Source organism: Rhodococcus sp. IEGM 1351, assembly GCF_030056875.1.
Classification (GTDB): Bacteria; Actinomycetota; Actinomycetes; order Mycobacteriales; family Mycobacteriaceae; genus Rhodococcus_F; species Rhodococcus_F opacus.
The window spans coordinates 505382-563052 of the sequence record NZ_JASHKU010000002.1 but is presented as its reverse complement, the minus strand read 5'-3'; the positions used below and the strand labels follow the sequence as shown (position 1 = coordinate 563052).

Annotated in this window: 49 protein-coding genes, 5 tRNA genes and 1 pseudogene (2 of these 55 running past the window's edge); 29 read left to right on the top strand and 26 right to left on the bottom strand. The window is 67.7% G+C overall.

Annotated features, from left to right (window positions below; all coding sequences use genetic code 11):
* A protein-coding gene (locus QM806_RS05795; RefSeq protein WP_246860048.1) for an HNH endonuclease crosses the window boundary here: on the bottom strand, positions 1-330 show its 5' portion. The gene continues 153 nt to the left of window position 1, outside the view; the window shows 330 of its 483 coding nt (coding positions 1-330); it begins with the start codon at positions 328-330; its stop codon lies off the left edge, out of view.
* Entirely contained in the window at positions 327-986 is a 660-nt protein-coding gene (locus QM806_RS05790; RefSeq protein WP_054248370.1) for a DUF8548 family protein, read from the bottom strand. The genes QM806_RS05795 and QM806_RS05790 overlap by 4 nt, the downstream gene beginning before the upstream one ends.
* Before the next feature lie 454 nt (positions 987-1440).
* Between QM806_RS05790 and QM806_RS05785 the strand changes: the two genes are divergently transcribed.
* Entirely contained in the window at positions 1441-10764 is a 9324-nt protein-coding gene (locus QM806_RS05785; RefSeq protein ID WP_064080151.1) for a type I polyketide synthase, read from the top strand.
* Between the two features lie 9 nt (positions 10765-10773).
* Positions 10774-11166 carry a holo-ACP synthase AcpS gene (gene acpS / locus QM806_RS05780; protein ID WP_283290692.1) on the top strand — a complete coding sequence of 131 codons (393 nt, stop codon included), beginning with the start codon at positions 10774-10776 and terminating at the stop codon, positions 11164-11166.
* A 68-nt stretch (positions 11167-11234) separates the two neighbouring features.
* Here the strand turns inward: acpS and QM806_RS05775 are convergent, their stop codons facing one another.
* Positions 11235-11924, bottom strand: coding sequence for a TetR family transcriptional regulator (locus QM806_RS05775; protein WP_005248286.1), 690 nt, complete (start codon positions 11922-11924; stop codon positions 11235-11237).
* A gap of 260 nt (positions 11925-12184) precedes the next feature.
* Positions 12185-12658, bottom strand: a complete 474-nt coding sequence (gene bcp, locus QM806_RS05770) for a thioredoxin-dependent thiol peroxidase (protein WP_005261992.1) — start codon at positions 12656-12658, stop codon at positions 12185-12187.
* Positions 12659-12819: 161 nt separating this feature from the next.
* Between bcp and QM806_RS05765 the strand changes: the two genes are divergently transcribed.
* Positions 12820-13041, top strand: a complete 222-nt coding sequence (locus tag QM806_RS05765; protein ID WP_005261991.1) for a DUF3618 domain-containing protein — start codon at positions 12820-12822, stop codon at positions 13039-13041.
* Positions 13042-13196: 155 nt separating this feature from the next.
* Here QM806_RS05765 and QM806_RS05760 read toward each other — a convergent pair.
* Positions 13197-13269: transfer RNA gene (locus QM806_RS05760), tRNA-Lys, on the bottom strand.
* A 289-nt stretch (positions 13270-13558) separates the two neighbouring features.
* On the opposite strand from QM806_RS05760, the gene QM806_RS05755 reads away from it, so the two are divergent.
* Positions 13559-14797, top strand: coding sequence for a L,D-transpeptidase (locus tag QM806_RS05755; protein ID WP_043791692.1), 1239 nt, complete (start codon positions 13559-13561; stop codon positions 14795-14797).
* Positions 14798-14859: 62 nt separating this feature from the next.
* On the opposite strand, the gene QM806_RS05750 is transcribed toward QM806_RS05755, so the two are convergent.
* Together QM806_RS05750 and orn are read right to left on the bottom strand one after the other, a co-directional pair.
* A tRNA-His gene (locus QM806_RS05750) sits at positions 14860-14935 on the bottom strand.
* Positions 14936-15020: 85 nt separating this feature from the next.
* Entirely contained in the window at positions 15021-15620 is a 600-nt protein-coding gene (gene orn / locus QM806_RS05745) for an oligoribonuclease (protein WP_005570251.1), read from the bottom strand.
* A gap of 85 nt (positions 15621-15705) precedes the next feature.
* Here orn and QM806_RS05740 point away from each other — a divergent pair, with 85 nt between their 5' ends.
* Positions 15706-17442, top strand: coding sequence for a helicase HerA-like domain-containing protein (locus QM806_RS05740; protein ID WP_283290689.1), 1737 nt, complete (start codon positions 15706-15708; stop codon positions 17440-17442).
* A 63-nt stretch (positions 17443-17505) separates the two neighbouring features.
* Here the strand turns inward: QM806_RS05740 and cmrA are convergent, their stop codons facing one another.
* From cmrA to QM806_RS05725, 3 genes are read right to left on the bottom strand one after another with little or no spacing between them, the layout of a single operon-like run.
* Positions 17506-18309, bottom strand: a complete 804-nt coding sequence (gene cmrA / locus QM806_RS05735; RefSeq protein ID WP_005570268.1) for a mycolate reductase — start codon at positions 18307-18309, stop codon at positions 17506-17508.
* Between the two features lie 18 nt (positions 18310-18327).
* Positions 18328-20352 carry an NADPH-dependent 2,4-dienoyl-CoA reductase gene (locus tag QM806_RS05730; RefSeq protein WP_005570269.1) on the bottom strand — a complete coding sequence of 675 codons (2025 nt, stop codon included), beginning with the start codon at positions 20350-20352 and terminating at the stop codon, positions 18328-18330.
* Between the two features lie 13 nt (positions 20353-20365).
* On the bottom strand, positions 20366-20899 hold the full coding sequence (locus QM806_RS05725; protein ID WP_037206011.1) for a PadR family transcriptional regulator: 534 nt from the start codon (positions 20897-20899) through the stop codon (positions 20366-20368).
* A gap of 126 nt (positions 20900-21025) precedes the next feature.
* On the opposite strand from QM806_RS05725, the gene QM806_RS05720 reads away from it, so the two are divergent.
* A complete protein-coding gene (locus QM806_RS05720) occupies positions 21026-22351 on the top strand; it encodes an MFS transporter (RefSeq protein ID WP_054246328.1) in 1326 nt (441 codons plus the stop codon).
* Here the strand turns inward: QM806_RS05720 and QM806_RS05715 are convergent.
* From QM806_RS05715 to QM806_RS05705, 3 genes are all read right to left on the bottom strand, one after another.
* On the bottom strand, positions 22348-22926 hold the full coding sequence (locus QM806_RS05715; protein WP_005261984.1) for a hypothetical protein: 579 nt from the start codon (positions 22924-22926) through the stop codon (positions 22348-22350). The two genes, QM806_RS05720 and QM806_RS05715, sit on opposite strands and share 4 nt — an antisense overlap.
* Positions 22927-23003: 77 nt before the next feature.
* Positions 23004-23855: an alpha/beta fold hydrolase gene (locus QM806_RS05710; RefSeq protein ID WP_005570272.1), complete on the bottom strand. Its 852-nt coding sequence runs from the start codon at positions 23853-23855 to the stop codon at positions 23004-23006.
* 26 nt (positions 23856-23881) lie between these two features.
* A complete protein-coding gene (locus QM806_RS05705) occupies positions 23882-24589 on the bottom strand; it encodes a TetR family transcriptional regulator (protein WP_005570274.1) in 708 nt (235 codons plus the stop codon).
* Between the two features lie 118 nt (positions 24590-24707).
* On the opposite strand from QM806_RS05705, the gene QM806_RS05700 reads away from it, so the two are divergent.
* From QM806_RS05700 to QM806_RS05690, 3 genes are read left to right on the top strand one after another with little or no spacing between them, the layout of a single operon-like run.
* Complete coding sequence (locus QM806_RS05700) at positions 24708-25817, top strand: ferredoxin reductase (RefSeq protein WP_283290684.1); 1110 nt, start codon at positions 24708-24710, stop codon at positions 25815-25817.
* A gap of 33 nt (positions 25818-25850) precedes the next feature.
* The gene (locus tag QM806_RS05695; protein WP_043791709.1) at positions 25851-27023 is read left to right on the top strand and encodes a fatty acid desaturase family protein; all 1173 of its coding nucleotides are present in this window, start codon (positions 25851-25853) and stop codon (positions 27021-27023) included.
* A gap of 12 nt (positions 27024-27035) precedes the next feature.
* The gene (locus tag QM806_RS05690) at positions 27036-27245 is read left to right on the top strand and encodes a hypothetical protein (protein WP_005248259.1); all 210 of its coding nucleotides are present in this window, start codon (positions 27036-27038) and stop codon (positions 27243-27245) included.
* Between the two features lie 55 nt (positions 27246-27300).
* Here QM806_RS05690 and gdhA read toward each other — a convergent pair whose 3' ends face one another.
* Positions 27301-28644: an NADP-specific glutamate dehydrogenase gene (gene gdhA / locus QM806_RS05685; RefSeq protein WP_005570280.1), complete on the bottom strand. Its 1344-nt coding sequence runs from the start codon at positions 28642-28644 to the stop codon at positions 27301-27303.
* A 100-nt stretch (positions 28645-28744) separates the two neighbouring features.
* On the bottom strand, positions 28745-29248 hold the full coding sequence (locus QM806_RS05680; protein WP_005570282.1) for a winged helix-turn-helix transcriptional regulator: 504 nt from the start codon (positions 29246-29248) through the stop codon (positions 28745-28747).
* 86 nt (positions 29249-29334) lie between these two features.
* Here QM806_RS05680 and QM806_RS05675 point away from each other — a divergent pair, with 86 nt between their 5' ends.
* The 3 genes from QM806_RS05675 (at position 29335) to QM806_RS05665 (ending at position 31831) form a co-directional block, all read left to right on the top strand.
* On the top strand, positions 29335-30051 hold the full coding sequence (locus tag QM806_RS05675) for an SDR family oxidoreductase (protein ID WP_005570284.1): 717 nt from the start codon (positions 29335-29337) through the stop codon (positions 30049-30051).
* Positions 30051-30611 (top strand): PaaI family thioesterase, encoded by a 561-nt coding sequence (locus QM806_RS05670; protein WP_005570286.1) that lies wholly within the window; start codon positions 30051-30053, stop codon positions 30609-30611. Before QM806_RS05675 ends, QM806_RS05670 begins: the two co-directional genes overlap by 1 nt.
* Before the next feature lie 395 nt (positions 30612-31006).
* Entirely contained in the window at positions 31007-31831 is an 825-nt protein-coding gene (locus QM806_RS05665) for an alpha/beta fold hydrolase (protein ID WP_005261975.1), read from the top strand.
* A gap of 70 nt (positions 31832-31901) precedes the next feature.
* On the opposite strand, the gene QM806_RS05660 is transcribed toward QM806_RS05665, so the two are convergent.
* Both QM806_RS05660 and QM806_RS05655 read right to left on the bottom strand, forming a co-directional pair.
* Positions 31902-31974 (bottom strand) — tRNA-Arg (locus tag QM806_RS05660).
* Positions 31975-32031: 57 nt separating this feature from the next.
* Positions 32032-32409 carry a DUF4345 domain-containing protein gene (locus tag QM806_RS05655; protein WP_005264310.1) on the bottom strand — a complete coding sequence of 126 codons (378 nt, stop codon included), beginning with the start codon at positions 32407-32409 and terminating at the stop codon, positions 32032-32034.
* A 104-nt stretch (positions 32410-32513) separates the two neighbouring features.
* On the opposite strand from QM806_RS05655, the gene QM806_RS05650 reads away from it, so the two are divergent.
* From QM806_RS05650 to QM806_RS05620, 7 genes are all read left to right on the top strand, one after another.
* On the top strand, positions 32514-34544 hold the full coding sequence (locus tag QM806_RS05650) for a bifunctional copper resistance protein CopD/cytochrome c oxidase assembly protein (RefSeq protein WP_005570288.1): 2031 nt from the start codon (positions 32514-32516) through the stop codon (positions 34542-34544).
* 168 nt (positions 34545-34712) lie between these two features.
* Positions 34713-35141, top strand: a complete 429-nt coding sequence (locus tag QM806_RS05645; protein ID WP_005570290.1) for a single-stranded DNA-binding protein — start codon at positions 34713-34715, stop codon at positions 35139-35141.
* A 133-nt stretch (positions 35142-35274) separates the two neighbouring features.
* Positions 35275-36954: an energy-dependent translational throttle protein EttA gene (gene ettA, locus QM806_RS05640; protein WP_005264313.1), complete on the top strand. Its 1680-nt coding sequence runs from the start codon at positions 35275-35277 to the stop codon at positions 36952-36954.
* 1 nt (position 36955) lies between these two features.
* The gene (locus QM806_RS05635) at positions 36956-37381 is read left to right on the top strand and encodes an acyl-CoA thioesterase (protein WP_283290729.1); all 426 of its coding nucleotides are present in this window, start codon (positions 36956-36958) and stop codon (positions 37379-37381) included.
* 107 nt (positions 37382-37488) lie between these two features.
* Entirely contained in the window at positions 37489-42390 is a 4902-nt protein-coding gene (locus QM806_RS05630) for an NAD-glutamate dehydrogenase (RefSeq protein ID WP_283290679.1), read from the top strand.
* Complete coding sequence (locus tag QM806_RS05625; RefSeq protein WP_005264316.1) at positions 42387-42812, top strand: acyl-CoA thioesterase; 426 nt, start codon at positions 42387-42389, stop codon at positions 42810-42812. Before QM806_RS05630 ends, QM806_RS05625 begins: the two co-directional genes overlap by 4 nt.
* The gene (locus QM806_RS05620; protein WP_283290677.1) at positions 42805-43491 is read left to right on the top strand and encodes a DUF8010 domain-containing protein; all 687 of its coding nucleotides are present in this window, start codon (positions 42805-42807) and stop codon (positions 43489-43491) included. Before QM806_RS05625 ends, QM806_RS05620 begins: the two co-directional genes overlap by 8 nt.
* A 7-nt stretch (positions 43492-43498) precedes the next feature.
* Here QM806_RS05620 and QM806_RS05615 read toward each other — a convergent pair whose 3' ends face one another.
* The 3 genes and pseudogenes from QM806_RS05615 to QM806_RS05610 all read right to left on the bottom strand — a co-directional run bounded on the left by QM806_RS05615 (position 43499) and on the right by QM806_RS05610 (position 44517).
* The gene (locus QM806_RS05615) at positions 43499-43942 is read right to left on the bottom strand and encodes an EamA family transporter (protein WP_283290727.1); all 444 of its coding nucleotides are present in this window, start codon (positions 43940-43942) and stop codon (positions 43499-43501) included.
* Positions 43908-44054 (bottom strand): annotated as a pseudogene (locus QM806_RS41615) (alpha-amylase family glycosyl hydrolase); the annotation flags it as partial. The gene QM806_RS05615 and the pseudogene QM806_RS41615, both read right to left, overlap by 35 nt.
* A 67-nt stretch (positions 44055-44121) precedes the next feature.
* Positions 44122-44517 carry a globin gene (locus tag QM806_RS05610; RefSeq protein ID WP_005264320.1) on the bottom strand — a complete coding sequence of 132 codons (396 nt, stop codon included), beginning with the start codon at positions 44515-44517 and terminating at the stop codon, positions 44122-44124.
* 140 nt (positions 44518-44657) lie between these two features.
* Between QM806_RS05610 and QM806_RS05605 the strand changes: the two genes are divergently transcribed.
* From QM806_RS05605 to QM806_RS05595, 3 genes are all read left to right on the top strand, one after another.
* Positions 44658-45329 carry an HNH endonuclease gene (locus QM806_RS05605; protein WP_164709521.1) on the top strand — a complete coding sequence of 224 codons (672 nt, stop codon included), beginning with the start codon at positions 44658-44660 and terminating at the stop codon, positions 45327-45329.
* Between the two features lie 75 nt (positions 45330-45404).
* The gene (gene ctaJ / locus QM806_RS05600; RefSeq protein ID WP_005248217.1) at positions 45405-45665 is read left to right on the top strand and encodes an aa3-type cytochrome oxidase subunit CtaJ; all 261 of its coding nucleotides are present in this window, start codon (positions 45405-45407) and stop codon (positions 45663-45665) included.
* A complete protein-coding gene (locus QM806_RS05595) occupies positions 45652-46131 on the top strand; it encodes a DUF5130 family protein (protein ID WP_005264322.1) in 480 nt (159 codons plus the stop codon). The genes ctaJ and QM806_RS05595 overlap by 14 nt, the downstream gene beginning before the upstream one ends.
* 73 nt (positions 46132-46204) lie before the next feature.
* Here the strand turns inward: QM806_RS05595 and QM806_RS05590 are convergent, their stop codons facing one another.
* A complete protein-coding gene (locus QM806_RS05590; RefSeq protein WP_005264323.1) occupies positions 46205-46621 on the bottom strand; it encodes an SRPBCC family protein in 417 nt (138 codons plus the stop codon).
* A gap of 105 nt (positions 46622-46726) precedes the next feature.
* Here QM806_RS05590 and QM806_RS05585 point away from each other — a divergent pair, with 105 nt between their 5' ends.
* Together QM806_RS05585 and dinB are read left to right on the top strand one after the other, a co-directional pair.
* Positions 46727-47527: a helix-turn-helix domain-containing protein gene (locus QM806_RS05585; RefSeq protein WP_283290674.1), complete on the top strand. Its 801-nt coding sequence runs from the start codon at positions 46727-46729 to the stop codon at positions 47525-47527.
* Between the two features lie 37 nt (positions 47528-47564).
* Positions 47565-48791 (top strand): DNA polymerase IV, encoded by a 1227-nt coding sequence (gene dinB / locus QM806_RS05580; RefSeq protein WP_133984504.1) that lies wholly within the window; start codon positions 47565-47567, stop codon positions 48789-48791.
* A 21-nt stretch (positions 48792-48812) separates the two neighbouring features.
* Here dinB and pepN read toward each other — a convergent pair whose 3' ends face one another.
* Together pepN and QM806_RS05570 are read right to left on the bottom strand one after the other, a co-directional pair.
* Complete coding sequence (gene pepN / locus QM806_RS05575) at positions 48813-51392, bottom strand: aminopeptidase N (RefSeq protein ID WP_064080459.1); 2580 nt, start codon at positions 51390-51392, stop codon at positions 48813-48815.
* A gap of 93 nt (positions 51393-51485) precedes the next feature.
* Entirely contained in the window at positions 51486-52721 is a 1236-nt protein-coding gene (locus QM806_RS05570) for an NAD(P)/FAD-dependent oxidoreductase (protein ID WP_005570668.1), read from the bottom strand.
* Between the two features lie 127 nt (positions 52722-52848).
* On the opposite strand from QM806_RS05570, the gene QM806_RS05565 reads away from it, so the two are divergent.
* Entirely contained in the window at positions 52849-53478 is a 630-nt protein-coding gene (locus QM806_RS05565; protein WP_037207372.1) for a DsbA family protein, read from the top strand.
* 18 nt (positions 53479-53496) lie between these two features.
* On the opposite strand, the gene QM806_RS05560 is transcribed toward QM806_RS05565, so the two are convergent.
* On the bottom strand, positions 53497-54471 hold the full coding sequence (locus QM806_RS05560; RefSeq protein WP_043792007.1) for a M48 family metallopeptidase: 975 nt from the start codon (positions 54469-54471) through the stop codon (positions 53497-53499).
* Positions 54472-54538: 67 nt separating this feature from the next.
* Here QM806_RS05560 and QM806_RS05555 point away from each other — a divergent pair, with 67 nt between their 5' ends.
* Both QM806_RS05555 and QM806_RS05550 read left to right on the top strand, forming a co-directional pair.
* Positions 54539-55012, top strand: coding sequence for a ribose-5-phosphate isomerase (locus QM806_RS05555; RefSeq protein ID WP_005248193.1), 474 nt, complete (start codon positions 54539-54541; stop codon positions 55010-55012).
* Between the two features lie 6 nt (positions 55013-55018).
* Complete coding sequence (locus tag QM806_RS05550; protein ID WP_005570671.1) at positions 55019-55816, top strand: Fpg/Nei family DNA glycosylase; 798 nt, start codon at positions 55019-55021, stop codon at positions 55814-55816.
* Between the two features lie 7 nt (positions 55817-55823).
* Here the strand turns inward: QM806_RS05550 and QM806_RS05545 are convergent, their stop codons facing one another.
* On the bottom strand, positions 55824-56642 hold the full coding sequence (locus QM806_RS05545; RefSeq protein WP_007296615.1) for a hypothetical protein: 819 nt from the start codon (positions 56640-56642) through the stop codon (positions 55824-55826).
* Positions 56643-56896: 254 nt separating this feature from the next.
* Positions 56897-56970 (bottom strand) — tRNA-Gly (locus tag QM806_RS05540).
* 139 nt (positions 56971-57109) lie between these two features.
* Here QM806_RS05540 and QM806_RS05535 point away from each other — a divergent pair.
* A tRNA-Pro gene (locus QM806_RS05535) sits at positions 57110-57186 on the top strand.
* 59 nt (positions 57187-57245) lie between these two features.
* Positions 57246-57671: the start of a trigger factor gene (gene tig / locus QM806_RS05530; RefSeq protein ID WP_005264332.1), read on the top strand. It continues 969 nt past the right edge of the window; 426 of the gene's 1395 nt are visible here — the first part of the coding sequence; it begins with the start codon at positions 57246-57248; its stop codon lies beyond the right edge, outside the window.

Genomic DNA, 57671 nt, shown 5'->3' with positions numbered 1-57671 from the left:
GCACCAGTCGTCACCGAGGCCGCAGAGAACGCATTTGTATTCGACTCCGGCCTCGATCAGGGCACGGCGCAACAGATGTGGTTTCACGCGTGCGCTACCTGGTGGTCGTTTCACCACAATCTCCTCCCACGACATGCGATTGCGAGCCCGCTTGCCCTTGGTGTGTGCACTCCCCGTGAAGTGCGTCGTATCGATCCCGAACTTCTTGATCTGCCGACTCAGGTGCGCGTGTGTCCCACCCGCGGGCTTCAGTCCGAGGTAGCGCATGACGCCGGCGTAGCTCGTCGATTCTGCGACCGCCTGCTCGAGTACTTCCCGCGTGTACTTCATCTCGCACCCGCCACCCGTCGCTGCGCGCGCTGGTACCGCCAGACGGCGTGGGTGAAGGTGGTAGGTGTGATCTCGAGCCGTGCTGCTGCTGCGGCGACGAGGTGTTCGGCGTCTGCAGTCGATGGGGGTGCTTCGAGATCGAGTGCCTCGCCGAGGAAATCGCACACCAATTGGTGAGATTCGGTGGTGCGGACGCCGAGTTGCATGGCGAAGCACTCCCAGGTGGCGATACCGAACCCGGGCACCCCGACGATCGCGTTCCGCTGTGCCTCGTCGTCGCGGAGATCCGCCGAGGTGGTGCAGCCCAGCTCGGCGAGCGAGCGTGCCGCCGAGGCGACGGCCTCGGCCTTGGTGGTGTAGTTCCCCGGTACTCGCTGCCTGTTGTTCAGGACGGCCAGGAGGTCTTCGGGTTCATCGGCGTGCGCAGCGAGTGCCGTGAGGTCGTCGAGGGGTCCGGCCCGGTGATCGCGCCAGCGGGTGATGACGGCGCGGACCCCCGTGGTAGGCGTTCCGTAGGTGGCGCGGGCGGAGAACGCGGCATCGAGGAGCCCGGCTTCGATCTCGCGCGGCCAGCCCTCCGTCCAGTGCGGCCACGGCTCTCGTGGCAGTTCGGCGGCGACGTGATCGAGTAGGGCGCGGACGTGGGCTGTGCTCATTTCTTCCCCCCGGAGAATGGCTGTCGGCAGTTCCTGGATTCGAACATTAGTGCGAGGGTCCGACAGGTTCGCTTTCGCTGGTCGCGGACCCGGATTCGAGGACGCAGACCTGCATGAACCTGGGACTTCGTCAAGGTGGTAACAGATTGATAACGATTAATATGAGGCTTTCCTCAGGTTCTTGGACGTCCTTGCACCGCCCTCGTCCAGCACGGACGCGTTCTACTCGCCGGTCACTTCGCGGGAGATCTGTGAGGGACATCACGGGATATTTCTCCGATGCACGGCTGTGACACCACGACGGCTCGTGAACGTGAGGAAATCCTCATGATTCTGTGTCAACCTTGAACAGCCCGGAAGAGCTGATCAGAGCCGATACAGCTGGCACACGATGCCGAGGGCGGCAGACACTATCCCCACCTCCCCCCAGAGGGGACCAGGAGAGGACATACGCGTGACGATTGACGACACGACACCCGCAGGAAACGGAAAAAACTCGAAGGGTTCGCGGCGCATCGGCGTAGACCGGGACGACACTCGGTCGTCGAGCAAGGGCACCCTCGTGGATCGTCTGCTCGGAGGTGAGCCGTACGCGCTCGCCTTCGGTGGTCAGGGCGCGCCCTGGCTGAGCTCGCTGGAGGAACTGAGCCGCGACAACGGACTCGAGCCGGCACTCACCACGATCGTCAACGACGCGGCCGACTACCTGGCCCCCGTGGCGCAGGAACTCCTCGTCGTGCGCCCGGTCGGATTCGACCCCATCGCCTGGATCCTCGAGCAGGAACTCGCCGACGAAGAGGACGGCGCCCAGGCGGCCGGTCCCTCCGCGGCAGCCCTCACCTCGGCGGCGGTGTCTCTCCCCGGCGTCTTCCTCACCCAGATCGCAGCGCTGCGTGCGCTGGCTGCTCAGGGCCTCGATCCCGCGGTTACGGCTCCCGTGTCGGTGATCGGCCACTCCCAGGGGCTCCTCGCCGCGGAGGCCGTTGCCTCCTCGGGTCAGAAGGACGGCGAACTCCTCGCCCTCGCTCAGCTCATCGGTGCGGCTGCCGGCCTCGTCGGCCGTCGTCGCGGAGTGATCGCCGCCGCCGACTCCACCCCGATGCTCGCTGTATCGAACGTCGACCCGGAACGACTGCGTCAGATCGTCGAGGAGCTCGCCGAGGGCCTCGAGCCCGAGCGTGCAGCCGTCCTCGGCATCCGTAACGCCCGTCGCCGTGTCGTGCTGTCCGGCCCGCCCGCCCAGCTGGCACGCGTTCAGCAGCGGTGCGAGCAGATCGAGGCCGACGAGGCCCGTGAGCGCGACGCCAAGAAGCGTGGCGGCTCCATCTTCGCGCCTGTCTTCGAGCCCCTCGCGGTCGAGATCGGCTTCCACCACCCCGCACTCGCGGAGACGATCGACATCGTCGGCCAGTGGGCTGTGCGCTGCGGTCTCGACGAGGAGAAGGCCCGCGCTCTCACGAGCGCCTGCCTGGTCGATCCCGTCGACTGGGTTGCTGCCGTCGACAGCACCCTCGAAGCCGGTGCCGCGTGGATCCTCGACCTCGGACCCGGTGACCTCCTCACCCGCATGACGTCGGCCAGTGTCCGCGGCCAGGGCGTCGGCATCGTTGCCGCCGCGACCCGTGGCGGTCACCGCAACCTGCTCACGCCGGGCGCAACCCCCGAGGTTCCCGCCGCGTGGACCGAGTTCCTCCCGAAGCCGGTGTCGCTGCCGGGCGGTCGCATCGGCGTCGAGACCGCGTTCACGAAGCTGACCGGTCGTTCGCCGATCCTGCTCGCCGGTATGACCCCGACCACGGTCGACCCGAAGATCGTCGCCGCAGCAGCCAACGCAGGCCACTGGGCCGAGCTCGCCGGCGGTGGCCAGGTCACCGAGCAGATCTTCGCCGACAACGTCGAGAAGCTCACCGGGCTGCTCGAGCCGGGCCGCGCTGTGCAGTTCAACTCGATGTTCCTCGACCCCTACCTGTGGAAGCTCCACGTCGGTGGCAAGCGCCTCGTGCCGAAGGCCCGCGCCGCGGGCGCCCCGTTCGACGGTGTCGTCGTCACCGCCGGTATCCCCGAGCTCGAGGACGCCGTCTCGATCATCGGCGACCTCACCGATGCCGGCTTCAGCTACGTCGCGTTCAAGCCGGGCACGGTCGCGCAGATCCGCTCGGTCATCCGCATCGCCAACGAGGTTCCCTCGTTCCCCGTCATCGCCCACATCGAGGGCGGCCGCGCCGGCGGCCACCACTCGTGGGAAGACCTGGACGACCTGCTCCTCGACACCTACGCCGAGCTGCGTACCCGGCCGAACCTGGTCCTGTGCGTCGGTGGCGGCATCGGCACGCCCGAGCGGGCTGCCGACTACCTGACCGGCCGCTGGTCCGTTGCACACGGCTTCCCGGCCATGCCGCTGGACGGCATCCTGGTCGGTACCGCCGCCATGGCCACCCTCGAGGCGACCACCTCTGCCGAGGTGAAGCAGCTCCTCGTCGACACCCCCGGTACTCCGGACTGGGTCGGAGCAGGCACCGCCGAGGGCGGCATGGCCTCCGGCCGCAGCCAGCTCGGCGCCGACATCCACGAGATCGACAACGCAGCGTCCCGCACCGGCCGTCTGCTCGACGAGGTCGCCGGAGACGCCGACGCCGTCGCCGAGCGTCGCGACGAGATCATCGAGGCACTGAACATCACGGCGAAGCCGTACTTCGGCGACGTCGCGACCATGACGTACGAGCAGTGGCTGCGCCGCTACCTCGAGCTGGCCGTCGGCATCGACGCGGCGAAGGCATTCGACTGCGGCACCGACCTCCAGGACGCCATCACCGAGGCCACCTCGAGCCCGTGGCTCGACATCACCTGGCGTGCGCGCTTCGGCGAGATGCTGCAGCGCACCGAGTCGCGTCTGCACCCGGTCGATCGTGGCCCCATCCCCACCCTGTTCGCCGACGACGCGATTCTCGAGCGTCCCGAGGCGGCCGTCTGCGCCCTGCAGGCGCAGTACCCCGACTACGCCACCACGGTTCTGCACCCCGCGGACGTCTCCTTCTTCGTCTCGCTGTGCAAGACCCCCGGCAAGCCGGTCAACTTCGTGCCCGTCGTCGACGGTGACGTCCGCCGCTGGTGGCGTTCCGACTCGCTGTGGCAGGCACACGATCCTCGCTACACGGCCGACCAGGTCTGCGTCATCCCCGGCACCGTCGCCGTCGCCGGCATCACGCGCGTCGACGAGCCTGTCGGCGAGCTGCTGGACCGCTTCGAGAAGGCCACGTACGACGAGCTGGTCACGGCCGGTGTCGCGCCGCTGTCGCTGCCCGCACGCCGTCACGCGGACATCGCCCGCGGCCTCCTCGACACCGTGCTGTCGGCTCCCGACATCCAGTGGGCCTCGCGCCTGACGCTGAACCCGGTTCGCCGGCTCGGTGACCTCGACAAGTGGTCGATCGAGTCCGACACCCTCGCGGTGCACGAGACCACCGGTGCCGAGCTGTCCGTCATCGACGACCAGCAGGTGCTCCTCACCGTCCCGCTGGTGGCAGCCAAGTCCGTCCAGATCACCATCACCGTTCCCGCGTCCGTCGCGGACGGTGGCGCTCCCGTGGTCACCGAGGCCGACGCCGAGAAGTCGATGACCGCACTCCTCGCGGTCGCGGCCGGTCAGGAACTGCCCGCCGTCAAGAACGGTGTCGCACGCCTCAACCTCGCCTGGACGCCCGACCTGGTCGCCGACCATGCCGGTGTCACCGGCTCGGGTCTGCCCACGACGCTGAGCGTCAGCGGCAAGGCCGTCCCGGACGTGGTCGTCGGTGCTTGCTGGCCGGCCGTGTTCGCCGTGCTCGGTGCTGCCAAGACCGAGGACTCGCTGTCCGTCATCGAGGGCATGCTCGACCTGGTCCACCTGGACCACAGCGTCGATTTCGTCGGCGAACTGCCTTCGGAGACCAGCATTCTCGTCGTCAAGGCCGAGGTCGCCTCGGTTCTCGACACCGACCTGGGCCGCGTCGTCGAGGTCAAGGTCGAGGTCGGCGCCATGCTCGGCGAGGGCCTGGACGCGCCTGCCGTCGTCACCCTGTCGGAGCGCTTCGCGATCCGCGGCCGCACCGGCAAGGGCGAACTGACCGACCCGGCCCGCGCCGGTGGCTCGCTGAGTGACGAGGCCGTCGACACCCCGCGTCGTCGTCGCCGCGACACCACGATCGTCGCTCCCCGCAACATGGGCTCCTTCGCCCAGGTGTCGGGCGACCACAACCCGATCCACACCTCCGACAACGCGGCACTGCTCGCCGGCCTCGGCAGCCCGATCGTGCACGGCATGTGGCTCTCCGCCGCCGCCCAGCAGGTCGTCACCGCCGTGGATCCGGCCGAGACCAAGACGCCGCCGCGTCGCCTCACCGCCTGGACCGCACGCTTCCTGGGCATGGTTCGCCCGGGCGCCGAGATCGACGTCCGCGTCGACCGCATCGCGGTGGACCGTGGCGCCGAGATCGTCGAGGTCGGTTGCCGCATCGACGGTGAACTGGTGATGGTCGCAACGGGTCGCACCGCCGCCCCGAAGACCGTCTACGCGTTCCCCGGACAGGGCATCCAGCGTCCCGGCATGGGCCTCGACGCCCGCGCCCGCTCCAAGGCCGCCCGTGAGATCTGGGACCGCGCCGACAAGCACACCCGCAAGGCCCTCGGCTTCTCGATCCTCGCCGTGGTCCGCGACAACCCGACGGTCGTCAAGGCCCGCGGTGTCGAGCACAAGCACCCGGACGGTGTTCTGCACCTGACCCAGTTCACCCAGGTCGCGATGGCGACGCTCGGTGTGGCTCAGGTTGCCGAGCTCCGCGAATCCGGTGCCTTCGTCGAGGGTGCCCTGCTCGCAGGCCACTCGGTCGGTGAGTACAACGCCCTCGCCGCCGTCGCCGGTGTGCTGCCTCTCGAAGCCGTTCTCGAGGTGGTCTTCCAGCGTGGCTCCGCGATGCACGCACTCGTACCCCGCGACGAGGCCGGCCGCTCCGACTACCGGATGGCTGCCATCCGCCCGTCGCAGATCGGTCTGGCCGACGACGACGTCGAGGCGTTCGTCGCCGGTGTCGCCGAGGCGACCGGTGAGTTCCTGCAGATCGTGAACCTGAACTTGCGTGGCTCGCAGTACGCCATCGCCGGTACGGTCGCCGGACTCAACGCGCTGGAGGTCGAAATCGACATCCGCCGTGAGGCTTTCGGTGGCAAGCGCGCGTACATCATGGTCCCGGGCATCGACGTCCCGTTCCACTCGACGGTGCTCCGCGGCGGTGTCGACGACTTCCGCGGACGTCTCGAGGAACTGCTTCCGCAGGACATCGACCCGGCCATCCTGATCGGGCGTTACATCCCGAACCTGGTCCCCAAGCCGTTCTCCCTGAAGAAGGAGTTCGTGCAGGAGATCGCCGACCTGGTGCCGTCGAAGCCCCTCGACAAGGTGCTGAAGGACTTCGACTCCTGGGCGAAGAAGCCGGTCCAGCTCACCCGCGTGGTCCTCACCGAGCTCCTGGCCTGGCAGTTCGCCAGCCCGGTGCGCTGGATCGAGACGCAGGACCTGCTGTTCGCCGACGAGTCCGAGGGTGGACTGGGTGTCGAGCGGTTCGTGGAGATCGGTCTGGGCTCCGTCCCGACCGTCGCGAACCTCGCGTCGCAGACCCTGAAGCTGCCGGGCCGCTTCGGCTACCCGGTCGAGGTCCTCAACATCGAGCGTGAAGCGTCCATCGTGTACTCCACCGACGTCGATCCGGCGCCGGTCGAGGACGACGAGCCCGCAGCACCCGCAGCCGAGGCGCCCGCCGCATCGGCCGCACCCGCCGCCGCCCCGGCCCCGGCCGCGGCACCGTCCGGTGGACCGCGTCCCGACGACATCGCGTTCAAGGCCGCCGACGCCACCAAGGTTCTGATCAGCCTGTGGACCAAGCTCCGTCCCGATCAGGTCGGCCCCGTCGACACGATCGAGGCGCTGTGCGACGGCGTGTCCTCGCGGCGTAACCAGCTGCTCGTCGACCTCGGCTCCGAGCTCTCGCTCGGCGCGATCGACGGTGCCGCTGACGCCGACATGGGCTCGCTCGCCGGCACGGTCGACTCCCTGGCCCGCACGTACAAGCCGTTCGGCCCGGTGCTGTCCGACTCGATCAACGATCACCTCCGCAAGGTCTTCGGCCCCTCGGGTCGTCGCCCGGCGGCCATCGCGGACCGTGTGAAGAAGGTCTGGGAACTCGGCGACGGCTGGGCCTACCACGTCACCGCCGAGGTGGCGCTCGGAACCCGCGACGGTTCCAGCATCCGTGGTGGTGACCTCGGCGGCCTGGCCGGCGGCGGTCTCGCCGACGGCGCCGCAGTCGACGCCGTCATCGACAGCGCAGTGGCCGCAGTGGCCTCGCGCCGCGGGATCAGCGTCTCCCTCCCGTCCTCGGGTGGCGGAGCCGGTGGCACCGTCGACGCCGCGGCACTGGGCGAGTTCACCGAGCACATCACGGGCCGCGACGGCGTGCTGGCCTCGGCCGCCCGCCTCGTGCTCGAGCAGCTCGGCTTCGCAGGCGACACTGCGACGGCAGCGCAACCGACCGACACCGAACTCGTCGACCTCGTGTCGGCGGAACTCGGCTCCGACTGGCCGCGCCTGGTCGCTCCGGCGTTCGACGCCAAGCGGGCGGTCCTGCTCGACGACCGTTGGGCCAGCGCACGTGAGGACCTCGCTCGTCTGTGGATCGACGCGGCAGGCGTGGAGTCTCTCGAGATCGAAGGCTTCGCCGGTGCAGGCAAGTCCGTTGCGGCGCAGGCCGCATGGTGGCAGGCCCGCGCAACCGACGAGGGTCGCACGGCCCTGGCCGAGAAGTACGGACGCATCGCGGAGGCGGCAGCCGTCGTCACCGACGAGACCCCGGAATGGGCAGACCAGGTCGCCGTCGTCACCGGTGCCAGCAAGGGCTCCATCGCGGCCTCGGTCGCAGGCAAGCTCCTCGCCGGCGGCGCGACGGTCTTCGTGACCACCTCGCGTCTCGACGACAAGCGTCTCGGCTTCTACCGCGACCTCTACCGCCGCACTGCTCGCGCCGGTGCCGCCCTGTGGGTGGTCCCCGCGAACATGGCGTCCTACACGGACATCGACGCGCTCATCGAGTGGATCGGTGAAGCCCAGTACGAGACGGCCGGTGGATCGAAGAAGCTCGTCAAGGAAGCGGTCACCCCGACGCTGCTGTTCCCGTTCGCCGCGCCCCGCGTGGCAGGCGACCTCGCCGACGCCGGCGCCCGCGCCGAAATGGAGATGCGCGTTCTCCTCTGGTCGGTGGAGCGCCTGATCGGCGGACTGTCGAAGATCGGTTACGACCGTGACGTAGACACCCACCTGCACGTGGTCCTGCCCGGTTCCCCGAACCGCGGCCTGTTCGGTGGCGACGGTGCGTACGGCGAGGCCAAGGCCGCGCTGGACGCAGTGGTCGGCCGCTGGAAGGCCGAGCGCAACTGGGCCGAGCGCGTCACCCTGGTGCACGCTCTCATCGGCTGGGTCCGCGGAACCGGCCTCATGGGCGGCAACGACCCGCTGGTCGAGGCCGTCGAAGGTGCCGGAGTCCGTACCTGGTCCACCCAGGAAATGGCCACCGAGCTGCTGCAGTGGTGCGAGCCCGAGGCACGTCGCCTCGCCTCCACCGAGCCGCTCGCGGCCGATCTGACCGGTGGGCTCGCCCAGGCGAACCTGGACCTGCCCGCGCTGGCGAAGCAGGCTCAGGAAGCTGCGACCGCAGCCGCCGAGGCCGACGCAGATGCGGACGAGCTCGACACCATCGCGGCTCTCCCCGCCCCGCCGCGGGTCTCCGCGTCGGTGGCACCGGCCTGGTCCGGCGTCACCGCGGCTCCGGAGGACCTCGTCGTCATCGTCGGCGCCGGTGAGCTCGGACCGTTCGGTTCCTCGCGTACCCGCTTCGAGATGGAGGTCGACGAAGAGCTTTCGGCGGCAGGCGTTCTCGAACTCGCCTGGAACACCGGACTCGTCGTGTGGGAGACCACGCCGTCCGCAGGCTGGTACGACGCCGAGACCGGGGAACTGGTTCCGGAGGCCGAGATCGCGGACAAGTACCACGACGCAGTCGTCGAGCGCTGCGGCATCCGCCGCTACGCGGACGACGGCGCCATGGTCGAGAACACCGCACCGCTCCTCACGTCGGTCTTCCTCGACAAGGACCTGAGCTTCGTGGTCAGCACCGAGGCGGAGGCACTGGCCTTCGTCGAGGCCGACCCGGAGAACACGGTCGCGACGCCGGTCCCGGACAGCGGTGACTGGCAGGTCACCCGCCGTGCGGGCACCGAGATCCGCGTCCCCCGCAAGATGAAGCTCACGCGCAGCGTGGGTGGTCAGATCCCGACCGGATTCGACGTCACCAAGTGGGGCATCCCCGCCGACATGGCCGACTCCGTCGACCGCGTGGGCCTGTGGAACATCGTCGCCACGGTGGACGCGTTCCTCACCGGTGGGTTCACGCCCAGCGAACTGCTGCGGTGGGTGCACCCCTCGCTGGTCGCCAACACCCAGGGCACCGGCATGGGCGGCATGACCTCCATGAGGTCGCTGTACATCGACACGCTGCTCGGCGAGAACCGGCCGAACGACATCCTGCAGGAAGCCTTGCCGAATGTGATTGCGGCGCACGTGGTCCAGTCCTACGTCGGCGGTTACGGCGCCATGGTCCACCCGGTTGCGGCGTGCGCCACGGCCGCGGTGTCCGTCGAAGAGGGCGTCGACAAGATCAAGCTCGGCAAGGCCCAGCTCGTGGTCGCCGGCGGGTTCGACGACCTCAGCGCGGAGGGCATCATCGGATTCGGTGACATGTCCGCCACGGCCAAGACCGACGACATGCGGGCCAAGGGCATCGACGACCGTCGATTCTCCCGGGCCAACGACCGTCGTCGCGGCGGGTTCGTCGAGTCGCAGGGTGGTGGCACGATCCTGCTGGCCCGCGGTGACCTGGCACTCGAGATGGGCCTGCCCGTCCTCGGTGTGGTCGCCTACGCCGGCTCGTTCGCGGACGGTGTCCACACGTCGATCCCGGCTCCCGGAATCGGTGCGCTCGGCGCGGGTCGTGGGGGAGCGGATTCGCAGCTCGCCCAGTCCCTCGGCAAGCTCGGTGTCAGTGCCGACGACATCTCGGTGATCTCCAAGCACGACACGTCCACCGCGGCCAACGATCCCAACGAGGCGGAGCTGCACGAGCGCCTCGCCGGGGCACTCGGCCGCAGCGAAGGTGCACCGCTGTTCGTGGTCTCGCAGAAGAGCCTCACCGGACACGCCAAGGGTGGTGCCGCCGCGTTCCAGCTGATCGGTCTCTGCCAGGTGCTCGACCAGGGCATCGTTCCGCCGAACCGCAGCCTCGACTGCGTCGACGAGAAGATGGCCGAGTTCGAACACCTCGTGTGGGCTCGAGAGCCGCTCCGCTTCGGCGAGCAGTTCGCGCTGAAGGCCGGTCTGCTGACCAGCCTCGGCTTCGGGCACGTGTCCGGCATGGTCGCGGTCGTGCACTCGCAGGCGTTCGTCGAGGCCATCCCGGCCGACAAGCGTGAGGCGTACCTCGAGCAGGCACGCAAGCGCACCGTCGAGGGTCAGCGTCGACTGGCGAAGGCCATGGTCGGCGGCGGCAGCCTGTACGAGCGTCCGGCGGATCGTCGCTTCGGCGGCGACAGCGTCCCGGCCGCAGCGTCCCGTCAGCTCGAGGCGGACGTCCTGCTCACCGAGGCCGCGCGCCTCGGAGCGGACGACGTGTACAGCTCGGGTCTGCCCGGCTGCAAGTAGGAACGACGGATGGGAGTTCTGGGGATCGGCTTCGATCTCGTGACGGTGTCGGAGTTCGCCGAGCAGCTGGACCGGCCAGGGACGGCCATGCTCGACAACTTCACACCGGGCGAGCGTCGGGACGCCGTGACCCGGAGCTCCGATCCGGCTAGACATTTCGCCGCCCGGTGGGCTGCGAAGGAGGCAGTGATCAAGGCCTGGTCCACGTCTCTCTTCGCCAGCCCGCCGGTGCTGCCCGAGATGATCCACCACCTGATCGAGGTGGTGACGGATGCGTGGGGGCGACCGAGTATCCGCTTACGCGGAGACGTCGGCAAGCATCTGACCGACGTGAAGATTCACATCTCCCTCACACACGACGGAGACATGGCGGGCGCGTTCGCCGTCATCGAGTCGCTGTAGGCGCCTTCGGCGCCCGTGCGCCTTTCTGGTAGCTCCGGCAACCGGAAGGGCGCACAGGCGCGTAGCGCCTAGGTGGAGCGCGATTCCTTCTCCGCGACCAACAGGTATGCCACCATCAGCCGTTTGAGTTCGGCGACGGCGTCCGCGTGGCTCTGATTGTCCTGCACGGAGAAGTTGAGCATCGAGTACACGACGTGGACGAGCACCTCGGCCATCATCGTGCGCCGCTCCCGCGATGTCTGCGGGGTGAGCGGCGCGAGCATCCGTGACACCTGCTCCGCGAACGCCTTCTCGTGGATGGCACCGGTGGCGCGCGTCGACGGCGTCGACTGCATCGCCAGCCACACCTCGCGCCTCGACGGGTCGGACGTCCACAGGCCCGCCATGTGGTCGACGAAGGAATTGAGGAACCGCAGCCAGTCGAGGGACGGGACCTCACCGTTGAACTGGGCGATCTCGTGCTGGACTCCGACGAGGTCCTGCCGGTTGAGTTCGCAGACGATCACGTACTTGTTCGCGAAGAACTGGTAGAGGGTGCCGATCGGGACGTCCGCGCGTGCGGCGACCTCCTCGCACGTGAACGATTCGAATCCCACGTCCACCAGCAACTCCCGCGATGCCGTGAGCAGCGCGTCGAACTTCCGGCGACTACGTTCCTGGGTCGGCCGTCTGCGGGGCAGGAGTTCCTGCGGGTCCGACTGCAGCTCCAACGCCGGGTCCACTCGGCGCGGCGCTTGCTTGCTGACTGAAGACTCCACCGCCCAAGGCTATCCGTCTTTCGTCCGGATTCCGAAGATCCCTCCCGGTGACGCGTCGGGTTTCACCTGGGCGAGGAGACTCGTCGCGCCGTTTCGGGCGTGACCGATGTGATCGGCCACAAGTGGCCGCTCGCTGAGATTCCGACCCACCACAACGCCGCGGGCAGTGCCGTGGCGTCGGCGTGTGTGCCCGACAGCAGGCCACGGACCGTTTCGGATGGGTCGCGGGCGGCTGACGATGCAGCCGCCCGTCGCGTGGATCAGACGGACAGGTCCCGGCGCAGTTTCGCGACGTGGCCGGTGGCGCGGACGTTGTACTGGGCCACTTCGATCTTCCCGTCCTCGTCGACGAGGAACGTGGAGCGGATGACACCCTGCACCGTCTTGCCGTACATCTTCTTCTCGCCGAATGCGCCCCACGCCTCGAGTGTGGCCTTGTCGGGATCGGACAGGAGGGGGAACGTCAGTCCCTCGTTGTCGCGGAACTTGGCCAGCTTCGCCGGCTTGTCGGGGGAGATGCCGATCACGTCCAGGCCGGCGCCGTTCAGGTCGGCCAGGTTGTCGCGGAAGTCGCAGGCCTGTTTGGTGCAGCCCGGCGTGCTCGCCGCCGGGTAGAAGTACACGACGACCTTGCGGCCGCGGTAGTCGGCGAGCGACACGTCGTTGCCGTCGGCGTCGGGCAGCGTGAAGGCGGGTGCGGTGTCTCCGGGGGCGAGTCTGTTGTTGTCGGTCACGAGAAGTCAGGCTACCGGGAAGGTGTGGACGTGGCCCGAAGCGCGATCGGGGGAGACGGAGTCGCAGGTCGGGAGTTCTCGTCTACGGTTGACGCAAGTGTGGGATCGTCGCGGTAGCGTCGCTCTCGCTGATCGAACCAGTCGAACAAGTTGGAGGACACGTGCCCAGGGACACCGAGAGCATCGAGCGTGAGATCGAGAACGCGCGCAATCAGCTCGCGAGCACTCTCGACGAATTGACGGTCCGCACCAACCCGAAGCGTCTCGTGGAGAACACGAAGCGCACGATGATCGCGAAGCTGAACGAGCCGGCGGTCAAGTACGGACTGATCGCCGTGGGTGCGGTGGCAGGGCTCCTGGTGCTCCGCAAAGCGTTGCGCTGAACGACCCTCGTCGACAACGGGCCGTCGGATGTGAAGTTCGCAGTGACTTCACGTTCCGGCGGCCCGTTCGTCATCTGACCGCCCGAGCGGTGCGTTGAGATGGTGACACGAGAAAGGCCCCCATCCTCGTGAGAGGATGGGGGCCTTCGTGCAAGTGCGCCCACAGGGACTCGAACCCCGGACCCAGTGATTAAGAGTCACTTGCTCTACCAACTGAGCTATAGGCGCTCGCTCTTGCGAGACAGAACATTAGCGGGTCGCTTCTCGGGAATGCAAATCGCCTGGTGGCGACTGCCCATGGCGACCCGGTCCGCACGGTGGCGCGTAACGAGAGCGCCGCTGGTCACGATTGATATTCGAACGTTATTGAGCGGCTCGGCGCTTGGTTGGAACCGGTCTCCAGTGGCTGGCATCATTGGAGACCACACGGTCTCGACGTGCTGATTCGTCTCGCGAAGGCGAGGGACGTGCCGGCTTGAACGTGAATTCGGAGCGAGGACGTGAAGTGGGGTTATCCATGGGTGTGGGGCGTGGCGGGCGCGTGCGTGCGCAATCGGTGAGATCCGTCTCGAAGACGGCGACGATTGTGGCGGCATCACTCGTATTCGCATTGTCGATCGCGGGGTGCACCGTCTCCGGTGCCGACAGCGTCACGTCGGAAGGTGAGGCGCCGATCGATTCCAATCCGGTCACCGAGCTCATCAAGCCGAAGCTGACGGCGTCGGCCGTCGATGGTGCGGTGGGATTCTCGCCCGGACAGCCGGTGACGGTGACGGTGGCCGACGGCACGCTGGCGGCGGTCACCATGCTCAACCCGGAGGGCGAGACGGTCGACGGCGCCATCGCCCCCGACGGGTTGTCCTGGGTCAACACGGAGCCGCTGGGCTACGACAAGGAGTACCGGCTCGAGGTGAAGGCGAACGGACTCGGCGGGGGCACCACCTCGACATCCGCGTTCACCACCAGCGCTCCCGGCAACGTCACCAAGCCGTACGTGATGCCGTCGGAAGGCGACGTGGTGGGCATCGGTCAGCCGATCGCGGTCCAGTTCGACGAGAACATCCCCGACCGCAAGGCCGCGGAGGCCGGCATAAGCGTCACGACGAATCCGCCCGTCGAGGGCGCGTTCTACTGGGTGAACAACCGTGAGGTGCGGTGGCGTCCGCAGAGCTACTGGGCGCCCGGCACGGCCGTGGACGTCAAGGTCGCCGTGTACGGCCGTGATCTCGGTGACGGACTGTTCGGGCAGGAGGACGTCCACACGGCCTTCACCATCGGCGACGCCCTGATCGCGACGGCGGACGACAACACCAAGCAGGTGACGTTCGAGCGCAACGGCGAAGTGATCATGACGATGCCCACGTCGATGGGTAAGGACGACACACCCACCGACAACGGCGTCTACATCATCGGCGACCGGTTCGCGAACCTCGTCATGGACTCGTCCACCTACGGCGTGCCGGTCAACTCCCCGCAGGGATACAAGACTCCCGTCGACTGGGCCACGCGAATGTCCTACAGCGGCATCTTCTTCCACTCGGCGCCGTGGTCGGTGGGGCAGCAGGGCTACTCGAACGCGAGCCACGGCTGCCTGAATCTCAGCCCGTCCAACGCGAAGTGGGTGTACGACAACACGAAGCGCGGCGACATCGTGATCGTCAAGAACACGCTGGGCGGCACGCTGTCGGGTACGGACGGCCTCGGTGACTGGAACATCCCGTGGGATGTCTGGAAGGCGGGCAACGCCAACGCCTGACAGCAGGCGTCAGACCAATCGCAAAGAGGAAAGCCCCCGGCCGAGGCCGGGGGCTTTCCGTTTGGGGTGAGTGACGGGACTCGAACCCGCGACAGCCAGGATCACAACCTGGTGCTCTACCAACTGAACTACACTCACCATGTGCTTCAGGCACCGCCCGGGGGCAGTAACTTCGGCGAGGAAGATACTAGCGCGTCCGGTGCCCGAGAAGCCAATCGGTATCTCAGGCGGGCCCGAGTTCCTCGACAACGGCGGCGATGTCGCTGGTAGACGGTCCGGGCTCGGGCACGAACGCCGTCTTCCGGTAGTACTTCAGTTCCCGGATCGACTCCTTGATGTCGGCCAGGGCGCGGTGGGCGAGACCCTTTTCGGGCTGACCGAAGTAGATCCGCGGGTACCAGCGCCGGGACAGTTCCTTGATGGAGCTGACGTCGATCATCCGGTAGTGCAGGTAGGTGTCGAGGTCCGGCATGTCGCGGGCGATGAATCCGCGGTCGGTCGCGATCGAGTTGCCTGCGAGCGGCGCCGTCCCGGCGACCGGCACGTGCTCGCGGATGTAGGCGAGCACCTGCTGCTCGGCCTCGGCGAGCGTGACCGTGGACTTCCGGACCTCGTCGGTCAGCCCCGAGTTCTCGTGCATCTTGGTCACCACGTCGGGCATGGCCGCGAGCGCGTCGTCGTCGGCGTGGATGACGATGTCGACACCCTCACCGAGCACGTTCAGCTCGCTGTCCGTGACCAGAGCTGCGATCTCGATCAGCTTGTCGGTGCCGAGCCGGAGCCCGGTCATTTCACAGTCGATCCACACAAGTTTGTCCTGCACCAGGAACACAGTAGTCACGTGAGTGACGGGATAAGGTTTGCGGTGGACACTTTCTCCCGACGTGCGTGATCCGAGGAGGGCTTGGATGACCCGGCAATCGCAGGACGGCGACGCGACCTCGACGCCGGCGGAAAGGGCGGCGGCGGCGAGGGCGGCGGCCGCCGAAGCGGCCAGGATCGCGGCGGAGGCCGCGGCAGCGGCAGAGGCGGCGGAGCAGGATGCCCGGGACGCGGAGGCTGCGGAGAACCGTGCTCCCGCAGACGTCGCCGCCCCGTCCGGTGCCGCCGCGGACATCGCGGCCGGATACTCGTCGGAGGGTGCGGCTCTGGAGCTGGGAACGGTGGTTCTCGACGGCGCCGTGGATCCGGCGGCCCGGGTGCGCATCCCGCTCGCGACGGTCAACCGGCACGGACTCGTCGCCGGCGCCACCGGGACGGGAAAGACGAAGACGCTGCAGGGTATTGCCGAGCAGTTGTCGGCTGCAGGGGTTCCCGTGGTGATGGCCGACGTGAAGGGCGACCTGTCGGGCCTGTCGCAGCCGGGTGCGGCGGGCGACAAGATCACGGCCCGAGCGTCCGAGACGGGTGACGGCGAGTGGCGGCCGGCGGGATCCCCGGTCGAATTCCTCTCGCTGGGAACGGAAGGCCTGGGCATTCCCGTCCGCGCGACCATCACGGCGTTCGGGCCGATCCTGCTCGCCAAGGTTCTCGGGCTCAACGAGACTCAGGAGTCCACGCTGGGGCTGATCTTCCACTGGGCCGACGTTCAGGGGCTCGCGCTGCTCGACCTGTTGGATCTGCGATCGGTCATCGCGCATCTCATCAGCGCCGAGGGCAAGGCCGATCTGAAGGGCATCGGCGGCGTGTCCCCGGCCACGGCCGGCGTGATCCTCAGGGCCCTCGTCAATCTCGAAGCGGACGGCGGCGACACGTTCTTCGGGGAGCCCGAGCTCGAGACCGAGGACCTGCTCCGGGTGCTCGACGGCAAAGGCGTGATCACGTTGTTCGAGTTGGGCGCCCAGGCCGCGCGCCCGGCATTGTTCTCCACTTTCCTGATGTGGGTGCTGGCCGACCTGTTCCAGACGTTGCCCGAGGAAGGCGATCTCGACAAACCCAAGCTCGTCTTCATCTTCGACGAGGCGCACCTGCTCTTCGCGGACGCGTCGAAGGCGTTCCTGCAGCAGGTGGAACAGACCGTGAAGCTCATCCGCTCCAAGGGAGTGGGGGTGTTCTTCTGCACCCAGTTGCCGACGGACGTCCCGAATGCGGTGCTGTCGCAGCTCGGCGCGCGGATCCAGCACGCGCTGCGCGCCTTCACCCCCGACGACCAGAAGGCACTGACGAAAACGGTACGAACGTACCCGACCACCGAGAACTACGACCTCGAGAAAGCTCTCACCTCACTGGGCATCGGTGAGGCGATCGTCACGGTCCTGTCGGAACGGGCCGCGCCGACGCCGGTGGCGTGGACGAGGATTCGGCCTCCCCGCTCGCTGATGGACGCCATCGGCAACGACGCGATCACGGCGGCGGCGTCGTCGAGCCCGCTGTCGGCGAAGTACCGGCAGACCGTCGACCGGGAATCGGCGTACGAGAAGCTGACGGCGAAGGTCGCCGGGGCACCGGCCACGGAACCGGGCCTCGACCTGCCCCCGCTGCCCGACCTGCCGCCACCGCCGCCCGCTCAGCCGGAGGGGCCGAACATGGCCGAGCAGATTCTCGGGAACTCCGTGGTGAAGAGCTTCCTCCGCTCGGCCGCGTCGGCCGCCGGCCGCGAGATCTCCCGCAGCATCTTCGGGACGGGAAAACGTCGCAGGCGCTAGAAACGCTGGGCGAATGTACCTTTCAGCGCCTCGGCAGGGGTGACCGGTACATTCACCCGGGGGTCATCCGCCCAGCTTCTTGTAGAACGTTCCGACGATCGGGGCGACCACCGCGCGCGGGCTGTATTGCCCGGCAACGGACATCGCCTTGCTGATGATGCCGGGCACGACGCGCATCTTGTTGTCGGCCAGCCCGTCGAGCGACACCTTGGCGGTGTATTCGCTGGAGATCCACAGGAAGTCGGGCACCAGCTTGTCCACGATCGACGCCTCCGCCGGATCGGGCTCCTCGGTGCGGACCGGGCCGGGTGCGAGCAGCGTGACGTTCACTCCCGTCCCCTTGAGTTCGCCGCGCAGCGACTCGGAGAAGGTGTTGACGAACGCCTTGCTGGCCGCGTACGTGGCGTTGTGGGGAATGGGCATGTTGCCTGCCGCGGAGCCGACCATGAGGATGGCGCCGGACTTGCGTTCGAGCATCCCGGGCAACACCGCGAGGGTGAGGTCGTGCACCGCAACGGCGTTGAGTTCCACCTGGGCCCGCTCGTACGCGGGATCGAGTCCGGCGACCGGGCCGAACGTGGCGATCCCCGCGTTGTTGCACAGGACGCTGATCTCTCGTCCGGACAGTTCGGTGACGAGGGTGGCCCGAGCGTCGCGATCCGACAGATCGCACGCGCGCACGTCGACCTCGACGCCGTGCTTGTCGCGCAGGGTCCCGGCGAGTGACTCCATCACCTCGCCGCGGCGTGCGACGAGGATCAGGGAGTGGCCCCGGGAGGCGAGATCGGTGGCCAGCGCCTCGCCGATTCCGGACGAGGCGCCGGTCACGACGGCGCGGGCACTGGGAGTGGGGTTCGGCAAGCTCACGGTCAGCAGCGTAGTGCGTCAGAGGCGCGCGGCGAGCCGGGTGCCCTGCTCGATCGCGCGTTTGGCGTCGAGTTCGGCTGCGACGTCGGCGCCGCCGATGACGTGGGTGGTGACGCCGGCGACGGTCAGTTCGTCGACGAGGTCACGCACAGATTCCTGACCTGCGCAGATCACCACGTTGTCGACGGCAAGGGTGCGGGGCTTCTCGCGTTTGGCGCCGAACGTGATGTGCAGGCCGTCGTCGTCGATGCGCTCGTAGTTGACCCCGGACAGTTCCTGCACGCCCTTGTTCTTCAGCGCTGCCCGGTGAACCCAGCCCGTGGTCTTCGCGAGTCCGGCGCCGATCCGGCCGCTCTTGCGCTGCAGCAGGTACACCTCGCGCGGCGACGGTTCGGGAATGGGTGTGGTGAGGGCGCCCGCCGCCGCTTCGGGTTCGGTGACACCCCACTCCTGCTTCCACTCCTTCAGGTCGAGCGTCGGGGAATGCTCGTGGGTGAGGAACTCGCTGACGTCGACGCCGATCCCGCCGGCTCCGATCACCGCGACCGACTTCCCGACGGGCTTGCCGCCCCGCACGACCTCCGGGTACGTGAGCACCTTCGGGTGGTCGATACCCGGAATGGACGGAACGCGCGGCGTCACACCGGTCGCGACGATCACCTCGTCGTACTCGCCGATCAGTTCGGTCGCGGTGACGCGGCTGTCGAGCCGGACGTCGACACCGGCGAGCGGAAGCTGGCGGTTGTAGTACCGGATCGTTTCCGCGAACTCCTCCTTGCCGGGGATCTTGCGGGCGATGCCGAACTGGCCGCCGATCTCCGAATCCGCTTCGAACAGGGTCACCGAATGGCCACGCTGTGCCAGGCCGAGCGCCGCGGACAGTCCCGCGGGGCCGGCGCCGACGACGGCGACACGCTTCGCGGCCCGGGTGGGGGAGAGCGTCAGTTCCGTCTCCCGGCCCGCACGCGGATTCAGCAGGCACGACACGTGCTTGCGGACGAAGGCGTGGTCGAGGCAGGCCTGGTTGCATGCGATGCACGTGTTGATCTCGTCGGGGGTGCCTGCCTCCGCCTTCCGCACCCAGTCGGGATCGGCGAGCATCGGGCGTGCCATCGAGATGAGCTGCGCGTCGCCGCGGGTCAGGATTTCCTCGGCGACCTCCGGCATGTTGATCCGGTTCGACGCGGCCACGGGGATGCTCACGTGCTTCTCGAGCTTGCCGGTGATGTCGGCGAACGCGGCCCGCGGCACCGACGTCACGATCGTGGGAACACGGGATTCGTGCCAGCCGATGTCGGTGTTGATGATGGTCGCGCCCGCGGCCTCCACTTCCTGTGCCAGCGCGACGATCTCGTCCCACGTCTGACCGCCCTCGACGAGGTCGGCCATCGACAGGCGGAAGATGATGATGAAGTTCGGGCCCACCGCCTTGCGCGTGCGGCGGACGATCTCGACGGCCATCCGCCTGCGGTTCTCGGGAGTGCCGCCCCACGTGTCGGTGCGCTTGTTGGTGCGCTCGCACAGGAACTGGTTGATGAAGTAGCCCTCGCCGCCCATGATCTCGACGCCGTCGTAGTTCGCCTGCTGCGCGAGTCGGGCGCAGCGGACGAAGTTGCGGATCTGCCAGCGGACGCCGCGGCCGGTGAGTTTGCGGGGCCGGAACGGGTTGATCGGGGCCTTGATCGAGGAGGCGGAGACGCTGAAGGGCTGGTAGCTGTACCGGCCGGCGTGCAGGATCTGCAGGGCGATTTTGCCGCCCTCGTCGTGCACCGCCTTCGTGATCGCGCGGTGCCGCCCGGCCTCGACACGGTTGGTGAGCTTGGCGCCGAACGGCAGCAGCCAGCCCGTCCGGTTGGGCGCGTATCCGCCGGTGACGATCAGCGCGACACCTCCGCGGGCACGCTCGGCGAAGTACTCGGCCAGACGGGGAACGTCCTTCGCGCGATCTTCGAGCCCGGTGTGGATGGAGCCCATGATCACCCGGTTCTTCAGCGTCGTGAAACCGAGGTCGAGGGGAGCGAGGAGCTGAGGGAACTGAGTCATTGGCGGCGTGTCCTTACTGTGCGAGCGCGTCGAGTACTTCTTGGCACCAGTCGGCGAATCCCTCTTCGACGCGGATTCCGCCGCGCAGGACGAGGTACTGGTGCAGGGCTGCCCCGGAGAGCTTGTCCGGTGCGGGAAAGTCGCGTTTTTCGATCATGCGGTAGACCTCGAGCCGGGCGGCGTGGCCGTCGCGGTGGCGAGCGACCTCGGCGGTGAGTGCGGCGATGTCACCGTGCTGAGCGGCGCGGATCTTCACTGCCAGCTCGTTACGCAGGTGATTGGGCTCGGTCGGTTCGGCGATCCAGCGCTCGAGTTCCGCGCGTCCGGCCGCGCTGACCCGGTACACCTTCTTGTCGGGTCTGCCGTCCTGTGCCACGACCTCTGCGTCGACCCAGCCGGACTCGTCCATGCGTTTGAGGACGCGGTAGATCTGCTGGTGGGTGGCGCTCTGGAAGAAGCCGATGGACTTGTCGAACCGGCGCGCCAATTCGTAGCCCGAGCCGGAGTGCTCGGTCAGGGAGACGAGAAGCGCATGTTCGAGGGCCACGAACAGAAGTATGTATGCAACGAGGTGCGTATGCAACTGAGTGCACACTAGGTCCTCCCGGTCGAACGGGACGCTCGTCGCGTCAGACCGCACGAACTCCCCGTTCGCTCGCATAGGCTCGCGGGCATGAGCACCGACGTTCGTCCGCCGGCCGGGATCGGCGAGGCCGCGACGCGCAGACAGGTTGTCGCGTGGGGGCTGTGGGACTGGGGATCGGCCGCGTTCAACGCCGTGATCCTTACGTTCGTCTTCTCCGTGTACCTGACGGACGCCGTGGGGGAGGACCTGCCGGGATCGATCTCCGCGAGCACGTGGCTCGGGTGGTCGCTCGGCATCGCCGGTTTCCTCATCGCCGTGCTCGCCCCCGTCACCGGGCAGCGATTCGACGCCGCGGGACGACGCAAGTGGGCGCTCGGCGTCCTCACGTTCGCGACGGTCGGGTGCATGGCGGCGATGTTCTTCGTCCGCGACTCCTATCAGTACCTGTGGCTCGGGCTGGTGCTGCTGGCCGCCGGTTCGGTGATCTTCGAACTGGCCGGCGTTCCGTACAACGCGATGCTCAGGCAGGTGTCGACGCCGGCGAACATCGGCCGGGTGTCCGGGTTCGGCTGGGCGATGGGCTATTTCGGTGGGATCGTGCTCCTGCTGGTGTGCTACTTCGGGTTCATCTCCGGTGACGGCGACAACCGGGGGTTCCTCGGGCTCACCACGGACGGCGGCCTGAACATCCGGATGGTGGCGCTGCTGGCCGCCGTCTGGTTCGCGGTCTTCGCGATTCCCGTGCTGCTGAAGGTCCCCGAGCTACCCCGCCCGCACGCGGATCCGGGTGCGGACAAGGCCGGTTTCGTCGAGTCGTACCGGGTGTTGTGGCGCGATCTGCGCGACCTGTGGTCCGCCGACCGGCGCACCGTCTACTTCCTGGTGGCCAGTGCGTTGTTCCGCGACGGTCTGGCCGGTGTCTTCACGTTCGGCGCCGTCCTCGCCGTCAACGTCTACGGCATCGGTGCGGGTGACGTGCTGTTGTTCGGCGTCGCGGCCAATGTCGTCTCCGCGCTCGGCGCGCTCACCGCCGGCCGGTTCGACGACCGGATCGGGCCGAAGACCGTGATCATGACGTCCCTGATCGCGATGATCATCGTCGGTGTCGTCCTGATGGCCGTCTCGGGACCGGCCATGTTCTGGATCTTCGGACTGCTGCTGTGCCTGTTCGTCGGTCCCGCGCAGTCGTCCGCGCGCACGTTCCTGGCCCGGATCACCCCGCCCGGCCGGGAGGGGCAGATGTTCGGCCTGTACGCGACCACCGGTCGCGCGGTGTCGTTCCTCTCGCCCACCCTCTTCGGATTGTTCGCCTGGTGGCTCGCGGCGGATCGGGCGGGGATCCTCGGCCTGGTGATCGTGCTCGCGATCGGCCTCGCCGCGCTGACGGTGGTGAAGGCGCCCGAACGCGACTAGCGCCTCGCGCGAGTGTCGTCGATGCGAAGCTTCTCCGGGAACAGGCGCCGCTGCGTCAGCCAGCCCGCCGCCGCCACGACGATCCAGATCAGCGTGGCGAAGAACTGCTGGCCGCCCTCGTTCGGATCCTCCAGGAATCCCAGCGGGGGGACGGCCAGACCGAGCCCGGTCAGCACCATGCTGGCGCCGCCGAGCGCGGTGAGCCATAACAATGCCCGCGCCCGGTACCGGTCGGCGATGAAACCGCAGGCGACGGCGAGCGCGACGATCACGACTCCACTGAGGAGCCAGCCGGCGTCGTCGGGTTGCAGAACACGACTGAGCTTCGCTCCGATCACCGCGCCGGCGATGATGCCGATGAAGAATGCGGCGAACTTGAAGATCAGGGTCGTGGCCACCCACACCACTACCGCGCCGATCGCCGCGACCAGGAACGTCGTCCCGAGCGACAGCGACAGCAGATCGGCCAGGAGCCAGCCGAGGCCGAAACCCGAGGCGAGAACGGCGACGTGGAGTGAACCGACACCGGCGAAGCACAGAACGGCGCCGACCAGAAGAATTGCGATGCCACTCATGGTGCCCTCCCAGGGTGCACGAGACGAGTAGTGCCATCAAACCAGAACGGACGCCCCGTCGAGGGGAAGGGCGGATTTCAGTTCGGCACGGTTCCGGCACGCATGAGGATCGCGTCCGCGAGGGCGTCGGGTCGCTGTTCCGGGATCCAGTGCGTGGCACCGTCCAGGACGACGAATTCGTACGGCGCATCGACGAACTCGCCGCACCGCTCCGCTCCCGCACGCCCCAGCGCCTGGTCGCCGGTGCTCCAGACGTAGGTCGTGGGAACGGTGACGGCGGGCGTCTGCTCGAAGTCGCTCGTCATGGCGCGGTACCAGTTCAGCGCGGCGGTCAGCGCTCCCGGTTCGCTGAGCAGCGCGACGTGCCGGTCGACGAGCGCCGGCGGGACGACGTCACCGAACATTGCGCGCAGTGAGTGCGCGTTGTCGTCGAGGAGAACCCGCTCGGCCTTGCCCTCCATCCTCAGGAGCCGGATGTAGGAGGAGCGTTCCTTCTGATCGGCGTCCTCGCGCAACGCCCAGCCGAACGCGCCGGGATGTGGCACCGACACGGTGGTGAGCGAATTGATCCGATCGGGGTGCCTGGCCGCGACGACCCAGGCCACGGCGGCGCCCCAGTCGTGGCCGACGAGATGCGCCGTGTCGAGGTCGAGTGCGTCGAGCAGTCCGATCACGTCCGCGACGAGGTGGTCGATCCTGTAGGAGTCGACTCCGTCGGGTCGCGCACCGGGCGAGTATCCGCGCTGGTTCGGGGCGTACGTCCGCAGACCGGACTCGTTCAGCCGGGCGCTGACGGGTTCCCAGGACGCGGCGCTCTCCGGAAACCCGTGCAGGAGAACGACGGGGGCGCCGTCGGCCGGACCGCTGGTCGTGACGTCGAACGTCAGGTCGCCGAGAGTGATGTGCGCGTGTTCCGAGGTTGACAGCATGCCCCCACCGTACGGCGAGAGCGCGACTACTTTCCGGGATTCCACCCGCTCATGCCGAGCATGATCAGGCGCAGTTGCCGTTCGGCGCGCGCGACCACCTCGGCCTCGCTTCGGCTTCCGGGACGATCGGCCTCGAGCAGATCGACGACGACGGCGAACATGGTGGACACGATCAGGTCGGCCGCCATCTCCAGGTCGTCGTGGTCCCAGGACTGCAAACCCTCGATGCGGGACAGATCCACCGTGAGTTCGCTGACGAACAGTTTCATCTCGGTCGCGATCGCCCGGCGAATTTCGGGGACGCCGCCGTAGCGTTCACGGCTGAGGAACCGGAACTGCGCCTCGTGGGTGCGAACCTGCCGGACGAGGATGTCGAGGGATGCGCCAGCGCTCTTGGTGCTCGGGGTGCGCCGGGCGTCGCGCAGCATCTGCCGCAGTATTCGCATGCCCTCCTCGACGAGCACCACGCCGAGCTCCTCGATGGACGCGAAGTGGCGGTAGAACGCGGTGGGCACGATTCCCGCGGTGCGGGCGATCTCGCGCAGGCTCACGCCGGCGAAACTCCGATCCGCCATGAGTTCGAGCGTGCCGTCGAGAAGCGCCTTCCTCGTGCGCTCCTTGCGGGCTGCCCTGCTCTCGGGTTCGGCGCCGGTCGACTGACTCACGGCAGTGAGTGTATTCGCGACAGTGCCCACACCTGTCACCTCCGGGTGCTCGTACCCGTCATCCGGCATGCGTATCCGATCCCTGCCTCGAGTGTGCCTGCGGTCACATTCTGATTGACAACTTGCTGTCCCCCTCTGTCACACTATTGTCAGTGTACAACCGTGCACTCAAATGGAGGAGGCTGACGTGTCAGTTGCCCACACCAGTCGTCCGGCGGAGGGACGCAGGTTCTCGCTGCTGTCGTTGTTCGAGGCGATGGCCACTCCGCACCAGCTCGACCGCTACCTCGAACTCGTCAGTCCCATGGTCACCGTGCGCGACCTGCGTGCAGAAGTGGTCGAGGTCCGGCGGTCCACCGCCGACACCGTCACCCTCACGCTGCGCCCCACCCGTCAGTGGCGCGGATTCCGTGCGGGGCAGTTCGTGCAGGTGGGCGTCGTGATCGACGGGGTTCGCCACACCCGGTGCTACTCGCCGGCCAATGCACAGGCGTCCGCCGACGGGCTCGTCGAGCTGACGATCAAGGCGCATCCCGAGGGTCTCGTCTCGCAGTACCTGCACGCCCACGCGAGCCCCGGTCTCGTGCTCGACCTGTCTCAGGCGGCGGGCGAATTCACCCTTCCCTCTCCTCGCCCTCGCCGGCTCCTGCTGGTGAGCGGAGGCAGCGGAATCACCCCGGTTCTGTCGATGCTGCGCACCTTGGTCGACGAGCAGCACTTCGGAAGCATCACTTTTCTGCACTACGCGTACACCGAAAACGACGTCGCGTACCTCGACGAGTTGCGCGCACTCGCGGACGCGAACGCCAACGTCTCGCTCGTGCTGGCGTACACCGATCAGGACACCGGCGGCCATCTCCACGGATTCTTCGGCCAGGAGCACCTCGACGCGGTAGCACCCTGGTACGCGGACGCCGACACCTTCCTGTGCGGGCCGCCCGGACTGATGCGTGGCGTTCGGGAGGTGTACCGCGAACTCGGCATCGAGGACCGTCTGCACACCGAGGAATTCGCTCCCACCGCAGCCCCGGCGGAGGGCGAGGCCGGTGGTGAGGTGTCCTTCACCGCCAGCGGTGTCACCGCGGACAATTCCGGAGCGACGCTGCTCGAACAAGCGGAGGCCGCCGGACTCCATCCCGAGTACGGATGCCGGATGGGCATCTGCTTCTCCTGCACCACGGTGAAGAAGTCGGGGTGCACCAAGAACGTCCGCACCGGCGACACCGACACCGATCCGGACAAGGCGATCCAGCTGTGCGTCTCGGTTCCGGTGGGCGACGTCGCCCTCGACATCTGATTTTCACTCGACATCCAACGTTTGGAGACCGACATGTTTGGACTCTCACTCTCGTTCCTCCCGTTCGTCGACGGCTCCGACGGTTCCCGTAACGACGCCCCGGTGGTGCTCAGTCACGACCAGGTCGAAGAGATCGGCCGGGAACTGGACGCCCTCCGCGACCGGACGGTTGCGGACCTCGGCGCCGAGGACCGCGAATACATCTACAAGATCATCAAGGCGCAGAGGGGATTCGAGGTCGCCGGCCGCGGGCTGATGTACCTCGGCTTCTTTCCGCCGGCCTGGATCGCCGGGGTCGGGGCCCTCGGTGTGTCGAAGATTCTCGACAACATGGAGATCGGCCACAACGTCATGCACGGCCAGTACGACTGGATGCGTGAACCGGGCCTGAACTCCCGCGTGTTCGAGTGGGACACGGTCTGCCCGGCCGATCAGTGGAAGCACTCCCACAACTACATGCACCACACGTACACCAACATCCTCGGCCGGGACCGGGACATCGGCTACGGCATCCTGAGGATCGACGAGGCGCAGAAGTGGAACCCCTACTACCTGGGGAACCCGGTCTACGCCTTCTTCCTGATGATGCTGTTCGAGTGGGGCGTCATGATGCACGACCTGGAAGCGGAGAACGTGATCCAGGGCAAGCGGAAGTGGCGCGACGTCAAGCCGCTGCTGAAGGGCTGGTGGCGCAAGGCCGGTCGGCAGGTGCTCAAGGATTACGCGATCTTCCCGGCGCTCACCGGGCCGCTGTTCGTCCCCACACTGCTCGGCAACGTGACCGCCAACCTGATCCGCAACGTGTGGGCGTACTCCATCATCTTCTGCGGCCATTTCCCCACTGGCGTGCAGAGTTTCACCGAGGACGAGACCGCGGAGGAAACCCGCGGCGAGTGGTACGTCCGGCAGATGCTCGGCAGCGCGAACATCGAGGGGAGTCCGCTGTTCCACATCATGTCGGGCAACCTGTCGCATCAGATCGAGCACCACCTGTTCCCGGACCTGCCCGCCCACCGGTACCCGGAGATGGCGCCCGCGGTGAAGGCGCTGTGCGAGAAGCACGGGCTGCCCTACAACACCGGTGGCTTCTTCAAGCAGATCGGCTCCGTGTGGGGGAAGATCTTCACGTTCGCACTGCCGCCCGGTCTCGTCTCGTCCGACACCCCTCCCGGTGTTATCGTCGAGCGGCAGAAGACTGCAGCCTGAGAGGCGAAACACATGGTGGGGAAGTTCGAGCGGCGCAAGGACACCGTGCAGGAACTGACGGAGTCCGCGGCCACGCACGTGGGCCACATCGCGACGATCATCGCGGGCGCCGTCCGGGACGTCACCCGGGAGATCGGTGACTGGGTGTCCGACGGCATCGAGATGCGCGAGGCCGCGAAGAAGGCCCGCGAAGACGAGGGCGAGGACAAGCCGGTCGACTGAGGATCCTCGCGTGGGTGGGGCGCGGCCGGCGACGGCCGCGCCCCTTTTCGCTCTGCTAGATGACGCCGAGCGAAATCATGGCGTCGGCCACCTTCACGAAACCGGCGATGTTCGCGCCGTGCACGTAGTCGCCCGGCATGCCGTACTCGGCGGCCGTGGCCACGGTGCGCTCGTGGATGCCGCGCATGATTCCGGCCAACCGCTCGTCCGTGTATTCGAAGCCCCACGAGTCGCGGGATGCGTTCTGCTGCATCTCGAGTGCCGACGTGGCGACGCCGCCCGCGTTGGCCGCCTTGCCCGGGGCGAAGGCCACCGCGGCATCGCGGAACACCTGGACGCCCTGCGGGGTCGTGGGCATGTTCGCGCCCTCGGCCACCGCCTGCACGCCGTTCGCGACCAGTGTCTTGGCGGCCGCTTCGTCGAGTTCGTTCTGGGTGGCGCAGGGGAGCGCGACGTCGCACGGCACGTCCCAGATGGAGCCGTTCGGCACGAACCGGGCGTGCGGCACGGTGTCCGTGTACTCGCTGATCCGTCCGCGTCGCACCTCCTTGATCTCCTTCAGGAGCTCGAGGTCGATGCCCTTCTCGTCGACGAGGTATCCGGAGGAATCGGAGCTCGCGATCGCGATTCCGCCGAGCTGGTGCACCTTCTCGATCGCATAGATCGCGACGTTTCCGGAGCCCGAGACGACGACGGTCTTGCCGCCCAGTGAGCTGTTCGCCGCCTTCAGCATCTCGGCGACGAAGTAGGCGACGCCGTAACCCGTCGCCTCGCGACGCACCTGCGAGCCGCCCCAGGTGAGGCCCTTACCGGTGAGGACCCCCGACTCGTAGGAGTTGGTGAGGCGCTTGTACTGGCCGAACAGGTAGCCGATCTCGCGCCCGCCGACGCCGATGTCACCTGCCGGGACGTCGGTGTACTCGCCGATGTGGCGATGCAGCTCGGTCATGAACGACTGGCAGAACCTCATGATCTCGGCCTCCGAGCGACCCTTGGGGTCGAAGTCGGAGCCACCCTTGCCGCCGCCGATCGGAAGTCCGGTGAGTGCGTTCTTGAAGATCTGCTCGAAGCCGAGGAACTTCACGATTCCCAGGTTCACGCTGGGGTGAAACCGCAGGCCGCCCTTGTAGGGGCCGAGCACGCTGTTGTACTGCACCCGGAAACCGCGGTTGACGTGCACGTTGCCGGAGTCGTCGACCCACGGCACCCGGAAGATGATCTGACGCTCCGGCTCGCACAGTCGCTCGATCAATCCGGAGTCGGCGTAGTGGGGATGGTGGTCGAGCACGACCTGGAGCGACTCGAAGACCTCGGCGGCTGCCTGGTGGAACTCGGGTTCTCCGGCGTTCCGCAGGCGGACCTGCTCGTAGATCTCTGCTACCTGGTCGCGCGTTGACACAGACCCACCTGCCTGACGTGTGAGGAATTCGTTACCTGACGTTTACTTTGGAAACTATAGACCTGGCGTCAGGCGTCCTGTATCGCGCCGTGCGGAGAGGTCAGGACTCCCGCAGTAGTGTGCGGGAATGCATTGCGACAGAGGTGTTCTCGACGGCCTCGCCGCAGTGCGCGCAGCGGTGTTCCAGCTCCAGTGAGTGCCCGCAGTCGTGCACGAGCACCGACGGTGCCTCGTCGACGGCCCACTTGCTGCCCCATTGGAACAGTGAGAGCAGCAGTGGTCGCAGGTCCTCGCCCGCCGGGGTGAGGTGGTACTCGAAACGGGGAGGGTGCTCGGAGTACTGGCGGCGCTCGATGACGCCGACCTCCTCGAGTTTGCGTAGTCGCGCGGTGAGGATGTCGCGCGAGACGCCGATGTACCCGGCAATCCGGTCGAAGCGGTGCACCCCGTAGCTCAGTTCGCGGATCACCAGCATGGACCAGCGGTCGCCGATCAGTTCCATGGTGGCGGCGATCGCGCAGGGTCTCGGCGCCAGTGGCATGCGGTCCATGACGATCTCGGGTGTCGCTCGCTCGGTGTCGCCATTGTTCATGCACTCCATCATAGAGGGTTGTGGTTTCCAACTGATAGGGGTTACTGTCGTAGCGCAGTTAGTTGGAAAAGCAGACTTACTCTCTCGAAGGGGTCGTCATGACCACGATTCAAGATCGAACGGTGCTGGTCACCGGAGCCGGCCGCGGGCTCGGACGTGCCTTCGTCGCCGAGGCGCTCGCACGAGGAGCGCGAACGGTCTACGCGTCGGCGCGTGATACGTCGACGATCGAAGGACATCCCCGGGTCGTGCCCGTCGAACTGGATGTCACGAACCCCGAATCGGTCTACGCCGCCGCGGAGTACGTCGGGGACCTCGGCGTGCTGATCAACAACGCCGGCATCCTCATCGGCGAGTCGCCGCTCACGGGTGATCTCGACGGAATGCGCCGGGAACTCGAAACCAACCTCTACGGCCCGCTCAACGTCACTCGCGCGCTGGCACCGATCATCGCCGCCAATGGGGGCGGCGCGATCCTCAACGTGCACTCCGTCCTGTCCTGGCTGGCCGTCGGTGGTTCGTACAGCGTCTCGAAAGCCGCCCTGTGGAGTGCCACCAACGCGATGCGTGCCGAACTCGCAGCGCAGAATATCCAGGTGGTCGGGCTGCACCTCGGGTACATGGACACCGACATGACGAGCGGTCTGGACGTACCGAAGATCTCCGCCGCCGAGGTCGCGCGACTGGCCTTCGACGGCATCGAGTCCGGCGCTCACGAAGTCCTCGCCGACGACACCTCCCGCACCGTCAAGGCGGCACTGTCGGGTGACCTCGACGTTCTCTATCCGCAGCCGGCGCAGCAGGGGACGGCATAGTGAGCGAGTCCGGAAACGGTGCAGTGGCGACTGTCGAGGGCGGGGCGGACGCGGAGTGGGGAGAGGTGCGGTCGAGGACCGTCGAATGGCGCGACCCGGCAGGCCCGGCGCGGAAAGCGCGAGAACTCGACGGCCTCGGCTACCTGCGGGCGATCCTCGGCGGCGAGATTCCCGCGCCCCCGATCGCGAGCCTGATGAACCTGCGGTTCCTCGAGGCCGAACCCGGAAGGGTCGTCTTCGCGCTGAACCCCGACGAGTCGCAGTACAACCCGATCGGCGCCATCCACGGCGGCGCCGTGTGCACCCTGCTCGATTCGGTCGCCGGCTGCGCCGTGCACACCACGTTGCCCGCGGGGTGGGGCTACACGTCGGTCGAGATCAAGGTCAACTACATCCGCGGAGCGACCCGGGACTCCGGGCCCCTCACGGCCACCGGAGTCGTCAAGAAGTCGGGTCGCCGCATCGCGTTCGCGGAGGGGGAGGTCACCGACTCGCAGGGCCGACTCGTCGCCACCGCCACCAGCACCCTGCTGGTGTTCGAGGTTCCACAGGAGAGCTGACGCCGGACGGCGCCCGCCGGGTGCCTCGGGGGCGTCCGGCGGGGCCGCCTGCCGACCCGAGTCGGGGGAGGGCCGGCGGCCCCTAGGTCAGGACATGAAAAAGTAATGCGCGAGTAAAGTCAGCTGAGATGCGGGAAACCCGCCACTCGCGGAGGATCGTGGCGGGTCCCGGTGCACCGTTGCCCCGTCGGGTTGGGGCGATGCGCGAACAAGACTAATTGGTCGGTTTGTTACGCGCGAGTACGCAACTCCGGGTACGGACGAGGGGCGCAATGCCTATCGGACGGTCGTACAGGACGTCGCCGGTCGAAGCCGCCCTGTGGGGTACCGAAGTTTGATGTACTGAATTCCGTCCTCATCAGCGTCATCCCAGAGCGGTCAAGGAAGGCAACCACATGGGCACGATCACCACCCAGGATGGCACGGAGATCTTCTACAAGGACTGGGGAACCGGTCAACCCATCGTGTTCAGCCACGGCTGGCCGCTGTCGGCCGACGACTGGGACACCCAGATGCTGTTCTTCCTCCAGCAGGGCTATCGCGTCATCGCCCACGATCGGCGCGGTCACGGGCGCTCCACCCAGACCGGTGACGGCCACGACATGGATCACTACGCCGACGACCTCGCGGAGCTGACCGCGCATCTCGACCTGCAGAACGCGATCCACGTCGGCCATTCGACGGGCGGCGGCGAGGTGGTGCACTATCTCGCGCGGCACGGGGAGAGCCGGGTGTCGAAGGCCGCACTGATCAGCGCAGTACCGCCACTGATGGTCAAAACCGAGGCGAACCCGGGCGGCCTCCCCAAGGACGTGTTCGACGACTTGCAGGCACAGCTCGCCGCCAATAGATCGAAGTTCTATCGCGACCTGCCGTCGGGACCCTTCTACGGATTCAACCGACCGGGCGTGGAATCCTCCGAGGCGATCATCGAGAACTGGTGGCGCCAAGGGATGATGGGCGGGGCCAAGGCTCACTACGACGGCATCGTCGCCTTCTCGCAGACCGATTTCACCGAGGATCTGAAGAAGATCACGGTGCCGGTGCTGGTGATGCACAGCGAAGACGACCAGATCGTTCCGTACGCCGACGCCGGACCCCTGTCCGCGAAGCTTCTCGCGAACGGGACGTTGAAGACGTACCAGGACTTCCCCCACGGCATGCCCACCACACAAGCGGAGACGATCAACGCCGACCTGCTGGCGTTCCTGAAGGGCTGACGACGGACCCTCGATTCCTGTTCGTCCAGGTGATCGGGGGTTTTCGTCTGTCGGCGCTCCGTGGAATGAGTGCCCCCGGCAGGATTCGAACCTGCGACCAAGAGATTAGAAGGCTCTTGCTCTATCCCCTGAGCTACGGAGGCGCGCAGCAAATATTACCTGCCGCCTCGAGCGCTCCGACCGGGGCTGTGGTGTGCGGGTCACGAGCCCAGGCCGGCCGCCGACAGCAGAAGTCCCGCCAGAACGAGCTCGACCACGAAGTAGAACCACACGGGGTAGAAACGGGTAGGCCGGTCGGCGACGGCCGACACGATCCGGCCGAATGCCATCCCCAGCAGGGCGACGGCCACGGTCACCGAGGCGGCGGATCGGATGCCGTGGGCGTCGAAAGCTGCGAAGAACAGCAGGGCCGCCACCGCGACACCGAAGCCGCCGTAGACCGCGCGCACCTCGGCGCGGGAGGTCGCCGAATCCGCGGACAGACCGAACGGGGCGACCAGCCGGGCCGGCGCGGCGAGCCCGTACACACCCATGCCCGCGAAGAACAGCGCCACCGCGATAATCAGAAACTCAGCCATCTCAGCCTCTCGTTGCCTCGGGACACGTCCCTGTCGACGGTAACCGGAGCGGCGACGGAACCCTCGCGTCTCCGACGGCCTGTCGTAGGTCCTACCCTTGATGTATGGCTACACCCCAGCTCGCGGCGTCCGACCCGGCATCGAAACCCCCGGATCGCGCCGATTCGACCGCCCTGTTCGTCGTCGGCGGACTCATCGCCGGTCTGGTCGCGGCAATCGTCGTCGGACTTTCCGCTGCTCAGGCGCTCGTGCTGCTGGGAATTCCGGATCCCGGACCGATCACCACCTACGGACTGCCTGCGATGCGAGCCGTGTCGGAGATCGCTGCGGTCATCACCATCGGGTCGCTGCTGCTCGCGGCGTTCTTCGTACCGCCGCAGAAATCGGGTGTCCTGGACGTGGACGGCTACCGTGCGGTCCGGACCGCGTCATATGCCGCGATCGTGTGGGCCGCGACCGCCCTCGTCCTGGTCCCGTTGACATTGTCGGACACGTCCGGGCAACCCTTCGCCGAGGCGGTCGAACCGGCCAACATCTTCAATTCGATCGATCAGGTCGAACTCGCCGGCGCCTGGCGCTGGACCGCGATCATCGCGATCGTCCTCGCGATCGCATCCCGGCTCGTGCTGCGCTGGTGGTGGACGCCGATCCTTCTGGTCGTCGGCATCCTCGGGCTGATGCCGCTCGCGTTGACGGGGCACTCGTCGTCGGGCGGTTCGCACGACATGGCGACGAACAGTCTGATACTGCACCTCGTCGCGGCCTCGCTGTGGGCCGGCGGTCTGTTCGCTCTCCTCGCCCATGCGCGCCGGCGCGGCGCCTACACCGATGTGGCAGCGCGACGGTTCTCCGCGGTCGCGACGGTCTGCTTCGTCGTCATGGCGGTCAGTGGTGTGGTGAACGCGCTCGTCCGCGTCCAGATCGGTGACCTCGTCGACACCACGTACGGACGCCTGGTGGTCGCGAAGATCGTGGCGCTCGTCATCCTGGGCGTCTTCGGCTGGGCGCAGCGTCGACGGGCGCTGCCCGCGCTGCAGAAGGACCCGGCCGGCCGCGGCAACCTGATCCGTTTCGCCGGCGCGGAGGCCATGGTCTTCGCCGCCACGATCGGTCTCGCCGTCGGGCTCGGCCGCACACCGCCGCCCCCTCCGACCGCGGCACCCACCCTCACAGAGGTGGAACTCGGCTACAACCTGGCGGGGCCGCCGACGTTCGCCCGGCTGATGCTGGACTGGCGTTTCGACCTCCTCTACGGCACCGCCGCGATCGTGCTGGCCGTCGTCTACGCGCTCGGTTTGCGCAAACTTCGGCGTCGCGGCGACAGCTGGCCGGTCGGCCGGACCGTCGCGTGGATGTGCGGATGCGTGGTGCTTCTCGTCGCGACGTCCTCGGGTGTCGGCCGCTACTCACCGGCCGTGTTCAGCGTGCACATGGGCGCGCACATGGCGCTGTCGATGCTCGCCCCGGTCCTGCTGGTGCTCGGCGCACCGATCACGCTGGCCCTGCGCGCTCTCGATCCGGCGGGCAAGAACGGTGTGCCGGGACTGCGTGAGTGGATCCTGACTGCGCTGCACAGCCCGTTCTCCCGGTTCATCACCCATCCCGTCGTCGCGGCCGTGCTGTTCGTCGGCGGGTTCTACGCCCTGTACCTCGGCGGGATCTTCGAAGCGGCCGTGGACTCGCACTCCGCGCACGTCTTGATGAACCTGCACTTCCTGCTGAGCGGCTACCTCTTCTACTGGGTCGCGATCGGCATCGACCCGTCGCCGCGCAAACTGCAGCCGGTGACGAAGCTCGCGATGGTGTTCGGCTCGCTACCGTTCCACGCGTTCTTCGGTGTGGCGTTGATGAGCATGGGCGCCGTGATGGGCGAGTGGTACTACCGGTCGCTCGGACTGGGCTGGAACGCCGACCTGGTGGGTGACCAGCAACTGGGCGGCAGCATCGCCTGGGCGACCGGTGAGATCCCGCTGGTGCTGGTGATGATGGCGCTGCTCATTCAGTGGTCCCGCAGCGACGGCCGCACGGCGCGGCGGGTCGACCGGGCCGCCGACCGGGACGACGACGCCGACCTGGCAGCGCACAACGCGATGTTCGCGGAACTGGCGCGACGGGACCGAGAAGCCGGACACTGACCGCTAGCACGCGGTTCCGACACGGTCGGAGCTTCAGTCGCCGTTTCAGCTGTGTCATCCACACCCGCTCCGTTTCTCCACAGATTTCGGATGCCGCCCGACAACGGCGGTGCCGGACGGCACGCTGTGAGTGAAGGCACCTTGCCGCACTCACAGGGGGTAGAGCGAATGTACGAAACACACGGCACCGTGGTCGGAACGGTCATCACCGGCCCGGTCACCCGGTCGAATGCGGCCGGTGACGAGTTCCTCAGTTTCCGGATGGCGAGCACGGTCCGGCGCCGGGACCACGCGACGGGCGAGTGGCGCGACGGGAGCACGCTCTACCTCACGGTGACCTGCAGGCGGCGACTGATGGCCGGTGTCGTCCAGTCGATCGCGAAGGGGGATCCGGTCATCGTGACCGGCGAGTTGCGCACCACGGAGTACACGACGCGGGACGGCATCGCCCGCTCCGACCTGGAGCTGAGTGCGACCGCGATCGGACCGGATCTCGCCCGGTGCACGGTCGTCCTCGAGCGCGCGCCCAGAACCGGGGACGGGGGTGCGGCGACCCCGGCGACGGGACAGGTCGCCACTCGGTCCCTCGTCGCGTAGCGCACCAGCGGGTATCGGCGCCCATCCCGCACCCGCGGCGCCGGTACCCGCGGCTTCTTCCTACGGAGCCCTCGTTCACGTCCCCGACCCTCCGCGATGTGGGTTCATCGCACTTCACCATTAGGCTGGCCCCATGGCTGAGTTCATTTACACGATGAAGAAGGTGCGCAAGGCGCACGGTGACAAGGTCATCCTCGATGACGTCACGATGAGCTTCTACCCCGGCGCCAAGATCGGTGTGGTCGGCCCGAACGGCGCGGGTAAGTCCAGCATCCTCAAGATCATGGCGGGGCTGGATCAGCCGGGCAACGGTGAAGCGTTCATCGCTCCGGGTGCCACCGTCGGGATCCTCATGCAGGAACCGCACCTGGACGAGACCAAGACCGTTCGCGAGAACGTCGAAGAGGGCATGGGTGAAACCATGGTCCAGCTCAAGCGGTACAACGAGATCGCCGAGCTGATGGCGACCGACTACTCCGACGAGCTGATGGAGGAGATGGGCGAGCTGCAGGAGAAGCTCGACCATGCCGACGCATGGGAGATCGATTCCCAGCTCGAGCAGGCGATGGACGCTCTGCGCTGTCCGCCGCCGGAGGAGATGGTCACTCACCTCTCCGGTGGTGAGAAGCGCCGCGTCGCCCTCTGCAAGCTCCTGCTCAGCAAACCCGACCTGCTGCTGCTCGACGAGCCGACCAACCACCTCGACGCGGAAAGCGTCCTGTGGCTGGAGCAGCACCTGGCCGCCTACCCGGGTGCGATCCTGGCCGTCACCCACGACCGGTACTTCCTCGACCACGTCGCCCAGTGGATCTGTGAGGTCGACCGCGGCCGCCTGTACCCCTACGAGGGCAACTACTCGACCTACCTGGAGCAGAAGGCCGCGAGGCTCGAGGTCCAGGGCAAGAAGGACCAGAAGCTGCAGAAGCGCCTCAAGGAGGAGCTGGCCTGGGTCCGCTCGGGAGCGAAGGCCCGTCAGGCCAAGAACAAGGCCCGCCTCGACCGCTACGAGGAGATGGCCAACGAAGCCGAGAAGACCCGCAAGCTGGACTTCGACGAGATCCAGATCCCGGCGCCGCCGCGCCTCGGCGACGTCGTGGTCGAGGTCTCGAGCCTCGACAAGGGCTTCGACGGCCGGGTTCTGATCAAGGACCTGTCGTTCACCCTGCCGCGTAACGGCATCGTCGGCGTGATCGGCCCCAACGGTGTCGGTAAGACGACGCTGTTCAAGACCATCGTCGGGCTCGAGGAGCCGGACGCCGGTGAGGTGAAGATCGGTCAGACCGTCAAGCTCAGCTACGTCGACCAGAACCGCACGGGCATCGACCCCGACAAGACGGTGTGGGAGGTCGTGTCCGACGGTCTCGACCACATCGTGGTCGGCCAGACCGAGATGCCGTCGCGCGCGTACATCAGCTCGTTCGGGTTCAAGGGCCACGATCAGCAGAAGCCGGCGGGCGTTCTCTCCGGTGGTGAGCGCAACCGCCTGAACCTCGCGATGACGCTCAAGCAGGGCGGAAACCTGATCCTGCTCGACGAACCGACCAACGACCTCGACGTCGAGACCCTCGGTTCGCTGGAGAACGCCCTCGAGCAGTTCCCCGGCTGCGCCGTCGTGATCTCGCACGACCGCTGGTTCCTCGACCGCACCTGCACGCACATCCTCGCGTGGGAGGGTGGCTTCGGCGACAACGAGGCCGCCTGGTACTGGTACGAGGGCAACTTCGAGGGCTACGAGGCCAACAAGGTCGAGCGGCTCGGACCGGACGCGGCACGTCCGCACCGGGTGACGCACCGCAAGCTCACGAGGGACTGACCTGGTGGAGCCGAAGGTTTTCACGTACCAGATCCAGGTCCGGTGGGGCGACTCCGACCGGTTGGGGCACGTCAACAACACCCGCTTCGTCGAGTACATGCAGGAAGCACGTGTGCATTTCCTGTCGTCGGAGCTGGAGTCGGCGGGCGCCCGGGCGGGTGCCACGGTGGTGCGCAAGATGGACGTGGAATTCCTGCGTCCCGTCACCGACGCCTCCGGGCCGTTGACGATCGACGTGTCGGTACTCCATGTCGGTAATTCGTCGTACACGATCCGGCACGTCGTCACGAACCGCGACGGGGTCCGCTGCGCGACGGGCGACGCCCTGATGGTGGCGTTCGACGTGAAGGCCGAACGCTCGCGTCCGCTGTCCGCGGCGGAACGGGACGCGCTCGAGCGGTACCTTGCGCCGGTGACCACCGGCTGACGGATCCGGCACGCGGGTGCCCGAAGTTCACCCTCTGTTCCCATCGCCGCGGGCTAGTCTCGAGAGAGTTGCCCGCGGCGATCGGAACGAAGAGGAAGTGAGCCCCGATGACGGAATCGGCAGCACTGAAAGATGCGGAGTGGGCGCGGGATCTGCCCGAAGGTCTCCGGTCTCAGGTGCCGACCCTCGCGGCGGTGTATTTCCGTCACGTCGATCGCGGTGACAGCGAGAGCGCCGTCAACGGCGCCTCCGGGGCCGTGCTCGGCGCGCATCTGACACTCGCCCTGCATCGTCCGCCGGAACGCGCGGTCACCCGGGTCTACCGGCCGGGCGACGGGCGCGAACTCGGTGCGTCCCTGCAAATCGTGACGGACGACATGCCGCTGCTCGTCGAATCGATCACCGCGCTGCTGAACCGCCTCGGCATCGGGATCAGCGAATTCGTGCACCCCATCATCTCGGTCCGGCGCGATCCGATCGGCGCGCTGCGCGGAATCCTCATGGGAGACAAGGCCAAGGACGCCGACGAGGACGCCGTCTCCGAGTCGTGGATTCACGTCCAACTCGATCCACGTGCCGACGCCGCTGTTCTCGACACACTCGAGAAGGAAGTCGGCACCGTCCTCGCCGACGTGCGCCAGGTGGTCCGGGACACCGACATCATGCGCAAGCTCGAGCGGACGCTCGCCGACGAACTCGAAACGTCCACACCCTGTCCCGGCGTGACGAAGGACGACCTGGAGGACTGCGCCGATCTGCTGCGGTGGATGTCGCAGGGCAATTACGCGGCGCTCGGCTACCGCCGCTTCGAACTGGGGGAGCCGGACAGCTCCGGCGCCCGCAGCCTGCAGGTGGTGCCGGGCAGCGGTCTCGGACTGCTGCGCTCCGACACGGTCACCGAAGGTCCGCTGAGTCTGCCGCCGGCCGCCGAGATCCCCGACCGGCCCCTGCTCGTGCTCACGCAGGGCTCGTTCCCCGCGACCGTCCACCGCTCGGTCTACCCGTTCTTCGTCGGCGTGAGCATCCTCGACGAGAACGGCAACATCACCGGTGAGCACCGGTTCCTCGGCGTCTTCACGGTCACGGCGCTGCACGAGAACGTCCTCGACATTCCCGTGATCGCCCGCCGGGTGCGCAAGGTGATCGATCGGGCCGGGTTCCAGTTGAATTCGTACTCGGGGCAGGCGATGCTGGAGGTCATCCAGTCGTTCCCGCGCACGGAGCTGTTCTCGAGCGACGCCGACACCCTCTTCGACACGGTGACCGCCGTGCACAGCATCGGGCTCCGGCGTCAGGTGCGTCTGTTCGTGCGCGAGGATTTCCTCGGGCGATTCGTCTCCTGCCTGATCTATCTGCCCCGCGACCGGTACACCACCCGGGTCCGGCTCGCGATGCAGGACATCCTGCTGCGGGAATTCGGTGGCGGCACTTTGGAATACACCGCGCGTGTCACCGAGTCGGACCTGGCGTTGCTGCACGTGACGATCCGCAAGAGCGCCGAACAGATGGGGTCGCGGCTCGACCTCTCGGACGCCGACCGTGAGCGGGTCCAGGGCATGCTGGCCGAGGCGAGCCGCAGCTGGGACGACCATCTCGGTGACCTCCTCCCGGTGACCACCGGTGTGGATCCCGTTCTGGCGCAGCGTTATGCCGCCGTCCTGCCCGAGGGGTACAAGGAGGATTTCGACGCCACGCGCGCGTTGTCGGATCTCGCGAGGCTGGAGGCGCTCGAAGACGGTTCCATCGATCTGCTGCTCTACCGCGATCCCGGGGCGGAGGTCGGGCACTGGCGATTCACCCTGTACGTGGGCGGCGACGGCATTTCGCTGAGCCAGGTACTTCCGGTGCTGCAGAGCCTGGGTGTGGAGGTGCTCGACGAACGGCCCTACCTGATTCCGCGGCCGGACGGGTTGTCGTGCTGGATCTACGATTTCGGGCTGTCGGTGCCGGCGGAGCTGCTCCGCTCCTCGGTCGAGGACGACCTGGACGCCGAACTCGCCGCCGAGGAGGCGTCCGCCGCCGCCCCGAAGCTTCAGGAACGGTTCACCGATGCCTTCACCGCGGTCTGGTTCGGACGGGCCGAGGCCGACCGGTTCAACGAGCTGATCCTGCGGGCGGGAGTGTCGTGGCGGCAGGCCGTGATCCTGCGGGCCTACGCAAAGTACCTGCGCCAGGCGGGGTTTCCCTACAGTCAGTTCCACATCGAGGGGGTTGCGCTGGCGAATCCCCGCTCCGCGTACACGCTCGTCGAGTTGTTCGAGGCGATGTTCGACCCGGAGGCGCCCTCACCCGACCTGGTCGCCGAACTCGACACCCGTCTGCGGGAGTACATCGACGCCGTGGTCAGCCTCGACGCGGACCGCATCCTGCGCGGTTTGTTCGGGCTGATCAAGTCGACGCTGCGCACCAACTACTTCGTCGTCGGCCGCACCGGGGAGCCGCCGTCGTACCTGTCGATCAAGCTCGATCCGACCTCGATCCAGGAACTGCCGAAGCCCCGCCCCAAGTACGAGATCTTCGTGTACTCGCCCGACGTCGAGGGTGTCCACCTGCGGTTCGGATCCGTCGCCCGCGGCGGGCTGCGCTGGTCGGACCGGCGTGAGGATTTCCGCACCGAGATCCTGGGGTTGGCGAAGGCTCAGGCCGTCAAGAATGCGGTGATCGTCCCGGTCGGCGCGAAGGGCGGTTTCGTCGTCAAGAATCCGCCGACACCCTCGGGCGACGCGGCGGCCGACCGCGCGGCCGCCCTGGAGGCGGGTCAGGACTGCTACCGCACATTCATCTGCGGGCTCCTGGACCTCACCGACAACGTCGATCAGGCGTCGGGGGAGATCGTGCCCCCGGCCCGGGTGGTGCGGCGCGACGGCGACGACCGGTATCTCGTCGTGGCCGCGGACAAGGGGACCGCGAAATTCTCCGACCTCGCCAATTCTGTTGCGGAGCAGTACAAGTTCTGGCTCGGTGACGCGTTCGCGTCCGGTGGGTCGGCCGGGTACGACCACAAGGGGATGGGCATCACCGCGCGCGGCGCCTGGGAGAGCGTGAAACGGCACTTCCGGGAGATGGGCGTCGACACCCAGACCCAGGACTTCTCTGCGGTCGGTGTCGGTGACATGAGCGGCGACGTGTTCGGAAACGGCATGCTCCTGAGTCGGCACATCCGGCTGGTGGCGGCGTTCGACCACCGGCACATCTTCCTCGACCCCGAGCCCGACGCCGCCAGGTCCTTCGCGGAGCGGTCCCGCATGTTCGCGCTGCCTCGGTCGTCGTGGGCCGATTACGACACCGGCATCATCAGCGAGGGCGGGGGAGTGTGGGACCGGACCCGCAAATCGGTCCCGATCAGTGCCGCCGCGCGCACTGCGCTCGGACTCGACGACGCCGTCACCGAACTCTCCCCGCCGGAACTGGTCCGGGCGATCCTGCGTGCCCCCGTGGACCTGCTGTGGAACGGTGGCATCGGCACGTACGTCAAGGCGTCCACCGAGACCAATGCGATGGTGGGCGACAAGAGCAACGACTCCGTGCGCGTCGACGGCAACGAGGTGCGGGCGAAGGTGGTGGGTGAGGGCGGCAACCTCGGGGTGACGGCGCTCGGCCGGATCGAGTACAGCCAGAACGGTGGCCGGATCAACACCGACGCGATCGACAACTCCGCGGGCGTCGACTGCTCCGATCACGAAGTGAACATCAAGATTCTGCTGGACTCGTTGGTGAGCAGCGGCGGGTTGCCACGGGAGGAACGTAATCCTCTGCTGGCGTCGATGACCGACGAGGTGGCCCAACTCGTGCTCGCGAACAACATCGCGCAGAACAATCTCCTCGGTGTCTCCCGGACCAGCGCGGTTCCGATGCTGAGTGTGCACCGCCGCCAGATCGAGCACCTGGCGTCGCGTCGCGGACTCGACCGGAAACTCGAGGCCCTGCCCACCGACGAGGAGATCGCACGACGGAGGCAGGCGGGGCAGGGACTGACCTCTCCGGAACTCGCGACGCTCACCGCGCACGTGAAACTCGCGCTCAAGGACGATCTCCTCGCGACCGACCTGCCCGACAGCGAGACGTTCGCCCCGCGGCTGCCGCGGTACTTCCCGACAGTGTTGCGCAAGCGGTTCCGCACCGCGATCAAGGCGCATCCTCTGCGCAGGCAGATCGTGGCGACGATGCTCGCGAACGAGACCATCGACAACGGCGGTATCACCTTCGCGTACCGATTGGCGGACGAGGCGGGTGCGAGCAGCACCGACGCCATCCGCGCCTACGCGGCGGTCACCGAGATCTTCGCCCTGCCCGAGCTGTGGTCGAGGATCCGGTCGGCGAACATCGCGGCGGACATCGAGGACGACCTGATTCTCGAGTCCGGCCGGGTTCTCGACCGCGCGTCCCGCTGGTTCCTGACCAACCGGCCTCAGCCCCTCGCCGTGGGCGCCGAGATCGCCCGGTACTCGGCCGACTTCCGCGCACTCTCGCCGCGAGTCCCGCAGCTCGTGCGGGGGCATCAGCTTGCCGACGTGGAGACACGGGCGAGGCCGCTCGTCGTCCGCGGAGCGCCGGAGGACCTCGCGTTCGAGGTGTTCCGGCTTCTGGACAAGTTCTGCCTGCTCGACATCAGCGACATCGCGGACATCGCCGAACGCGACATCGACGAGGTCGCCGAGCTGTACTACGAACTCGACGCGCACCTCGGCATCGACTGGCTGCTCAGCGCCGTGTCCACACTCGCGCGGGGTGACCGCTGGCATTCGCTGGCCCGCCTCGCACTGCGGGACGACCTCTACAGTTCGCTGCGTCAGCTCACGATGGAAGTGCTCCTGGGTGGTGAACCTCACGAGACGCCGCAGGAGAAGATCGACGACTGGGAGTCGACGAACGCGTCCCGGCTGGCCAGGGCGAGGTCCGCTCTCACCGAAATTTTCGAGTCTGGGACCCTTGACCTCGCGACGCTCTCGGTGGCGGCGCGTCAGGTACGCAGCATGGTGCGAGGTATGGGCACCCGATCGGAGGTATGACGTTGAGCGAGGGCTTTCACGCGGAGGTCGAAGTTCGATGGTCGGACATGGACGTCTTCCAGCACATCAACCACGCACGGATGGTGACGTTGCTGGAGGAGGCGCGGATTCCCTGGCTGTTCGAGGACGATCGGCCCACTGTCACGTTGCGTGACGGCGCGGTCATCGCGGACCTCCATGTGCGCTACCGCGGGCAACTCCGGCACAGCGATTCACCGCTCGACGTCCTGATGTGGGTGGAGAAGGTGCGCGCGGTCGATTTCACGATCAACTACGAGGTCCGCCCGAAGGGCGTCGATGTCTCGGTCGCGCCGTCCATCATCGCCTCCACGCAGATCGCGGCGTTCGACATCGACACCCAGCGACTGCGCAGAATCACCGACGTCGAGCGTGCGTACCTGGAGAGCTGGCAGCGTGCATGAGCGCGTCCTGTCGATCCCGGACGCCACGGAACGCGGTGATCTCGCCACGTTCCTCACGCGGGTGGTCCGGTTGGACGAGTCGGCGGTGGTGCGTCTGCGTCAGCGCGGACCCGGCCGCCTGACGATCTGGGCGGCAACCGGTTTCGACGCGCTGGCGGTGCGCACGGTCGCGGGGACCATCACCCCCGACGACACGTCGGCTGCCGGTGACCAACTGCTCGCCGCCCTCGAAGCGGCGACCGCCGCCGACATCGATCCCGGGTTTTCGATGGATTCGGCGTGGCGGGGCGCTCTGCCTCCGACGGAGGGCTTCGTGCACGTCGACGACGTCCCGGCGCGTGTCCTCGTGGACCTCGCGCAGCGCGGTGCGGCCCTGGCGCAGGAGCACGGCAGCGGCCACGGCCCGCCCGCATCACTCCTCGACCAGGAGGTGCTGGAGGTGAAGGGCGCGGAGCACACGGTCGGCATCCCGATGCGGGTGGTGTTCGCACTCACCGCGATGGGATTCGTTCCGCACGCGGGCTCGGATCGGCTGACCGCCGACATCGACCTCGAGCGCATCGATGCGGCCGAACTGGTCCGGGTGCGTGCCACCGCGTCGTGGCTGCGGGTGGACGCCCGGTTCGGGTCGATCTACCGGCACCGCGGTGGGGGGATTCCGTTGTCGGTCGTGCGGTAGCGCGCCGTCAGCCGGACCGCAGGGTGCTGGTCGCCAGAACGGCGAGTGACGCGACGACGGCCGCCATGCCCAGCCCCGCGACCAGGGTCAGCTGCTCGCCGAGCACCGCGGTCCCGAGCAGTGCCGCGACCACCGGTTCGGTGAGCGTCAGCGTCGCGACCGTCGCGGGTGGCAGCCGCCGCAGACCGGCGGCGAACAGCAGATACGCCAGCACGGTCGGGACGATCGCCAGATACACCGCGGCCGCAGCGCCCGGTCCGGTGTCGAGGCCGCCGGGCCAGGTCGCGACGAGCACGGGGATCAGGAAAAGTCCACCGAGACCGAACATCTGTCCCATCGCCGCCTCGGGACTCGCACCCGCGGCGAGCAGCGACGATCCGGAAACCGTGTAGGCGGCGTACCCGAGGCCGGCGAGCAAGCTTGTCCCGCACTCCGTGGAGGTCGCCGACACCGTCACCGTTCGCGTCGGCGAACGAGCGGGGATAGATCTGGTAGAAGACGGCGTCGGACCACCAGGGTGCCGGCTGTGTGTCGTCGGCGGACGTTTCGGCGGGAGTGCTCACAAACGCCCATCGTGCCAAACGATCGCCCGCACCACGACTCGACCGGCGTAATCGGCGCGGGGCGGTTTCAGAAGGCGGAGTTCACCATCGACGCCGCGGCCATGTCCATGTACTCGGAGAGGGCCTTGCGGTGGGCGTCGTCGAGGGTTCCGGTGTCGATCGACGCGATGGCCGTGTGCATGCACCGCAGCCAGGCGTCACGCTCGATCGGGCCGATCTTGAACGGCTGGTGTCGCATCCGCAGTCGTGGGTGGCCGCGCTCGTCCGAATAGGTGTGCGGTCCGCCCCAGTACTGCTCGAGGAACATCCGCATCCGGCGCTCGGCCGGACCCAGATCTTCCTCGGGGTAGAGGGGCCGCACGATGTCGTCCTTGGCGACTTCCTCGTAGAAGCGCGCGGTGAGTTTGCGGAACGTCTCCGCTCCGCCCACCGCCTCGTAGAAGGTCTGCTGCACGTCAGTCATGGCGCCCTCCATTGTGCACGTGCGGGCGCGAACGGTCTTCGTCACCGTCTGTTCACCGAACGTCCTGCATTTTTGTCGGAAATGGACGTGCACGAGCAGGCAATTCATGGTGCACTTGGTGGCAATCTCCCGGAGGTCGCATGAAGAATCGACACAGCGCCCGCGCGCACCGACAACTCGTGCCCACTGATGCCCGGAGTGCCGGGGTTTCAGGGGCGTTTGCTTTACAAGTGATCACCGAAGGCTCCGCGCGCAGCGCAGAGCCTTCTTTCCCGGGCGAGAATGCGGTTCCGCTCTGGATCAAGCGCCGGGTGCTTCTCCTGAATGTCACCTACGAGCCGCTCACCGCCCTTCCTGCCCGCCGCGCCGTGGTGTTGATGACCTGCGGTAAAGCCGATACCGTCCACGAGGATCCCCAGGCCCCGGTCGTCCACTCCGAGCAGTGGTCCGTGCAGGTGCCGTCCGTGATCCGCCTCCGGAACTACGTCCGCGTCCCGTATCGCGCCCGCGTTCCGATGACCCGCGCAGCCCTCATGCACCGGGACCGGTTCCGGTGCGCCTACTGCGGTGCCAAGGCCGAGACCGTCGATCACGTGGTTCCCCGCAGTCGAGGCGGCGAGCATTCGTGGGAGAACTGCGTGGCCTGCTGCGCACCCTGCAACCACCGCAAGGCGGACAAATTGCTGAGCGAACTCGGCTGGACGCTCAGGGCCTCCCTCGTGCCTCCGTCGGGGCCGCACTGGCGACTGCTGGCGTCCACCAAGGACTTGCACCCGTCGTGGATGCCCTACCTCGGTGAAGGCGCCGCCTGAGCGTTCCGCGCGTCCGCTTCGCGAAGTTCGGCCCTGACGCTTCCCCTCGCACGGTTCTGGGCTACCGTTTGCGTTGTGAGCATTCTCGAGACAGTGCTGATATTCGTAGGAATTCCGGCGTTGATCACCGCCTTCTTCGCGGGGATGTCGTTCGTCGGCAAGAAGACGCCGGGCCCCGTGCCGCCCGCGTTCCACCTCGGTGAGGAATGGACGCACGCGCCGGTGCTGTGGAGCGCCGTCGACGAGGTGACCACGCACGGTCATCACGGCGGACACCACGGCGCGCACGCCGGTTCGGCAGACCTGATTGGAGGCTCGGCAAGTGGCAAGTGGTGACCTGATTCCCGCGTCGGCGGTATCCGCGGACAATCTGCCTGTCGGCAGCGTCGTGACCTCCAGCGGTCGCATCTCAGGCGTGCACCGCGTCGGTGAGCCGTTCACCGACGACCTGCCGTTCACGACGGACGAACTCGTCCGCCTCGACGATGCCCTCACCGAAGGCACCCGCAAGACGAAGGTGCGCTTCAACGCGTACATCGGCGACCTCGGCGCCGACACCGCGGCCGGCGCCGACGCGCTGTTCCCGACGACGCCCGAGGCGGAACGGTCCGTGCTCATCGCGGTCTCGCCCAACCAGCGGACGGTCGAGATCCGCAGCGGCCGGGCCGTGGCCAACCGGGTCACCGACCGGGTCGCCCAGCTCGGCGCCACCGCCGCCGTGTCGTCGTTCGGCGACGGGGACCTCATCGACGGTCTCGTGAGTGCCATCCGCGTGATGAGTGCGGCGATCGCCTCGCCGTAAAACCTACACAGATCAGCATCCGCGCGGCCCGATCCGGCTCAGTCCTCCTGAACCGGATCGGGCCGTCGGTGTCTCACCGGGTGCCGACGACGCGATCGGCGCCTTCGAGGGTCCGCCGAACGGCGTCGATGCCGAGTTCCATCATCTGCGCGGTCCGCTCCGCGAGAGTTGCGGGCAGGATGTCCGCGATCCAGACGAACACGGTCGCGCCGTGGCCGTCGTCGCTCACCTGGGCGGAAGCATTGTGATGCAGGTAGGGGCCGTCGACGATCGACCAGGCCAGTCGGCGCGCGTCCTCGTCGCACGAGACGAGACGCTCCCGGACGACGGAACCGTCGAAGAACGTGATGACCCGATCTCCCCGGTCGATCACCGAGGCGGTGACGAAACCTGCGGCGAGCCGCGTGTGCAACGCACCCCAGTCGCGCAGAGCGTCCCACGCGGCAGCGGGTGTGACATCGATGTGGGTGGACTCGTAGATGTATGACATGACTGCAGCCTGCCGCGGGAACTGCCGTGAGGATTGAAGATTCTTGCAGGCCACCGTATGTGCGGGAAGGTGTCGGGCCCCACGGGTAGCGTCCCCGTTGTGGCGGTGAGCGAGGTCGCACGTCTGCCGGGCGCGAGTGTCTGGGCGGTGGACTGCTGTGGCGTGCACACGGCCTGGTCGGACGTGGAGGTGCGGGACGATCACCGGCTCGTGCTCGTCCGTGGCGGCCGATTCGTTCGCCGGATCGGCAGACGTGAGTCGGTGGCCGATCCGACCGTGGCGTATCTCGGAATACCCGGCGAAGTGGAACAGTTCGCGCACCCCGCCGGTGGAGACCGGTGCACGTCGATCAGTGTCCGGCCCGAGCTCTGGCGTGCGATCGCCGGTGACCACTGGACACTCGGCCGTTCGGATGTGTACGTCGATGCCCGCGTCGACCTTCTTCATCGGCGCCTGCTCCGTGCCGGCCGGACGGGCGACGTCCACTTCGCCCTCGCCGAGGAGGCCGTCCGGCTCGTCGCGGTCGTCGCGGTCGCCGCGTCACGGGCGCGGTCGCGTTCACACCGGCGCGGCGGCATTCCGGACCACGTAGTGGCCGCGGCGGCCCGCGCGGCGGTCCTCGACGACGAGCCCGGCTCGGACGGTTTGATACCGCTCGCCGGACGGTTCGGGGTGTCACCGTTCGCGCTCAGTCGTGCGTTCAGTGCAGTCATGGGCGTCTCGCTCACCAGGTACCGCAACAGGGTTCGGGTCGGGCGGGCGCTCGAGCGGATCGAGAACGGCGACCGTGACCTCGCCGGACTCGCCGCGGACCTGGGATTCTCGGATCAGGCGCACATGACCAGGACCATCGGGGCCCACCTCGGCGAGACACCCACCGCGCTGCGAACACTGTTGTCGGCCTGAACGACCCTCGACTTCTGTCGGTGGTCGATGCGAACATATGTTCGTGTCCGATTCGCCGCGCCCGCGCATCTCGAGTGGCGCCGAGGCGACCATCCTGCACGCCGACCTCGATGCGTTCTACGCCTCGGTGGAGCAGCGGGACGACCCCGGCCTGCGGGGTCGTCCGGTGATCGTCGGCGGCGGCGTCGTGCTGGCCGCGAGCTACGAGGCGAAGGCGTACGGGGTGCGCACGGCCAGCAGCGGTGCGCAGGCGCTGCGCCTGTGCCCGCACGCCGTCGTGGTGCGCCCACGAATGTCGGCGTACGCGGCCGCGAGCAAGGCGGTGTTCGAAGTCTTCGGCCGGACGACGCCCCTGGTCGAGGGACTGTCGATCGACGAGGCCTTCCTCGACGTCGCCGGTCTCCGCAAGATCGCTGGCGCGCCGGTCGACATCGCGGCGCGTCTGCGCCGGGACGTACGCGAGCAGGTGGGTCTGCCGATCACGGTCGGGATCGCGAGAACGAAGTTTCTCGCGAAGGTCGCCAGCGCGGTGGGCAAACCCGACGGACTGTTGCACGTGCCGCCGGACCGCGAGATCGAGTTCCTCCATCCGCTGCCGGTCGAAAGGCTGTGGGGTGTCGGCGCGGTGACGTCGGTCAGGCTCCGAGACGCCGGGATCGCCACCGTTGGGCAGCTCGCCCACCATCCCGAAGAGCTGCTCGTGTCCATCGTCGGACCCGCGGCGGGCCACCACCTCCACGCGCTCGCCTGGGCACGCGACCCGCGTCCCGTGCAGGTGGGGCGCAGGCGGAGATCCGTCGGCGCGCAGCACGCTCTGGGGCGCAGACCGAAGTCGAGGGAGGATGTGGACGCCGCTCTGGTGACGTTGGTGGACCGGGTGGCCGGCCGATTGCGCCGCGGCGAGCGGGTCGGGCGCACGGTGGTGCTCCGGCTGCGGTTCGACGACTTCACCCGGGTGACGCGTTCGCACACACTCGCGCAGCCGTCGGCTCAGACGCAGACGATCCTCACGACGGCCCGCGGCCTGCTGAACAACGCGATGCCGATGATCGAACGCAAGGGCATCACCCTCGTGGGAATCGCGGTGGCCAACCTCGAGGACGACTGCCCGCAACAGCTGGCGCTGCCGTTCGACCCGTACACGAGTAGTTCACTCGACAGCACGCTCGACAGTCTCCGCGACCGCTTCGGCTCCTCGGCCGTCACCCGCGCCGTGCTGCTGGGCCGGGATCAGGGTGTGACGGTGCCGATCCTGCCGGATTAGGCCGGCAGGATCGGCCACCGATCAGCTCGCGTCGAACTTTCGGGCCGCCAGCGACCGGACGATCCCGGCGCGGCCCTCGACCACCAGGCGGCGCAGGGCGGGCGGGTGGTCGCCGGCCAGGAATTCGTCGGCTGCCGCCACGGATTCCTCGCTGATCGACCACGACGGGTACAGACCCACGACGACGGTCTGCGCGACCTCGCTCGAACGCCGCTCCCACACCCCGGGAATGTCCGCGAAGTAGCGGGCCACGTACGGTGCGAGGATCTCGGACTGGCCGTGACCGGCGAATCCGCCGATGATCGAGCGGGCGGTGATGTTCGGCACGGAATCGTCGCCGACCACCCGGTTCCAGGCCTGTTCCTTCACCGCGGCCTGCGGGCGGACGGTGGCCGCGGCGGCGGCGTTGCGGGCACCTGCCGCGGTGGGGTCGCGTTCGGCTTCGGCGTCGATGAACGGCGTCTCGACGCCCTCGGCGTCGATCTCACCGGCCCCGGCGAGTGCGGTGACGAGACGCCAGCGCAGGTCCGTGTCGACGACGAGCCCCGGAAGCCCGACCGTCTCGGGTGCGGCGTCGAGCAGTTCCTGCAGCACCTCGGTGTGCCACGCCGACAGCTGCGCCCCCGCCAGCGCGTTGACGAACGCCAGCTGGTGGTCCGAACCCGGCTCGGCTTCCCGCGCCAGTTCGAGGAGCCGGTTCGCGAAGTCCGGCCAGCCGTGTTCCTTGGCCCACTCGGGTTCGGCGTAGCTGTGCAGCGCGGTCTGGGCCTGCATCAGCAGTCGCTGGACGACGCCGACCTCGGTTTCGGCGCCGACGCCGCGCTGCACGAGGGCGACGAAGTCCCGCGCCTTGAGTTCGGCCTGACGCGTCATCTCCCAGGCCGCCGACCACACCAGCGTGCGGGGGAGGGGCTCGTCGATGTCGCCGATGCGGTCGATGGCGGTGGCGAGCGAGTCGGGATCGAGCCGCAGCGAGCAGTACGTGAGGTCGTCGTCGTTGACGAGGATCAGCTGACCGCGTTCGACACCGACGAGTTCGGCGACGTCGGTGCGTTCGGTGGCGTCGAGGTCGAGTTCCACCCGCTTCGTGCGCACGAGCTTGCCGTCCCGGTCGTCGTACACGCCGACGGCGATACGGTGCACCCGTCGCTCACCGGCACCCGGTGCGGCGCCGGACTGCAGGACGGCGAACCGCGTGAACTTGCCGTCCGCGTCGACGTCGAATTCGGGGCGCAGGATGTTGAGCCCGGTGGTCTTGAGCCACTGGGCTCCCCAGTCGGACAGGTCGCGGCCCGACGACTTCTCGAGTGCGCCGAGGAGGTCGTCGAACGTGGCGTTGTCGAAGGCGTGGTCGCGGAAGTAGTCCCGCAGGCCGGACAGGAAGGGGTCGAGCCCGACATACGCGACGAGCTGCTTGAGGACCGAGGCGCCCTTCGCGTACGTGATGCCGTCGAAATTCACCTCGACCGCGGCGAGGTCGGGGATGTCGGCGGCGATTGGGTGGGTGGAGGGCAGCTGATCCTGCCGGTACGCCCAGGACTTCTCGACGTTGGCGAACGTGGTCCACGCGTTGGTGTATTCGGTGGCCTCGCTCTGGCAGAGCACGGAGGCGAACGTCGCGAAGGACTCGTTGAGCCACAGGTCGTCCCACCAGCGCATGGTGACGAGGTCGCCGAACCACATGTGCGCCATCTCGTGCAGGACGGTCTCGGCGCGCCGCTCGTACGACGCCCGCGTCACCTTGGACCGGAAGACGTAGTCCTCGAGGAACGTCACGGCGCCGGCGTTCTCCATCGCGCCCGCGTTGAATTCGGGGACGAACAGCTGGTCGTACTTCCCGAACGCGTAGGGGGTGCCGAAATTGCGGTGGTAGAACTCGAAGCCCTGCTTGGTTTCCGTGAACAGGCGCTCGGAGTCCATGTGCTCCCCGAGGGAGGCGCGGCAGTAGATCGCGAGGGGGATGTCGCCGTGCTCGTCGGAGTAGTTGTCGGTCCACTCCGCGTACGGGCCGGCGATGAGCGCGACGAGGTAGGTGCTCATCTTCGGTGTGGTGCGGAAGATGTGGCGGCCGGCGTCCGGCGCCACCGTCTCGACGGTCGCGGAGTTGGAGATCACCTTCCAGTCGGCGGGGGACGTGACGTGCACGTCGAACGTCGCCTTCAGGTCGGGCTGGTCGAAGCAGGCGAACATGCGCTTGGCGTCTGCGGTCTCGAACTGCGAGTACAGGTACACCGCGTCGTCGGTCGGGTCCACGAAGCGGTGTAGCCCTTCACCGGTGTGCGAGTACGCGCAGTCGGCCTCGACCACCAGTTCGTTGCGTTCCGCGAGATCGGTGAGTGTGATGCCGGTGGACTCGTCGTAGTTCGACACGTCGACGGGGGAGCCGTTCAGCGTGGCCGAATGCACACGGGCCGCGACGATGTCGACGAACGTGGACGCGCCGGGGGTAGCCCCGAACGTGACGGTGGTACGAGAGGAGAACGTCTCGACTCCGGGCTGACCTGTCCCGTCGGTGAGGTCGAGTTCGATCAGATAGTTGTCGACGGTCAGCAGTCCGGCTCGTTCGGCTGCCTGTTCGCGGGTCAGGTTCGGTGGGGCCACAGAGGTCTCCTCGTGATCGGCGGCGGTGCTCGTACTCGATGCTGCCATCCCATCACGAGTGGGCCGGGGGTGTTAACCAGTGGGCCGGGGGTGTTAACCGGACAGGTCGGCCAACGGCACCCCGGGGTCGGCCAGGCGGTCGGGATCGACCGGGGCGGACGACGACACCAGTTTCTTGATCTGATCGGTGACATCCCAGATGTTGACGTTCATGCCGGCGAGGACGTGGTTGTCCGCGTCGAGCCAGAAGGCCACGAACTCGCGTGCGGCGAAATCGCCGCGCACGACCACCCGGTCGTACGAATCGTGCGGGGCGTACCCCACATACTCCATGCCCAGATCGAACTGGTCGGTGAAGAAGTACGGCAGGTTCCCGTATTCCGCCTCGTGCCCGAGCATGGTGGCGGCGGCCACGGCCGGCTGGTTGCGCGCGTTCGCCCAGTGCTCGACCCGGATGCGGGTGCCGAGCTGCGGATGCTGTTGCGTGGCGATGTCGCCCACCGCGACGACGTCGGGGTCGCTGGTCTGCAACCCGGCGTCGACGAGAACGCCGCCGTCGACGTCGAGTCCGGCCCGCTCCGCGATCTCGATGTTGGGTGCCGCGCCGACGGCGACGAGGACCGCGTCGGCGGGCAGGACGGTGCCGTCGCCCAGCCGAACCCCGGTGGCCTTGCCGTCTTCGACGACGATCTCCTCGACCGTGGCGCCGAGGTGCAGTTGAACGCCGTGCTCGCGGTGGAGTTCGGCGAAGACCGAGCCGATCTCGGGGCCGAGGGAGCCGAGCAGGGGAACTTCGGCGGCTTCCACCACCGTCACGTCGGCGCCCTTCTCCCGCGCGGAGGCGCCCACCTCGAGGCCGATCCAGCCGGCGCCGATCACCACGAGTCGTCGGCCACCGGCGACCGCCTCGATGAGCTTGTCCGATTCGTCGATGGTGCGGAGGTAGTGGACGCCCTCGGCGTCGGACCCGGAGATCGGTGGGCGGCGCGAGCGCGAACCGGTCGCGAGGGCGAGCTTGTCGTATCCCAGCGTGGAACCGTCCGGCAGCGTCACGGTGTGGGCGGCGAGATCGAGGGCGGTGGCGGTGGTGCCGAGCCGCAGGTCCACGTGATGGTCGCGGTACCAGTCGCCGTTGTGGACGGTGAAGTCGCCGAGTGCCTTCTTGCCTGCGAAGTGTTCCTTCGACAGCGGAGGTCGCTCGTAGGGAAGATGTTCCTCCTCCGACAGGAGGATGATCGATCCGTCGAAATCCTTGTCACGCAATGCTTCTGCCGTCTTCGCTCCGGCGAGGCCGCCGCCGACGACGACGAACGTGCGAGTGGAGGACATGTGAGGATGCTCCCTTCCGGTCGACCACTTTCGACCCTACTGCCGCGAGCGGGGTCTCCGGGAAGGATTCCCGGAGGGGAGGTGTTGACTGGACGGGAATGTGTACATCACCGAGAAGGAGCATCACGTGAGTGCTGGGACTAACGCCGGGACCGCCAAGGACGTCGCTGATTTCTGGTTCGACCCACTGTGCCCGTGGTGCTGGATCACCTCGCGATGGATCCTCGAGGCCACGCAGGTGCGCGACCTGGAGGCGAACTTCCACGTGATGAGCCTGGCCGTCCTCAACGAGGGCCGGGATCTGCCGGAGGAATACAGCGAGCTCATGACCAAGGCGTGGGGCCCGGTGCGGGTGCTGATCGCGGCCGCGCAGAAGCACGGCGACGAGATCCTGCTGCCGCTGTACACGGCGATGGGCACGCTCATCCACAACGACGGCAACAAGGACTTCGGCGACGTGATCGTCAAGTCGCTCGCCGAGGTCGGGCTGCCGGCCGAACTGGCCGAGGCCGCCGAATCGGAGGAGTTCGACGCCGCACTGCGCGAGAGTCACGCCGCAGGCATGGACGCCGTCGGACCGGACGTGGGAACCCCGACCATCCACGTCAACGGTGTCGCGTTCTTCGGCCCGGTCCTGTCGCGGATTCCCCGCGGCGAGGACGCGGGCAAGGTGTGGGACGGTGCGGTCGCGCTGGCCGGCTACCCGCACTTCTTCGAACTCAAGCGCACCCGGACCGAGGACCCCCAGTTCGACTGAGCCCCGTCCCGGGCACGGTCACCGAGTGACGGGCCCGGCCGGGTCGGCCGCGTACTGCAGTTGCTGCGGATCGCGGTAGATCTGGCCGGGTTTCACGAACAGGTGACCGTGCCGGGTCCTGTTCCGCAGGGCGGCGGCGCGCCAGGTCAGCACCGGATGTCCCGACAGCAGATTCACGAACCACGGAAAGAACCCGCGTTCGGTGGTGGCCCGGTCGGCGAGTTCGTCGAAGCCGACGATGCTGACGAGGTATTTGCCCGCGCCGAGAACGCCCATCGCGCCGCGGGCGCCCTGGGGCCGCACACAGTAGCCGTGATTGTCTGCGGTGTATTCCATCGATCGGAACAGCGCCGACCCGACGACGGGAATGTAGTTGGCGGCGAACTGTCCCAGTTGCCGCCAGTAAGAGGCGTGACCGGCCGCGATGTGACCGACCTCGTGGCCGATGATGAAGGCGAGGGCGTCGGGCTCGCGGGCCTCGCCGCCGATCTCGAACAGATCGCTGTACACCACGACGAAGCGGCGGAAACCGTGTCCGGATGCGAACGCGTTGATCCGGCCGTTCCCGAGCACGACGTACGCGTCGGGCGGTTCGGTCATCCCGAACCGCGCAGCCGCCTCGGCCACCATCCGATACCCGTCGGGGAACTGGGTGGGCGTCATCTTGATCCCGTTCACCTGCTGCGAGCCGTAGAGCTGGCCGCGGCCGACGGCGATGAGGATCGGTGCGATCAGCACGATGAGCACCCAGGTGGACACCACGCCGAGGAAGAGTGCCGCGATCGCCGCGACGTAGGCGACCACGGTGAGAACGATCGCCGCCACGAGCAGCGGGATCTCCCACGAGTGCCGGGCGGGCCTGTCGTGCGGCATGAGGCCCGGCAACGGGACCGGAGGATTCCATCCCGTCCCGCCACTCCACTGGTGCTGCGCGGGGGCCTGCCGATGTCCCGGATACGCCTGTCCCCAGTTCTGTCCGTTGTCGGGATACATGCTGATCACGATAAGCGTCCCGGGCCCCTGACACGATTCGCGAGGACGCCTGACAGAATCACCAGTCATGCGCGTATACCTGGGTGCCGACCATGCCGGATTCGAACGTAAGAACGAGATCATCGAACACCTGAAGGCCGCGGGCCACGAGACCGTCGACTGCGGCGCTCATGTCTACGACGCCCTCGACGACTACCCCGCCTTCTGCATCGAGACGGCTCGTCGTGTCGTCGCCGACGAGGGCAGCCTCGGCATCGTGCTGGGCGGCAGCGGCAACGGTGAGCAGATCGCCGCGAACAAGGTGAAGGGTGCGCGATGTGCCCTGGCGTGGAGCGTCGAGACCGCGCAGCTGGCCCGCCAGCACAACAACGCTCAGCTGATCGGCCTCGGCGGCCGCATGCACTCCCTCGAGGAGTCCCTCGCGATCGTGGACGCGTTCCTCGCCGCCGAGTGGTCGAACGAGGAGCGCCACCAGCGCCGCATCGACATCCTGTCCGAGTTCGAGAAGACCGGCGTCGCCCCGGCCCTGCCCGAGGCCTGATCGTCCTTGCCCGAAGGTCACACCCTGCACCGGCTGGCCCGGCTGCACCAACGCCGGTTCGCCGGTGCGCCGGTGCGGGTGCTGAGCCCGCAGGGCAGATTCGCCGAGGACGCAGCCCTCGTCGACGGCCGCGTCCTCGTCAAGTCCGAGGCCTGGGGTAAACACCTGTGGCATCACTACGAGTCCGGACTGGTCGTGCACGTCCATCTGGGACTGTACGGAGCATTCACGGAATCGGCCGTTCCGATGGAACCGCCGGTCGGGCAGGTCAGGATGCGGATGGTCGGCGCCGAATTCGGCACCGACCTCCGCGGTCCGACGGCCTGTGAGGTTCTCCATCCGCCGCAGGTCGCCGCCATCGAGGCGCGGCTGGGACCGGATCCGCTGCGGAAGGACGCCGATCCCGACAAGGCGTGGAAACGCATCTCGGCGTCGAAGACCCCGGTCGGGGCACTGCTGATGGATCAGGCCGTGATCGCGGGCATCGGCAACGTGTACCGGGCGGAGGTCCTGTTCCGGCACGGCATCAACCCCGACCGGCCCGGCCGCGCGCTGTCCCGTGACGAGTGGGACGCGCTGTGGGCCGACCTCGTCGCCCTGATGAAGGTCGGGGTCCGCCGCGGCAAGATGCACGTCGTCCGTCCCGAGGACGATCACGGCGATCCGGCGTATGCGAAGGATCGTCCCCGGACGTACGTCTACCGGCGGGCGGGATCACCGTGCCGGATCTGCGGCACCCCGGTGGCCCACTCGGTCATGAAGGGCCGCAACCTCTTCTGGTGCCCGAGTTGCCAGCCCTCCTGACGGCCGGCTAGAAGTCGAACCCACCACCGAAGTCGAACCCGCCGCCGTCTCCGCCGCCACCGAAGTCGAATCCGCCGCCGTCGCCACCGGCGTCCCCGCCCATGTCGCCGCCGCCGTCCGCGCCTGCGTCACCGCCGTCGCCACCGCCGTCTGCGCCCGCGTCACCGGTGTCCTGGGACGCGTCGCCCGCTCCGCTCTCGAAGCCCTGCGCGTCGTACCCCACTCCGGCCATCCCGGAGAACATCGCCGAGAACAGGAACATCGAGCCCAGGCCCCACGCGCCTGCGACGAGAGCGGGCTTCCACCACGGCTCCGAGTACCAGCCGGCCGGAACCGGGCGTCCCGCGACGCGGCCGCCGGGGTAGTAGTTCGGTGTCTTCGACGACGGGTTCGGCGACGCCGCGACCTGCCGCCCCTCGAACTCGACCTCACGGTCCTCGGTGACCGCGCCCGCTGACTTCTGGCCGTCGATGGACGGAATCTCCGGGCCGGGGTCCATGCCCATGGCCGTGCGGGCGGCGCGGATGTAGTAGAGACCCTCGAGTGCCGTCTGCTTGGCGAGACGCGCCTGGACGGGCGTCGTGGCCTGATCGATCTGGGAGCCGGCGGCGGTGTAGCGCTCGGACGCGTCGGCGAGTGCCTGCTGGGAGGCGGTGTCGGATCCGGTGAGGCTGTACACCTGTCCGCCGAGCCGTTCGATGGCCTGGCGCGCGTCTGCCTTGGCGTCCTCGAGCTGGTTCGCGGTCTGCCCGGCGCGGTTGCTGCGGCTCCTCACCACCAGGAAGGCGACCGCCGCCACGATCACGAGAATGAGTAGCAGTTCCACGGTGGGCCTCCGGAGTTCTCGCGGACCGCCGGCTGCGGAGCTGCAACATCCACGAGTAGGGGACAAATCGGACATCTCCCAGAGTACTGACCGAAATCGTGGTTACGCGCTCGGCGAACGGGGGAGTGGTCCGGCGGAGGGCGAGTGGGGCCGCGCCCACCGTCCATGTGACGCATGTCATAGCGGATGCGGTCTCTGCGGCCGCCCTCGAACATGAAAAAAGGAGCGTTCCCTGGGGTGGGAACGCTCCTGTGTGGAGGGGATGACGGGAATCGAACCCGCGTAATCAGTTTGGAAGACTGAGGCTCTACCATTGAGCTACATCCCCGTGCATACGACTACCTGGGATCGCCATGCATGTCGTCTGCGATGAGTGACTGTACCCAACCTCGCTTTGGATTTCATAATCGGGGGGCCGTAGGATTCTTCCTCGGGTCCTCGCGAGGTTGGCGAGAGCCGGCTTCGACCGGGGTGTAGCGCAGCTTGGTAGCGCATCCGCTTTGGGAGCGGAGGGTCGCAGGTTCAAATCCTGTCACCCCGACCAGAACCACAGGGCAGGTAACTGCCGCACAGAAAAGCACGACCACACGAAGGAGCCAGTCCGTGAAGAGCACCGTCGAGCAGCTCAGCCCGACGCGAGTCCGTATCAACGTTGAGGTGCCCTTCGAGGAGCTCAAGCCTGATTTCGACAAGGCCTACAAGGCCCTCGCGCAACAGATCCGTCTCCCCGGCTTCCGTCCGGGCAAGGCACCGGCCAAGTTGCTCGAAGCCCGTGTCGGTCGTGGCGCAGTCCTGGAGCAGGTCGTCAACGACGCACTCCCGTCCCGCTACTCCGAGGCCGTCACCAGCGCCTCGGTGAAGGCGATCGGTCAGCCCGAGATCGAGATCACGAAGATCGAGGACGGCGAGCTCCTCGAGTTCACCGCCGAGGTCGACGTCCGTCCCGAGATCACGCTGCCCGACTACAGCGAGCTGAGCGTCACCGTCGATCCGATCGAGATCACCGACGAGGCCGTCGAGGAGCAGCTC

What these genes read in the sequence shown, in the direction of transcription:
- QM806_RS05790 (WP_054248370.1), bottom strand. Translation starts at nt 986, where the DNA reads ATGAGCACAGCCCACGTCCGCGCCCTACTCGATCACGTCGCCGCCGAA.
- acpS (WP_283290692.1), top strand. Translation starts at nt 10,774, where the DNA reads ATGGGAGTTCTGGGGATCGGCTTCGATCTCGTGACGGTGTCGGAGTTC.
- QM806_RS05755 (WP_043791692.1), top strand. Translation starts at nt 13,559, where the DNA reads ATGGGTGTGGGGCGTGGCGGGCGCGTGCGTGCGCAATCGGTGAGATCC.
- QM806_RS05740 (WP_283290689.1), top strand. Translation starts at nt 15,706, where the DNA reads ATGACCCGGCAATCGCAGGACGGCGACGCGACCTCGACGCCGGCGGAA.
- QM806_RS05730 (WP_005570269.1), bottom strand. Translation starts at nt 20,352, where the DNA reads ATGACTCAGTTCCCTCAGCTCCTCGCTCCCCTCGACCTCGGTTTCACG.
- QM806_RS05720 (WP_054246328.1), top strand. Translation starts at nt 21,026, where the DNA reads ATGAGCACCGACGTTCGTCCGCCGGCCGGGATCGGCGAGGCCGCGACG.
- QM806_RS05715 (WP_005261984.1), bottom strand. Translation starts at nt 22,926, where the DNA reads ATGAGTGGCATCGCAATTCTTCTGGTCGGCGCCGTTCTGTGCTTCGCC.
- QM806_RS05710 (WP_005570272.1), bottom strand. Translation starts at nt 23,855, where the DNA reads ATGCTGTCAACCTCGGAACACGCGCACATCACTCTCGGCGACCTGACG.
- QM806_RS05705 (WP_005570274.1), bottom strand. Translation starts at nt 24,589, where the DNA reads ATGCCGGATGACGGGTACGAGCACCCGGAGGTGACAGGTGTGGGCACT.
- QM806_RS05695 (WP_043791709.1), top strand. Translation starts at nt 25,851, where the DNA reads ATGTTTGGACTCTCACTCTCGTTCCTCCCGTTCGTCGACGGCTCCGAC.
- QM806_RS05690 (WP_005248259.1), top strand. Translation starts at nt 27,036, where the DNA reads ATGGTGGGGAAGTTCGAGCGGCGCAAGGACACCGTGCAGGAACTGACG.
- QM806_RS05680 (WP_005570282.1), bottom strand. Translation starts at nt 29,248, where the DNA reads ATGATGGAGTGCATGAACAATGGCGACACCGAGCGAGCGACACCCGAG.
- QM806_RS05675 (WP_005570284.1), top strand. Translation starts at nt 29,335, where the DNA reads ATGACCACGATTCAAGATCGAACGGTGCTGGTCACCGGAGCCGGCCGC.
- QM806_RS05665 (WP_005261975.1), top strand. Translation starts at nt 31,007, where the DNA reads ATGGGCACGATCACCACCCAGGATGGCACGGAGATCTTCTACAAGGAC.
- QM806_RS05655 (WP_005264310.1), bottom strand. Translation starts at nt 32,409, where the DNA reads ATGGCTGAGTTTCTGATTATCGCGGTGGCGCTGTTCTTCGCGGGCATG.
- QM806_RS05650 (WP_005570288.1), top strand. Translation starts at nt 32,514, where the DNA reads ATGGCTACACCCCAGCTCGCGGCGTCCGACCCGGCATCGAAACCCCCG.
- QM806_RS05645 (WP_005570290.1), top strand. Translation starts at nt 34,713, where the DNA reads ATGTACGAAACACACGGCACCGTGGTCGGAACGGTCATCACCGGCCCG.
- ettA (WP_005264313.1), top strand. Translation starts at nt 35,275, where the DNA reads ATGGCTGAGTTCATTTACACGATGAAGAAGGTGCGCAAGGCGCACGGT.
- QM806_RS05630 (WP_283290679.1), top strand. Translation starts at nt 37,489, where the DNA reads ATGACGGAATCGGCAGCACTGAAAGATGCGGAGTGGGCGCGGGATCTG.
- QM806_RS05625 (WP_005264316.1), top strand. Translation starts at nt 42,387, where the DNA reads ATGACGTTGAGCGAGGGCTTTCACGCGGAGGTCGAAGTTCGATGGTCG.
- QM806_RS05610 (WP_005264320.1), bottom strand. Translation starts at nt 44,517, where the DNA reads ATGACTGACGTGCAGCAGACCTTCTACGAGGCGGTGGGCGGAGCGGAG.
- QM806_RS05605 (WP_164709521.1), top strand. Translation starts at nt 44,658, where the DNA reads ATGAAGAATCGACACAGCGCCCGCGCGCACCGACAACTCGTGCCCACT.
- QM806_RS05590 (WP_005264323.1), bottom strand. Translation starts at nt 46,621, where the DNA reads ATGTCATACATCTACGAGTCCACCCACATCGATGTCACACCCGCTGCC.
- dinB (WP_133984504.1), top strand. Translation starts at nt 47,565, where the DNA reads ATGTTCGTGTCCGATTCGCCGCGCCCGCGCATCTCGAGTGGCGCCGAG.
- QM806_RS05570 (WP_005570668.1), bottom strand. Translation starts at nt 52,721, where the DNA reads ATGTCCTCCACTCGCACGTTCGTCGTCGTCGGCGGCGGCCTCGCCGGA.
- QM806_RS05560 (WP_043792007.1), bottom strand. Translation starts at nt 54,471, where the DNA reads ATGTATCCCGACAACGGACAGAACTGGGGACAGGCGTATCCGGGACAT.
- QM806_RS05555 (WP_005248193.1), top strand. Translation starts at nt 54,539, where the DNA reads ATGCGCGTATACCTGGGTGCCGACCATGCCGGATTCGAACGTAAGAAC.